The 55,917-nt window shown below is 61.5% G+C and carries 55 protein-coding genes, 1 tRNA gene and 3 pseudogenes (2 of these 59 only partly in view); 34 read left to right on the plus strand and 25 right to left on the minus strand.

Annotated elements, in window-relative coordinates:
- A protein-coding gene (locus EJ078_RS19240) for a MurR/RpiR family transcriptional regulator (protein ID WP_127213970.1) crosses the window boundary here: on the minus strand, window positions 1–771 show its 5' portion. It extends 117 nt beyond the left edge of the window; the window shows 771 of its 888 coding nt (coding positions 1–771); its start codon is at window positions 769–771; the stop codon falls past the left edge of the window.
- A gap of 304 nt (window positions 772–1,075) precedes the next feature.
- Here EJ078_RS19240 and EJ078_RS19245 point away from each other — a divergent pair, with 304 nt between their 5' ends.
- Entirely contained in the window at window positions 1,076–2,260 is a 1,185-nt protein-coding gene (locus EJ078_RS19245) for a Gfo/Idh/MocA family oxidoreductase (RefSeq protein ID WP_127213971.1), read from the plus strand.
- Window positions 2,261–2,887: 627 nt separating this feature from the next.
- Entirely contained in the window at window positions 2,888–3,322 is a 435-nt protein-coding gene (locus EJ078_RS19250; protein WP_067003930.1) for a hypothetical protein, read from the plus strand.
- 225 nt (window positions 3,323–3,547) lie between these two features.
- Here EJ078_RS19250 and EJ078_RS19255 read toward each other — a convergent pair whose 3' ends face one another.
- From EJ078_RS19255 to EJ078_RS19285, 7 genes are all read right to left on the minus strand, one after another.
- Entirely contained in the window at window positions 3,548–4,738 is a 1,191-nt protein-coding gene (locus EJ078_RS19255; protein ID WP_067004196.1) for an NADH-quinone oxidoreductase subunit D, read from the minus strand.
- Window positions 4,739–4,808: 70 nt separating this feature from the next.
- Window positions 4,809–5,189: a hypothetical protein gene (locus tag EJ078_RS19260; RefSeq protein ID WP_245458866.1), complete on the minus strand. Its 381-nt coding sequence runs from the start codon at window positions 5,187–5,189 to the stop codon at window positions 4,809–4,811.
- A 126-nt stretch (window positions 5,190–5,315) separates the two neighbouring features.
- Entirely contained in the window at window positions 5,316–6,923 is a 1,608-nt protein-coding gene (locus EJ078_RS19265) for an FGGY-family carbohydrate kinase (RefSeq protein ID WP_127213973.1), read from the minus strand.
- A gap of 197 nt (window positions 6,924–7,120) precedes the next feature.
- The gene (locus tag EJ078_RS19270) at window positions 7,121–8,005 is read right to left on the minus strand and encodes an AraC family transcriptional regulator (protein ID WP_067318788.1); all 885 of its coding nucleotides are present in this window, start codon (window positions 8,003–8,005) and stop codon (window positions 7,121–7,123) included.
- Window positions 8,006–8,176: 171 nt separating this feature from the next.
- Window positions 8,177–9,127 (minus strand): ABC transporter permease, encoded by a 951-nt coding sequence (locus tag EJ078_RS19275; RefSeq protein WP_164750362.1) that lies wholly within the window; start codon window positions 9,125–9,127, stop codon window positions 8,177–8,179.
- Window positions 9,128–9,144: 17 nt separating this feature from the next.
- Window positions 9,145–10,665 carry a sugar ABC transporter ATP-binding protein gene (locus EJ078_RS19280; protein ID WP_127213975.1) on the minus strand — a complete coding sequence of 507 codons (1,521 nt, stop codon included), beginning with the start codon at window positions 10,663–10,665 and terminating at the stop codon, window positions 9,145–9,147.
- A gap of 74 nt (window positions 10,666–10,739) precedes the next feature.
- Entirely contained in the window at window positions 10,740–11,852 is a 1,113-nt protein-coding gene (locus EJ078_RS19285; RefSeq protein ID WP_127213976.1) for a sugar ABC transporter substrate-binding protein, read from the minus strand.
- Window positions 11,853–12,214: 362 nt separating this feature from the next.
- Here EJ078_RS19285 and EJ078_RS19290 point away from each other — a divergent pair, with 362 nt between their 5' ends.
- The 4 genes from EJ078_RS19290 (at window position 12,215) to EJ078_RS19305 (ending at window position 16,263) form a co-directional block, all read left to right on the plus strand.
- Window positions 12,215–13,396 (plus strand): SGNH/GDSL hydrolase family protein, encoded by a 1,182-nt coding sequence (locus EJ078_RS19290; protein WP_164747343.1) that lies wholly within the window; start codon window positions 12,215–12,217, stop codon window positions 13,394–13,396.
- Between the two features lie 548 nt (window positions 13,397–13,944).
- Window positions 13,945–14,421, plus strand: coding sequence for a hypothetical protein (locus EJ078_RS19295; RefSeq protein ID WP_067318776.1), 477 nt, complete (start codon window positions 13,945–13,947; stop codon window positions 14,419–14,421).
- 73 nt (window positions 14,422–14,494) lie between these two features.
- Window positions 14,495–15,778 carry an SDR family oxidoreductase gene (locus tag EJ078_RS19300; RefSeq protein WP_127213978.1) on the plus strand — a complete coding sequence of 428 codons (1,284 nt, stop codon included), beginning with the start codon at window positions 14,495–14,497 and terminating at the stop codon, window positions 15,776–15,778.
- Window positions 15,778–16,263, plus strand: coding sequence for a DUF2269 family protein (locus EJ078_RS19305; RefSeq protein WP_127213979.1), 486 nt, complete (start codon window positions 15,778–15,780; stop codon window positions 16,261–16,263). The genes EJ078_RS19300 and EJ078_RS19305 overlap by 1 nt, the downstream gene beginning before the upstream one ends.
- A gap of 83 nt (window positions 16,264–16,346) precedes the next feature.
- On the opposite strand, the gene EJ078_RS19310 is transcribed toward EJ078_RS19305, so the two are convergent.
- From EJ078_RS19310 to EJ078_RS19325, 4 genes and pseudogenes are all read right to left on the minus strand, one after another.
- Window positions 16,347–16,652 (minus strand): hypothetical protein, encoded by a 306-nt coding sequence (locus tag EJ078_RS19310; protein ID WP_127213980.1) that lies wholly within the window; start codon window positions 16,650–16,652, stop codon window positions 16,347–16,349.
- Between the two features lie 19 nt (window positions 16,653–16,671).
- Window positions 16,672–17,595: an NAD(P)/FAD-dependent oxidoreductase gene (locus tag EJ078_RS19315; protein ID WP_245322269.1), complete on the minus strand. Its 924-nt coding sequence runs from the start codon at window positions 17,593–17,595 to the stop codon at window positions 16,672–16,674.
- Window positions 17,596–18,237: 642 nt separating this feature from the next.
- Window positions 18,238–18,594, minus strand: coding sequence for a hypothetical protein (locus EJ078_RS19320; protein WP_127213981.1), 357 nt, complete (start codon window positions 18,592–18,594; stop codon window positions 18,238–18,240).
- Between the two features lie 97 nt (window positions 18,595–18,691).
- Window positions 18,692–19,164: pseudogene (locus EJ078_RS19325) on the minus strand (MgtC/SapB family protein).
- A 143-nt stretch (window positions 19,165–19,307) separates the two neighbouring features.
- On the opposite strand from EJ078_RS19325, the gene EJ078_RS19330 reads away from it, so the two are divergent.
- Window positions 19,308–19,475 carry a hypothetical protein gene (locus EJ078_RS19330; RefSeq protein WP_164746634.1) on the plus strand — a complete coding sequence of 56 codons (168 nt, stop codon included), beginning with the start codon at window positions 19,308–19,310 and terminating at the stop codon, window positions 19,473–19,475.
- A 372-nt stretch (window positions 19,476–19,847) separates the two neighbouring features.
- Here the strand turns inward: EJ078_RS19330 and EJ078_RS19335 are convergent, their stop codons facing one another.
- Together EJ078_RS19335 and EJ078_RS19340 are read right to left on the minus strand one after the other, a co-directional pair.
- Window positions 19,848–20,738, minus strand: a complete 891-nt coding sequence (locus EJ078_RS19335; RefSeq protein ID WP_208720768.1) for a WD40 repeat domain-containing protein — start codon at window positions 20,736–20,738, stop codon at window positions 19,848–19,850.
- Complete coding sequence (locus EJ078_RS19340; RefSeq protein WP_208720769.1) at window positions 20,690–24,688, minus strand: winged helix-turn-helix domain-containing protein; 3,999 nt, start codon at window positions 24,686–24,688, stop codon at window positions 20,690–20,692. The genes EJ078_RS19335 and EJ078_RS19340 overlap by 49 nt, the downstream gene beginning before the upstream one ends.
- A gap of 142 nt (window positions 24,689–24,830) precedes the next feature.
- Between EJ078_RS19340 and EJ078_RS19345 the strand changes: the two genes are divergently transcribed.
- Window positions 24,831–25,691 (plus strand): DUF1194 domain-containing protein, encoded by an 861-nt coding sequence (locus EJ078_RS19345; RefSeq protein WP_208720770.1) that lies wholly within the window; start codon window positions 24,831–24,833, stop codon window positions 25,689–25,691.
- Window positions 25,692–26,681: 990 nt separating this feature from the next.
- A complete protein-coding gene (locus tag EJ078_RS19350) occupies window positions 26,682–27,266 on the plus strand; it encodes a tyrosine-type recombinase/integrase (RefSeq protein ID WP_208720771.1) in 585 nt (194 codons plus the stop codon).
- Between the two features lie 65 nt (window positions 27,267–27,331).
- Here EJ078_RS19350 and EJ078_RS19355 read toward each other — a convergent pair whose 3' ends face one another.
- Window positions 27,332–27,916 carry a hypothetical protein gene (locus EJ078_RS19355; protein WP_208720772.1) on the minus strand — a complete coding sequence of 195 codons (585 nt, stop codon included), beginning with the start codon at window positions 27,914–27,916 and terminating at the stop codon, window positions 27,332–27,334.
- Between the two features lie 54 nt (window positions 27,917–27,970).
- On the opposite strand from EJ078_RS19355, the gene EJ078_RS30020 reads away from it, so the two are divergent.
- Window positions 27,971–28,816, plus strand: coding sequence for a nucleotide-binding protein (locus EJ078_RS30020; protein ID WP_210212256.1), 846 nt, complete (start codon window positions 27,971–27,973; stop codon window positions 28,814–28,816).
- A 5-nt stretch (window positions 28,817–28,821) separates the two neighbouring features.
- Here the strand turns inward: EJ078_RS30020 and EJ078_RS19365 are convergent, their stop codons facing one another.
- Window positions 28,822–29,691: a hypothetical protein gene (locus EJ078_RS19365; RefSeq protein ID WP_208720773.1), complete on the minus strand. Its 870-nt coding sequence runs from the start codon at window positions 29,689–29,691 to the stop codon at window positions 28,822–28,824.
- A gap of 592 nt (window positions 29,692–30,283) precedes the next feature.
- Here EJ078_RS19365 and EJ078_RS19370 point away from each other — a divergent pair.
- The 8 genes from EJ078_RS19370 (at window position 30,284) to EJ078_RS19405 (ending at window position 35,185) form a co-directional block, all read left to right on the plus strand.
- Window positions 30,284–30,859 (plus strand): recombinase family protein, encoded by a 576-nt coding sequence (locus tag EJ078_RS19370; protein WP_208720774.1) that lies wholly within the window; start codon window positions 30,284–30,286, stop codon window positions 30,857–30,859.
- Window positions 30,860–31,143: 284 nt separating this feature from the next.
- Window positions 31,144–31,845: a competence protein CoiA family protein gene (locus EJ078_RS19375; RefSeq protein ID WP_208720775.1), complete on the plus strand. Its 702-nt coding sequence runs from the start codon at window positions 31,144–31,146 to the stop codon at window positions 31,843–31,845.
- Window positions 31,846–31,920: 75 nt separating this feature from the next.
- The gene (locus tag EJ078_RS19380) at window positions 31,921–32,625 is read left to right on the plus strand and encodes an SOS response-associated peptidase (protein ID WP_208720776.1); all 705 of its coding nucleotides are present in this window, start codon (window positions 31,921–31,923) and stop codon (window positions 32,623–32,625) included.
- A 19-nt stretch (window positions 32,626–32,644) separates the two neighbouring features.
- Window positions 32,645–33,517: a hypothetical protein gene (locus EJ078_RS19385; RefSeq protein WP_208720777.1), complete on the plus strand. Its 873-nt coding sequence runs from the start codon at window positions 32,645–32,647 to the stop codon at window positions 33,515–33,517.
- A 439-nt stretch (window positions 33,518–33,956) separates the two neighbouring features.
- Entirely contained in the window at window positions 33,957–34,166 is a 210-nt protein-coding gene (locus EJ078_RS19390) for a hypothetical protein (protein ID WP_245458869.1), read from the plus strand.
- A gap of 5 nt (window positions 34,167–34,171) precedes the next feature.
- Window positions 34,172–34,435, plus strand: coding sequence for a hypothetical protein (locus tag EJ078_RS19395; RefSeq protein ID WP_208720779.1), 264 nt, complete (start codon window positions 34,172–34,174; stop codon window positions 34,433–34,435).
- A 220-nt stretch (window positions 34,436–34,655) separates the two neighbouring features.
- On the plus strand, window positions 34,656–34,949 hold the full coding sequence (locus EJ078_RS19400; RefSeq protein WP_208720780.1) for a hypothetical protein: 294 nt from the start codon (window positions 34,656–34,658) through the stop codon (window positions 34,947–34,949).
- Window positions 34,946–35,185 (plus strand): hypothetical protein, encoded by a 240-nt coding sequence (locus EJ078_RS19405; protein WP_208720781.1) that lies wholly within the window; start codon window positions 34,946–34,948, stop codon window positions 35,183–35,185. The genes EJ078_RS19400 and EJ078_RS19405 overlap by 4 nt, the downstream gene beginning before the upstream one ends.
- A 34-nt stretch (window positions 35,186–35,219) precedes the next feature.
- Here the strand turns inward: EJ078_RS19405 and EJ078_RS19410 are convergent, their stop codons facing one another.
- The 3 genes and pseudogenes from EJ078_RS19410 to EJ078_RS30880 all read right to left on the minus strand — a co-directional run bounded on the left by EJ078_RS19410 (window position 35,220) and on the right by EJ078_RS30880 (window position 36,730).
- On the minus strand, window positions 35,220–35,645 hold the full coding sequence (locus tag EJ078_RS19410) for a hypothetical protein (protein WP_208720782.1): 426 nt from the start codon (window positions 35,643–35,645) through the stop codon (window positions 35,220–35,222).
- Between the two features lie 238 nt (window positions 35,646–35,883).
- On the minus strand, window positions 35,884–36,204 hold the full coding sequence (locus EJ078_RS30875) for a hypothetical protein (RefSeq protein ID WP_348627282.1): 321 nt from the start codon (window positions 36,202–36,204) through the stop codon (window positions 35,884–35,886).
- Window positions 36,205–36,206: 2 nt separating this feature from the next.
- Window positions 36,207–36,730: pseudogene (locus EJ078_RS30880) on the minus strand (DNA ligase).
- 1,506 nt (window positions 36,731–38,236) lie between these two features.
- Between EJ078_RS30880 and EJ078_RS19420 the strand changes: the two are divergent.
- The 4 genes from EJ078_RS19420 to EJ078_RS19435 all read left to right on the plus strand — a co-directional run bounded on the left by EJ078_RS19420 (window position 38,237) and on the right by EJ078_RS19435 (window position 42,755).
- The gene (locus tag EJ078_RS19420; protein ID WP_208720783.1) at window positions 38,237–38,725 is read left to right on the plus strand and encodes a hypothetical protein; all 489 of its coding nucleotides are present in this window, start codon (window positions 38,237–38,239) and stop codon (window positions 38,723–38,725) included.
- Window positions 38,726–39,491: 766 nt separating this feature from the next.
- Complete coding sequence (locus EJ078_RS19425; protein WP_208720784.1) at window positions 39,492–40,820, plus strand: hypothetical protein; 1,329 nt, start codon at window positions 39,492–39,494, stop codon at window positions 40,818–40,820.
- Window positions 40,821–41,290: 470 nt separating this feature from the next.
- Window positions 41,291–42,043 (plus strand): hypothetical protein, encoded by a 753-nt coding sequence (locus EJ078_RS19430; RefSeq protein ID WP_208720785.1) that lies wholly within the window; start codon window positions 41,291–41,293, stop codon window positions 42,041–42,043.
- 10 nt (window positions 42,044–42,053) lie between these two features.
- The gene (locus EJ078_RS19435; RefSeq protein WP_208720786.1) at window positions 42,054–42,755 is read left to right on the plus strand and encodes a hypothetical protein; all 702 of its coding nucleotides are present in this window, start codon (window positions 42,054–42,056) and stop codon (window positions 42,753–42,755) included.
- A gap of 28 nt (window positions 42,756–42,783) precedes the next feature.
- On the opposite strand, the gene EJ078_RS19440 is transcribed toward EJ078_RS19435, so the two are convergent.
- Window positions 42,784–43,143: a hypothetical protein gene (locus EJ078_RS19440; protein WP_208720787.1), complete on the minus strand. Its 360-nt coding sequence runs from the start codon at window positions 43,141–43,143 to the stop codon at window positions 42,784–42,786.
- A gap of 182 nt (window positions 43,144–43,325) precedes the next feature.
- Between EJ078_RS19440 and EJ078_RS19445 the strand changes: the two genes are divergently transcribed.
- Window positions 43,326–43,616: a hypothetical protein gene (locus EJ078_RS19445; RefSeq protein ID WP_245458871.1), complete on the plus strand. Its 291-nt coding sequence runs from the start codon at window positions 43,326–43,328 to the stop codon at window positions 43,614–43,616.
- Between the two features lie 2 nt (window positions 43,617–43,618).
- Complete coding sequence (locus tag EJ078_RS19450) at window positions 43,619–44,293, plus strand: hypothetical protein (protein ID WP_208720788.1); 675 nt, start codon at window positions 43,619–43,621, stop codon at window positions 44,291–44,293.
- A gap of 90 nt (window positions 44,294–44,383) precedes the next feature.
- Here the strand turns inward: EJ078_RS19450 and EJ078_RS19455 are convergent.
- A tRNA-Ser gene (locus EJ078_RS19455) sits at window positions 44,384–44,473 on the minus strand.
- A 403-nt stretch (window positions 44,474–44,876) separates the two neighbouring features.
- Between EJ078_RS19455 and EJ078_RS19460 the strand changes: the two genes are divergently transcribed.
- From EJ078_RS19460 to EJ078_RS19475, 4 genes are all read left to right on the plus strand, one after another.
- The gene (locus EJ078_RS19460) at window positions 44,877–45,578 is read left to right on the plus strand and encodes a hypothetical protein (protein WP_127403252.1); all 702 of its coding nucleotides are present in this window, start codon (window positions 44,877–44,879) and stop codon (window positions 45,576–45,578) included.
- Between the two features lie 91 nt (window positions 45,579–45,669).
- Window positions 45,670–45,990, plus strand: coding sequence for a hypothetical protein (locus EJ078_RS19465; protein WP_067002648.1), 321 nt, complete (start codon window positions 45,670–45,672; stop codon window positions 45,988–45,990).
- A gap of 196 nt (window positions 45,991–46,186) precedes the next feature.
- Window positions 46,187–47,176 (plus strand): BMP family ABC transporter substrate-binding protein, encoded by a 990-nt coding sequence (locus tag EJ078_RS19470; RefSeq protein WP_127213984.1) that lies wholly within the window; start codon window positions 46,187–46,189, stop codon window positions 47,174–47,176.
- Between the two features lie 70 nt (window positions 47,177–47,246).
- Window positions 47,247–47,702, plus strand: coding sequence for a GNAT family N-acetyltransferase (locus tag EJ078_RS19475; protein ID WP_127213986.1), 456 nt, complete (start codon window positions 47,247–47,249; stop codon window positions 47,700–47,702).
- On the opposite strand, the gene EJ078_RS19480 is transcribed toward EJ078_RS19475, so the two are convergent.
- Together EJ078_RS19480 and EJ078_RS19485 are read right to left on the minus strand one after the other, a co-directional pair.
- Window positions 47,697–48,104, minus strand: a complete 408-nt coding sequence (locus EJ078_RS19480; RefSeq protein WP_095778792.1) for a hypothetical protein — start codon at window positions 48,102–48,104, stop codon at window positions 47,697–47,699. The two genes, EJ078_RS19475 and EJ078_RS19480, sit on opposite strands and share 6 nt — an antisense overlap.
- A gap of 38 nt (window positions 48,105–48,142) precedes the next feature.
- Window positions 48,143–48,352, minus strand: a complete 210-nt coding sequence (locus EJ078_RS19485) for a SlyX family protein (protein ID WP_095826868.1) — start codon at window positions 48,350–48,352, stop codon at window positions 48,143–48,145.
- Window positions 48,353–48,515: 163 nt separating this feature from the next.
- Here EJ078_RS19485 and EJ078_RS19490 point away from each other — a divergent pair, with 163 nt between their 5' ends.
- From EJ078_RS19490 to deoA, 6 genes are read left to right on the plus strand one after another with little or no spacing between them, the layout of a single operon-like run.
- Window positions 48,516–50,048, plus strand: a complete 1,533-nt coding sequence (locus tag EJ078_RS19490) for an ABC transporter ATP-binding protein (RefSeq protein WP_127403253.1) — start codon at window positions 48,516–48,518, stop codon at window positions 50,046–50,048.
- Complete coding sequence (locus tag EJ078_RS19495; protein ID WP_127217130.1) at window positions 50,045–51,184, plus strand: ABC transporter permease; 1,140 nt, start codon at window positions 50,045–50,047, stop codon at window positions 51,182–51,184. Before EJ078_RS19490 ends, EJ078_RS19495 begins: the two co-directional genes overlap by 4 nt.
- Window position 51,185: 1 nt before the next feature.
- The gene (locus EJ078_RS19500; RefSeq protein ID WP_095778796.1) at window positions 51,186–52,157 is read left to right on the plus strand and encodes an ABC transporter permease; all 972 of its coding nucleotides are present in this window, start codon (window positions 51,186–51,188) and stop codon (window positions 52,155–52,157) included.
- Window positions 52,158–52,215: 58 nt separating this feature from the next.
- Window positions 52,216–52,608 (plus strand): cytidine deaminase, encoded by a 393-nt coding sequence (gene cdd / locus EJ078_RS19505; protein WP_067325754.1) that lies wholly within the window; start codon window positions 52,216–52,218, stop codon window positions 52,606–52,608.
- Entirely contained in the window at window positions 52,605–53,411 is an 807-nt protein-coding gene (locus tag EJ078_RS19510; protein WP_127217129.1) for a purine-nucleoside phosphorylase, read from the plus strand. The genes cdd and EJ078_RS19510 overlap by 4 nt, the downstream gene beginning before the upstream one ends.
- A complete protein-coding gene (deoA, locus tag EJ078_RS19515) occupies window positions 53,411–54,727 on the plus strand; it encodes a thymidine phosphorylase (protein ID WP_127403254.1) in 1,317 nt (438 codons plus the stop codon). Before EJ078_RS19510 ends, deoA begins: the two co-directional genes overlap by 1 nt.
- An 8-nt stretch (window positions 54,728–54,735) precedes the next feature.
- On the opposite strand, the gene EJ078_RS19520 is transcribed toward deoA, so the two are convergent.
- On the minus strand, window positions 54,736–55,302 hold the full coding sequence (locus tag EJ078_RS19520; RefSeq protein WP_127403255.1) for a TIGR02281 family clan AA aspartic protease: 567 nt from the start codon (window positions 55,300–55,302) through the stop codon (window positions 54,736–54,738).
- 105 nt (window positions 55,303–55,407) lie between these two features.
- Window positions 55,408–55,917: pseudogene (gene upp, locus EJ078_RS19525) on the minus strand (uracil phosphoribosyltransferase) (it continues 119 nt past the right edge of the window).

Raw genomic sequence — 55,917 nt, forward strand, 5'->3', positions numbered from 1 at the left:
GAGTTTCACCAGCGGTGAGAAGGTGCTGTCGGTGATGGCGACGATGCGTGCTCCGCGATCATGGGCGAGGGCGACCAGGTCTGGCGTAATCGAGTTGTAAGGGCTGAAGGAAACGGCGAGCACCGCGTCGCGCTGGCTTATGCAGCCGACCTGATCGAGCGCGGTCGAGCCGACATTGTCGACCAACACGTTGCGCACGCCCTGTTGCGACAGCGTCAGCGACAGATAGGTGGTGACCGGGAAAGCGCGCTTGCTGCCGATGACATAGATCAGCTCGGCTCCCGCCAGCAAGTCGGCCATCTTGTCGAGCCTGTCGGTGTCGAAGCCATTGCCGATGCGGTTGAGCGAAGCCTGCGAGGCGCCGACCATGCCGTTGAGGAAATGCAAGTCGGCGTGGGGTTCGGCTGCTGCCGGTCCCTTGTTGTCGCGCGTGCGTCCTTCCGGCCAGGAGCCTTTCATGTGGTCCTTGAACAGGCCTTGGAAGTCGGAAAAGCCGGCATAGCCGAAGATCTGCGCGAAGCGTACCAGCGTCGAGGGCTGCACGCCTGCCTGCGCCGCCACCTGGGCGATGGTGCCAAGCGCAACGTCGCTCGGATGCTGCCATAGGAAGATGGCGACCTGGCGCATCCTTTTCGGGAAATGCACGGTGCCGGAGGAGAGCACCGCGCGCAGCTCCTCATAGGTTTGTGGTTTCGTGTGGCCAAGTGCCGCCAGCGAACGGCCGCGTTTCCGGGTAACGCTCTCGCCGGGTGAGGTTCGTGCGCCGCTCATCATATGGGCCGGATTCGAGCTGTTGTACCTGAGGCGCCCCGAACTTGCGATGAAGATCGCCAATTGTCGACGTTTGGAGAAAGGGGAGAATTCAAAACCTGAAGCGATTGTCTTGCTTCCATCGCCTGGACAAGCCGGCAGGTAGCCATGCGACGCTTCACCATTCGAACCCTCCTCCACCGGTCTCGCATAAGGCTAGTGCGGCACGATCGTTTTACAAAACAAAATTTGGAAAGGCTGTTCGAAATTGGCGAGGCGCCTCCTATAGTCCCTGTGCTGGACGGCATCCGGGAGGACTCGAACCATGGTCTACGCAACCGCTGACGGAACCTTCCGCAGGCGCCTGACGGTCGGCATGGTCGGCGGCGGTCGCAACGCCTTCATCGGCGCGGTTCATCGGTTGGCCATGCGGCTCGACGACCAGATCCTGCTGGTGGCGGGTGCGCTGTCCTCGGATGCCGAGAACGCTGCGGCATCCGCCGCTGAGATCGGCATCGCGCCGGAGCGCAGCTATGACGACTACCATGCGATGGCAAAGGCCGAAGCGGCGCGGACGGACGGCATCGAGGCGGTGGTCATCGTCACGCCCAACCATCTGCATGCGCCGATCGCCACTGCTTTCCTAGAAGCCGGCATCGACGTCATCTGCGACAAGCCGCTGTCGACAACGCTTGCCGAGGCTGAGGCGTTGGTGGCGCTGACGAAAGCCAAGAAGCGCCGCTTCCTCGTCACATTGAACAACACCGGTTACGCCATGGCGCGGCAGGCGCGCGAAATGGTGGCAGCGGGCGAACTCGGCCGCATCCTGTCCGTGCACGGTGCCTACATCCAGGACTGGCTGACGCAGCCGATCGACGCGCAAGGCCAGAAGCAGGCCGAATGGCGCACCGACCCTGCGCGCGCCGGGCAATCGGCGGTGCTTGCCGACATCGGCGTGCACGCCTTCAACCTGGCGAGCTTCATCTCCGGCTTCGAGGCTGACGCCGTATCGGCGGACCTTTTCACCGCCGTGCCAGGTCGTCGCCTCGACGACAACGCGCATGTCCTGGTGCGCTGGACCGGCGGGGCGCGCGGCACCATCCTCGCCAGCCAGACTTCGCCCGGCCACTACAACGATCTCTCGGTGCGCATCTATGGCGACCGGGCCGGGCTCGAATGGTCGGGCACGCGGCCGGAGGAACTGCGCTTCGCGCCGTATGGCGAGGAGGCACGCACGCTGGTGCGCGGCGGCCACGGCTCGACGACGGAAGCCCGGCGCGTCTCGCGCATGCCGGCGGCGCATCCCGAGGGCTATATCGAGGCCTTCGCCAATTTCTACCGCGATGCCGCCGACATCATCCGCGCGCATCGAGCGGGCGCTGCGGTCGATGTTGCGCGCGCGGCGCAGGTGCCGGACGTCGTCGACGGCGCTCGTGGTGTGAAGTTCCTGGCGGCGGCAGTGGAGTCGAACGCGGCCGGAGGAGCCTGGACGCCGGCGCGGTTTGAATAGACGCCGGCTTGGTGCTTTGAATCGTTCAATCCGCTTTACAATGCGGGGCGGCGCGACCGGCCGACGTGTGGCCAATCAGCCGAGCGGCCGAGGTCGGCCTCATCGATGATGTCCCGCACCGATATGGCCTCGTGGCCCTGCACCGAGCGCACCCGAGTGCTTGGGAGGCACGTCGTTCTCATCCGGATTGGGAACGGGTTCCTCGTCCGGCAGCCTCTCCGGATCTGGTTCGCGCATCGGTTTTGGGTCGGGAAACGGCGGCGGCGTGGGGACCGGCGTTGGCGTGGGGTCGGGAGTGGGGAGAATAGCCATAAGGTGGTCCCTCGTTGCGCTGGCAGAGCAGTCCGCGAGATGCGGTTTGGGCAACCGGTATCTGCCCGACCAGAACATGATGGGTAGAGCCGCCTCATCCGACGCTTCATCGACACCTGATCACCGGCGGCTGACGCATGGCAGAACGGCCTCGACCGGGGATGGTTCCACAGCGATCCCGCCGCGCTTCGGCGGGGTCGGACACGAATGACGATCAAATGATTTCCCGTCGCCCATTTCGCCCTTGCCGGCGCCATGCAGCGCCTTAGTTCCGTTTGCGGGGCGGGTGATCATCTGCCGACATAGGAGGCGGCCTTGAAGCACCAAACCGTAGACCAACTCAATGCCGTTGCCGACGTTCATGCTGAAGCAGCGGTTCTCATCGCCAGTCGTGGCCAACGCCTCGAACGCTGGGCGCAACTTCTCGAGCAGGATCCCGGCCGGCGCCTTATGGCGCTTGCGGGCACCGAATACGCCACACCCGACGTGCGCGAAAAGATGCGTTCCACCGGATCGCCGATTACTGTCGCCTTCGAAGACCCGATCTTTCGTGCTCAGGGCCTGAAGGACGACACCTACGGCGAAGCAAAGCGCTTCTTCGAACTCAGCGACTGGCAACTGCACGAGGTCGTCTGCCATTGCCATGTCGGCGCCAATCTGCCGGCACGCTGGGCGGCGTCCCGCGTTCGCGCGGCCATCTCTCCAGGCTCGGGCATTCTTGCCTGGCTGAGATCGGTGTTCATGCACTAAGACGACTGCCGCGGTTCGAAGAACCGCGGCAAGTTCAATCCTTATCGGAGACGGAGGGGAGCTGTCCCCAGCCGTCGGTAGCTAGAGCGATTCACCGTTTTGCGAGAACGTCGAACCGCTCTATCTTTTTGCTTTCGCTCATTCTGCTGTTGATGCAATTCCCCGCGCGAAGTTTGGGACTGTGTCTGGAATTTGCTCTTAGGGCTGCCCGCGCCGCACCTCTACTCAGCGATCGATCTCTCCGAACACGATATCCAGCGATCCGATGATGGCCGCGACATCGGCGATCATGTGCCCGCGCGACAGGAAGTCCATCGCCTGAAGGTGGGCGAAAGACGGCGCACGTATCTTGCAGCGGTACGGAACATTGCTGCCGTCAGAGACAAGATAGACGCCGAATTCGCCTTTGGGCGCCTCCACCGCGGCGTAGACCTCGCCCTGCGGCACATGATGGCCTTCGGTGTAGAGCTTGAAATGGTGGATCGTCGCCTCCATGGAACGCTTCATGGTGGCGCGCGGCGGCGGCGTGATCTTCTGGTTCGGTACGGCGACCGGGCCGTGCCCGTCGGGCAAGCGCAGCTTCTCCAGACATTGCCTCATGATCCTAACCGACTGCCGCATCTCCTCCATGCGCACGAGATAGCGGTCGTAGCAGTCGCCGTGCTTGCCGACCGGAATGTCGAAATCCATTTCGGGATAGCATTCATAGGGTTGCGCCTTGCGCAAATCCCAGGCCGCGCCCGAGCCGCGCACCATCGGGCCGGAGAAACCCCAGGCCCAGGCATCGTCCTGTCCGATCACGCCGACGTCGACATTGCGCTGCTTGAAGATACGGTTTTCGGTCAGGAGTTCATCGAGATTGCTCAAAGTTCCCAGGAACGGATCACAGAAATTCCAGATGTCGTCGAGCAACTCTCCCGGCAGATCCTGATGCACGCCGCCGACCCTGAAATAGTTGGCATGCATGCGCGCGCCCGACGCGCGCTCATAAAAGACCATCAGCTTCTCCCGCTCGGCGAAGCCCCAGAGCGGCGGCGTCAGCGCGCCAATATCCATCGCCTGCGTGGTGACGTTGAGCAGGTGCGACAACAGCCGGCCGATCTCGCAAAACAGGACGCGGATAAGCTGTCCGCGCCGGGGAACCGATATTTCGAGCAGCTTCTCGGCGGCGAGGCAGAAGGCATGCTCCTGGTTCATCGGCGCCACATAGTCGAGCCGGTCGAAATAGGGCAGGGCCTGCAGATAGTTCTTGTATTCGATCAGCTTCTCGGTGCCGCGGTGGAGCAGGCCGATATGCGGATCGGCGCGGTCGACGATCTCGCCGTCGAGTTCCAGCACCAGCCTGAGCACACCATGCGCCGACGGGTGCTGCGGTCCGAAGTTGAGCGTGAAGTTGCGAATTGCGGTTTCGGCCATGGCGGCCTCTTCGCGGACTCTCATTTTGTTTGGCCGCTGCAGTCGGGTCAACCGCCCGCGGCGCCGCTGATCATGTCGTGGTCTGGATGATCAGCGTCAGCGTGCCGTCGCCGTCGATGTTGGCCGCGACGACCTGTGAGGAATTCAGCCCGTTCGCATGCAGCACCGATACCGCCTCGGGCGAGGCATCGATCGATTTCTGCAGCTTGGCCAGGTCCGTGGCGGTTGTCCTGGTGACCACGGCTTCGGCCTGGACCTTGATCTCCGCGGGCAGGTCCTCCATCGCCACCACCACGACGTTGGTAACGGTCTGGCCGGAACTTGGAGGATCGGGTTGCACCTGGTCGAGCCGAGGTTGTTCAGCCGGGGGCAGAACCTGGGGGGATTGCGGATCGGCGTGTTGAGCCGAGACCGACTGCGCCAGGGCAAGGGTCGAAAGAGCGAGCATCATCGTCAATGTCCGCATCGTCTTTCCTTCCATGTATCGAAGTCTGACGACACAACCCCTCCGCCCGGCGATGGTTCCGGCCCAAGAGGGCAAGTGACGGTGAATGTTGGCGGGCGACGGCTGGATATCTCACACAGCCAAAACTGACAGCGCAGCAGCCTGCAGGCGTTCGAACGCGGCAAAGCGCCCGTCGTGGCAGGCAGCGAGCGCGGCGTTCGGCGAATAGACCTCGCCCACCTCGGACATCGCCGCCATGGCCGCGCGAAGGTCGGAGTGGCGCCCGGCGGCCACGGCGCCGAGCATCGCTGAGCCGAGCAGCACCGGCTCGGGGGACGTTGGCGCGTAGACCACCTTGCCGGTGGAGTCGGCGATGAGCTGCCGCACGAGCGGGCTCTGCCCTGCGCCGCCGCTGATGGCGATCGTGTCGATCTTGATGCCGCGGCCATGCATGGCCGCCAGGATCTGGCGGGCGCCATAGCCGAGGCCGCAGAGGCCGGCGACATAGAGCGCGACGAGACTGTCGGCCCCGGTCGCCATGTCCAAGCCGGCGATCAGTCCGCGCGCGTCGGGATTGGCCAAGGGGGCACGATTGCCTAGAAATTCGGGAACGACATGCAGGCCGCCGACCAGTCTGTCCGCCTTCGCCGCACCGCCATGCCGCTCCGCCTCCTGCGCCAGCCACTGGCTGAGGTTCTGGCCGCCTCGCGCCGCGATCCCGGCCAGCTCGACGGCGGCGGGGTGCATGCCGACCAGGCGATCGATGGCGGCGCCTGCGGCCGACTGGCCGCCTTCGTTCAGCCACAGCCCCGGCACCATCGCGGAGAAATAGGGCCCCCACACGCCCGGCACGAAAGCCGCGTGCTCGGTCGTCGTCATGGTGCAGGCCGAAGTGCCGAAGACATAGGCCATGCGCGTGGCCACATCGCCGGCGCCGCCGCGCGCGCCGACCGAGCCGATGCCGCCGGCATGCGCATCGATCATGCCGGCGGCGACCGGCGTTCCGGGCAAAAGGCCAAGCTCGGCCGCCGCCTTGCTCCTCAAGCCGTTGGGCAGCGCGCTCCCCGGCGCCACGACCTCGGTGCCGATCCGGGCAAATTCCTCATCCGCGAGCGCGCCGAGCCCGACCTTGCGAAAATAGCCATCATCCCAGCGTGCCTCGTGCGCGAGATAGGTCCATTTGCAAGTCACCGTGCAGGTCGAGCGCGCCAGGCTGCCGGTGGCGCGCCAGGTGAGGAAATCGGCGAGATCCATGAACTGCCATGCCGCGGCGAAGGTCCGCGGCATGTTCTCGGCGAGCCATAAGAGCTTCGGGGTTTCCATCTCGGGCGAGATTGTGCCGCCGACATAGCGCAGCACGTCCTCGCCGGTGCCGTTGATCCTGCGCGCCTGCTCGGTGGCGCGGTGGTCCATCCAGACGATGATGTTGCGCTCGGGATCCCCTGACGGGCTGACCGTCAGCGGCTCGCCACCCGGCCCTAGAACGACAAGCGAGCAGGTGGCGTCGAAGCCGATGCCATGCACCGACTGCGCCGAGATGCCGGCAAGCGACACCGCCTCGCGGACGGTCGTAGCAACGGCGCGCCAGATGTCTTTACTCGATTGCTCGACGATATGGCCTTCGGCATGCCAGGTGGCGATGTCGGCCTTGGCGGACGCAAGCATGGCGCCCGCTTCGTCGAAGACGCCCGCGCGGGCACTGCCGGTGCCGATGTCGATGCCGATGAAATGACTGCTCATGACTTCAGATCCTTCGCCCGATCCGTTCGGTTGCTATAGGTCATTGCTTTGCGGCAGGATGACAAGGTCGCGGACGGTGATGTCACCTTCGTTCCCTATCGGTGTTGCCGTTTCGGCTAGCGGCGCAGGCAAAGCTTTACCTTGCCGCGCACGTTTGCCCATGCCAATTCGACGCCGCTGCTTGTCGTGCCGGGTGGCTAGGCCGCTTTCGCAAGGTTGATGTTGTGCAGTGTCAGCCGCCGGAAATGCGAGGGCGTCATGCCCTTTTCGGCGAGAAACTGCCGGTTGAAGTTGGAAAGGGTGTTGTAGCCGACCTCGAAGCAGATGCTGGTGATCGAAGCCTGCTCGTCGCTCATCAGCATCTGGCAGGCCAGGTTGATGCGCAGCCGCTTCACATACTGAACCAGCGTCATACCGGTGTGCTGGCGGAAGGAGCGGGAGAACACACTGGGCGACTGGCCGGCGATGGCGGCTAGGTCCGTCTCGCTGAAGGGCTGGGTCAGGTTCTCGCGCAGATAGGCAAGCGCCTTGTTGATGCCGGCCGACATATACCCCGACGGATCGGGCAGGTAGCTCGCGCTGGCCAGCATGCGCGCGCCTTCGGCGCGGCTGAGCAGACCCATTATCATCAGGAACAGCTCGATGCGGCGCACGCCTTGCGAATTCATGATCTCTTCCATCAGCGGGCCAAGCTGCTTGCTGGTCTGGCGGCTGAACAGCACGCCGCGGCGCGAGGCTTCGAGCACCGGCGTCAGCGCCGCGAGCTCGGGGAAGGTATTGATGGCGCCGTCGATAAAGCCTTCATTGAACTGGATGATGCGGCAGCGCAGCGGCACCGTCGCGTCCTTCGGCACATCGCTCACCCAGTTGTGCGGCAGGTTGGGGCCGGTCAGCACCAGATTGCCCGGCTCGAACTCGCCGATGAAGTCGCCGACGAAATAGCGGCCGCGGGTGGCGACGATGAGATGCAGTTCGTATTCCGGATGGAAATGCCAGCGCACCGTGCGGAACGGGTAACCGTGCGACCAGGCAGTGAAAGACTCGCCCGGCCTGATCTGCACAACTTCAAGATCGGGTTTCATCGCTGCTCCTCCCGTATTGAAGCCAAGGCGCGTCCCCTCTACGACGCGCCGTCCGGTTTCGGCCTCATGTCAGCCAAGCTACCGAGCCGACAAGATCTTCGCCACCATGTTCGCGTCACTCCATTGGTACTTTTTTGACTATTCTGAGCCTCCACGCCGCTGAGCGGCGCCTCAAACGACGCCGCGTTCCTCGCTCCTTATGCGGAAGGCATCGACGGCGATCGCAAGCAGGATCATCGCGCCGCCGATCATCTGAATGTAATAGGCCGAGACGTTGATGAGCTGCAGGCCGGTCTGGATGACGGTGATGAGCAGCGTGCCGCCGAGCATGCCGATGACGCGGCCGCGGCCGCCGAACAGCGAAACGCCGCCGATGACGGGTGCTGCCACGGCATAGAGCAGCGTCGTGCTGCCGACGGTCACGCTGACGCCGCCGAGATAGGAGGTGTAGAGGAAGCCGGCCACTCCAGCGAGGAAGCCGGAAGCGCTGAAGGCGCCAAGCCTCGCGCGCTTGACGTTGATGCCTGCGGCATTCGCCGCCCGGCGGTTGCCGCCGGTGGCATAGAGGTTGCGACCCCAGGCCGAATAAGCAAGCACGACATGCGCCAGGAGATAGGCGACGAAGAGGGCGATCGGCATTACCGGCCAGCTGCCGATGGTGGCGCTGCCTAGGTAGCTGTAGCCTTCATCGGTCACCACCATGGTGCGGGCCTGGGTGGCGCCGAGCACCGCGCCTTGCAGAAAAAGCCCCATGGCCAGCGTCGCGATCAGCGAATTCATGCGCAAATAGGCGACGAAGTAGCCGTTGAGCAGACCGACGAGCACCCCGGCAATGATGGTGATGAGCACGGCCAGCGTCCAGTGGACGCCGAACTGCTGCATGGCATAGGCGCCGATCATGCTCGAGAAGACCAGATTGCCGACCACCGAGAGATCGATCTCGCCGATCAGAAGCGTGAAGGAGACCGCCAGCACCAGCACGCCCAGCGTGGTCGCCTGCACCAGCACGTTCTGCAGATTGCCTTCCGAAAGGAAGAAGGGATTGAGGAAGCCGGCGAGGATGCTGAACACGATGATCAGGATCCAGACCACATTGTCGAGAAGGAATTTCTTGCTGGTCATGTCCGATACTGCCCCTGTCATCGCGCCGCTCTCGCTTCGGCGATCGCATCGATGGTGATCTCGGCGCCGCGCAGCATCCGCGCGATCCGACCCTTGGAGAAGATCACCACGCGGTCGACGAGGCGCTGCATCTCTTCCGGGTCCTGCGCGAGCAGAAGCACGCTAACGCCCTTCTTCGTCGCATCGTCGATCAGGCGGTGGATCTGCTCCTTGGCGGCGACATCGACGCCGACGGTCGGTTCGTCGAGCAGAAGCAATCTCGGCTTGCGTTCCAGCAGCCGGCCAAGCAGCACCTTCTGCTGGTTGCCGCCAGACAACTCGCCGATCTCCTGGGCGCCGCTGCCCATGACGATCTCCATGGCGCCGCGCGCCTCGCGCATGCGGCGGTTCATGTCGGCGCCGCTCACCAGCCAGCCGAGCGATAGCGGCCAATTGCCGAGGTTGAGGTTCTCGGTCACCGACATCGAGCCGACCAGGCCTTCGCCGATGCGGTCATGCGTGAGGTAGGCAATGCCCGAGCCGAGGCTCTGCCCCGGCGAGCCGAGACGCGCTTCCCGGCCATCGATCAGGACGGCACCGGCCTCGATGGGCAGCAGGCCGCCCAGCGCCCGCATCAATTCCTGCGGCCCTTCGCCGAGCAGGCCGACGAGGCCGACGATCTCGCCGTGGCCGATCGCAAGATCGACCGGGCCGCCGCCGGAAAAGGATAGCCCGCTGAGCTCGATGGCCGCGCCATGATCCTTGCGGGCGCGGTGGAATTCGGCGACGTCGGCGCCGGTGATGACGCGCGCCATGGCCTCGGCCGAAAGCTCCGCCGCTTTGCCGCTGGCGGTCACCTTGCCGTCGCGCAGCACCGTGTATTCCGAACAGAGCTGGCGCACCTCGTCGTTGTGGTGCGAGATGTAGATGAAAGACGTGCCGCGTTGGGTGAGGCTCTCGACCCATTCCAGCAGATGCAGCCGCTCGGCCGCCGCAAGGCCTGCGGTCGGCTCGTCGAGGATGATCAGCGAGGCTTCGGCCGCGACCGCCTTGATGATGGCGAGCCTTCGCCTGTCGCTGGCGCCGAGGTCGCCGGCGCGCCGCCTCGGATCGACCGGCATGCCGTGGCTTTCGAGCTGGCGCACCGCCAGGCGGCGGAGCGCGGGCCAGTCGGTCAGGCCGTAGCGTCTCGGCAGATCCGGCAGCAGAAGATTTTCGCCGATCGAGAGGTCTTCGAAAATCTCCGAATGCTGCGACAGAAGGTGGAGCCCGCGCTTCTTGCGCGCCGTCAACGGCAGAGCCGACACGTCCTCCCCATTCAACAGGATGGTGCCACTGTCGAGACGCAACAGCCCGGCGATGATGTTGGACAGCGTCGATTTGCCAGCGCCGTTTTTGCCGAGCAGGCCATGGATCGCGCCGCGCGACACGCTCAGCGAGACGCCGTCCAACACCGCAAGCGGGCCGAAGCGCTTGAAGACATTGTCGACGGTCAGAACAGCGTTGGCACCGTCCTGCGCAAGGCTATCGGGCACGATTGTGCCGTCGGCGTTGACCATTGGGATAACCGGCAATCTCGAAATGAGGTGAGAACGCGATGGGCGCGTTCTCACCCGCCTCGTCGGCTGCGATCTCAGCCGGCGTTCTGCTGCATCTTCCACACCTGGGTCACGACATTGGCCCAGTGGCGCGGGTCGTCGGCATTTTCCTTGGTGAGGAAGTAGGGCGGGATGGTGAGCAGCGGGCCGGACGGGCTGTCGGCGATCGTGCCCTTCTCCCAAAAATACTTCTTGTTTTCGTAAGATCCGATCGGAACCGGCTTGCCCTTCAGCGTGTACTCTTCCAACAGGTCGACGACGATCTCGACATAGGCGATCGGGTCCTGTGCGATGTCGGCGTCGATCTCACCGGCCTTCACCCATTCCAGCGCATTCGGCGAGGCATCGATGCTGGTCAGGATGATGTGCTTCTCATGGCCGACCGGAAACAGCCGTTTCTGCGTTTCGAGTGCCTTGCGGGCATCAACGACGAAGATGTCGGTCGGCATGTGGATGGCGTCGAGGTCCGGCCGCTCGCGCAGCGTCGCCGAGACCACGGCGAGCGCCTGCTCATGCTGGTTGTTCTGCGGCCGCGAGATGATCTCGATGTCGGGATATTTGCTCTTAAGCGTGTCCTCGAAACCGTCTTTGCGGTCGCGCAGCGCCACGGCGGTCAGCGAGCCGTAATTGTTGAGCACGCTGCCCTTCGGCGAGCCGTGCTTCTTGGTGAGCAGCTCGGCGGTCTTCTCCGCCGCCATGACGCCCGACTGCTTGTTGTCGAAGGTCACCGAAGCGGCTACCTCTCCGCCGGTAAGCACGGTGTCGACCATGCCGAGCGGCACGCCGAGCGACTTCGCCTTCTTGCTCAGTGGGATGAGCAGCTCCGAATCCAGCGCGTCGGAAATGAGGTAGCGCGGCTTCTGCAAGAGCAGGCTGTTCCAGTCGTTGACCTGCGCGTTGGCATCGCCATTGGCGTCCTTGCCGACGAATTCCAGGCCGAGGCTTTCGACCTTGCGCTTCAGCGCCTCCTGCAGCACGACGAAGAAGAAGAAGCCGAGATAGCCGGTCTCCCAAGCCACAACCTTGGAGGTCGTGCCTTGCGCCGCGGCGCGCTCGCCGCCCGCCAGCAACAGGCCGCCGGCAGTGGCTGCCGCGCCCTGCAAAAGCGCGCGGCGGTTCAATGTTAAGCTCTTGGTCTCGCAACCCATGTCTCGCTCCCTGAAATGGTTGGAATCTTTGCCGGTAGAGCTTTCCACCAAGCCCGCCCGGCGGGGCACTCAGCCCCAAACATCCCCCGGAACGTTTCCTCCCCCGGACGATCTGATCAGGCTAGGCGCGCGCTATCCGGCCAGCCACCACGTTCCGGGGCGGGTGTTAGTACTTTTTTGATTCCGCTAGTGAAAGCCGAGGCCGCGATTACGACTGCGCTACAACATGCTCGACCTCCGGCGCGTTGCATTCGGAGTCAAAAATCTATGTGTCGCGGAAAGCGCAACCGGTAGCTCGCGCCGCAAGCCGCGACTATCTGTCTGGCGGAGGGCCGCGCGTCGAAACCGAAGGGATGGAGAGAATGAAGCACTGGATCGGAACCTGGAGCGCAAGCCCGATGAACGTCTGGCCGGGAGACGCCGTGCTCTATGGCTTCCACCGGCAGACGGTACGCCAAGTCGTGCGCGTCAGCACCGGCGGTGAGAGGTTGCGATTGAGGCTGTCCAACGAATATGGCGCCTCGCCGATTCGGATCGGCGCCGCGACCGTCGCGCTTGCCGCGAAAGACGGCGCGGTCGACGCCGGCAGCATCCGGCAGGTGACGTTCGGCGGCGAACGGCAGACCGATCTAGCGCCCGGCGCGCCGCTGCTCAGCGATGTTGTGGACCTAGCGGTTCCCGATCTCGGGCAGATCGCGATCAGCCTCTATTTCCCCGATTTCGCTCCGATCGAGACCTATCACTACGAGGCGCAGCAGACCGCCTACATCTCCGAAATCGGCGACTTCGCCGGCGCAGCCGAACTGCCGGTGCAGCAGACCTCGACCAGCCGCTATTTCCTCAGCGCCGTGCTGGTCGAGAGCGGGCCGGACAGTGGCTCTCTGGTTTGTCTCGGCGATTCCATCACCGACGGCTTCGGCTCGACCGTCGACGGCAATGCGCGCTGGCCGGACCGGCTGGCGGAGCGGTTTGCGAAAAGCGGCCGGCTGTCAGGCATCGGCGTCCTCAACCAGGGGATCGGCGGCAACCGCGTGCTTGCCAGCCGCGCCCGCGGCGCCAACGCGCTCGCCCGCTTCGACCGCGACGTTCTGGGCTTTCCCAACGTCCGATGGGTCTCGGTGCTGGAAGGCATCAACGACATCGGCTGGCCGGAAACCATGCTTGCCGGCCGTCAGGAGGCCGTCGCCGTCGAAAGCCTGATCGCGGCTTACCGGCAATTGATCGCACGCGCCCGCCTCAACGGCATCAAGGTGCTGCTTGGCACGCTGCCGCCCTTCGGTGGCGCCTTCGAAGGCCAGCCGCTCAGAACCTTCTACTCTGCGACCAAGGAGCGCGACCGCGAGGCGGTGAACGCCTGGATCAGGACATCGGGCGAAGCCGATGCCGTCGTCGATTTCGAGCGTGCGCTGGCCGATCCCGCCAACCCGTCGAGGCTGCTCGCCGCCTTCGATTGCGGCGACGGCCTGCATCCGTCCGACGGCGGCTATGCCGAGATGGCCAGGCTGTTCGAGGAAGCTTTCGAGAGCTTGCTTCGCGGCCAATAGGATTACCTGGTTCTGCGAGTGGCGGCTGCTGCCCGCGCCGGCGCCTTCTGGATGTTGGCGGCGCTGCCCATGTCACCATTCTTGGTGCGACCCGCCCCGGTCGTGCTCCAATATCGGCGCCCGTCGTCGGGTGCAATTCGGCGAAAACACGGATGGCCAACCTTAGAACAGGACGACGAGCACTTAGCATAATGGAGCTGGCAGAACAGCTCAGCTGTCCAGGAACAAACTGCAAGTCTTTCCGGTTTGGTGACCGAACCGATTGCGGTCACGAAAATGGTTGGACATAGAAGACATAATAATGAGCGGGTTGCGCAGCTACTGAGGCGCCAGTTTTCCAGTGAGATAATGAGGCGCCATCTGCGTGCACTTCCGCTGTTTCGGACCGAGAGGTGGCTCCCTGACCGGCTTGCCGGGTTGATGGAGGTTTTAAAGCGAAGTGAAGGTCGAGGACGACGGCGTTGATTCTTGCCTCTGGCCTGAAGCGTCGACGTCAGGCTGGACGCAAAGGTCGTCTTTCGATCCCAATGGAGAAGAGATGGTGAGCAATGCGGCCGCTCGATAAGGCGTTGCTTGGGGCTGTGGCAGGCGTCGCGGCGACCATGGCGATGACAGCAACGATGAGGCGCCTGCACGCAGTCCTGCCCGACGACGAGCGCTATCCGCTTCCGCCTCGCGAGATCGTCGACCGCACTTTTCCAGCTGTTGACGAGCGCGAAGCACGTTCAAGAACACTGCTTGCGCATTTCGGGTTTGGCGGTCTCACCGGTGCTTTGTTTGCCCTGCTGCCCACCACTCGAGGGAGCGGGATCGCCTACGGCTTATGCATCTGGGCGCTGAGCTATCTCGGTTGGATTCCCGCCGCCCGCATTCTGACCCCGGCGCACCGTCACCCCATCAGGAGAAACATGCTGATGATTGCAGCTCATGTCGTTTGGGGCCTGACGCTTTCGAGATCACTGAGAGAGATGGAACGCGCCGCCATCGAGGCGTTCGACCAGCAAGCCGAGAGGAGAAGCCGGTGACCGGGCCGCGCGTTCTGCGGAACGATCCGACCCTTCGGCCCGCCGCGCTGTCTTGTCCGGCGGGACATCGGCAATGAAGGTTCTCGTAACGGGATCGAACGGTCTCATCGGCACAGCGGTGTGCGCGCGTTTGGTCGCGTCAGGGCACGAGGTCGTGCGGGCCTCACGACGCCGATCAAGCCGGGCGGGGGAGGCGGGAACGGTCGCCATCGATATGGCGAAGGCGCTCGCCCCCGAGAACTGGGGCAGTGCTCTTCAAGGCGTTGACCTGGTGGTGAATTGTGCCGGTGTTCTGCAGGACAGCGCCAGCGAAAATACGACAGGGGTTCATGCATTGGGCGCAGCGGCGCTGTTTCGTGCCTGCCAGCAAGCCGGGGTGCGCCGGGTCATCCACTTTTCCGCTATCGGCGTCGATCGTGAGCAACCCTCGGCCTTCTCCGCCAGCAAATATGCCGGCGAGGAGGCCTTGATGACGCTCGACTTGGATTGGGTCGTGCTGAGACCCTCCGTCGTTCTGGGCCGCCCCGTTTTTGGAGCGAGCGCCCTGTTTCGCGGCCTTGCCGCGCTTCCTCTGCTGCCCTCCATGCCCGGCTCCGGCCGTCTGCAGGTGGTTCAACTTGAGGACGTGGTCGAAACGGTGGCGTTTTTCCTCAGCCCTGACAGCCCGTCACGGATCGCTCTCGACCTTGCTGGTCCGGACGCCTTCGCCATGGAGGAGGTAGTCGCGCATCACCGCAGGTGGCTTGGATGGGACGAGGCTCGCGTCCTGGCTCTCCCGAGATGGGCGGCGCGTCTACTTTATCGGCTGGGTGACGCCGTCAGTGTGCTGGGATGGCGCCCTCCCATGCGCACCAACGCCGCCCTTGAGATCAGCCGGGGAGCAACCGGTGATCCCGGACCCTGGAAGGCGATAACCGGGATCGAGCCGCGAGGTCTCCCGACAGCACTCGCCGCAAACCCAGCCACGGTGCAGGACAGGTGGTTTGCCGGCCTCTACTTCATCAAACCCGCGATCTTCACGGTGCTGCCGTTCTTCTGGATCATGACCGGAATCATATCCTTGACAACCGGATGGCAGAGCGGCGTCCAACTCCTGATCGGTACCGCGGTGAGCGCGCTGGCGGCGCCGTTGGTCATCGCCGGCGCGCTGGCCGACCTGGTCATCGGCCTTCTCATCGCGCTTCGCAAAACCGCGCGCGTTGGGCTCCGGGGAGCGATCGGCGTATGCGTTTTTTATGCATTGGCCGGCACGCTCCTGCGGCCCGATCTGTGGAATGAACCGCTCGGTCCGCTGATGAAGATCCTGCCGATCGTTCTTCTGCACTTCGTCGCATTGGCGATCCTGGAGGAGCGCTGATGCTCTACTTCGGTCTCAAATATCTCCATATCGTCGGCGCGGCGGTTCTGCTGGGGACGGGCGCTGGCATCGCCTTCTTCATGCTGCTTGCACACCGGACCGGCAAACCGGCTACCGTGGCCGCGGTCGCGCGCTTTGTCGTGATTGCCGATTTCCTGTTCACGGCAACGGCAGTTGTAGCGCAACCGATCACCGGCGTCGCGCTTGCCTGGCTCGTCGGCTATTCGCTCTGGGACGGCTGGATCGCGCTATCGATCCTTCTCTACGTCGTGACCGGTGTTTTTTGGCTTCCCGTGGTCTGGATGCAGATGGAGATGCGCGATCTTGCCCTGGCGGCGGCGAAAGCCGGCCAGTTGCTTCCGCCGCGCTATCACCGGCTTTTCCGGCTCTGGTTCGTCTTCGGCTTTCCGGCCTTCGGCGCGGTCGCCGCTATCCTATGGCTGATGATCACCCGCCCGGCCATCGAATGGTTCGGGACCGGCTGATGCCGGCGGGCCGAGCGAACTCATCTGAGCTACGCCGGCAGGAGAGGCGCCGGCTCTGATTTCCCGTGCATGGACAAGAACGACTACACCAGCGCGATCGGCATGTAGCGGATAACCACCTTCTCCTGTCGAAACCACCGCTCGAGTGCGGTCCGGCGTTCACGCCAGTCGATGAGATCGACCTCGTTGGCCATGACTTCGAAGATCACAATCTTGTCGGCGTTGGACTCGGCACCCTTTTTCCACAAACCGTCGGCAGGCGCCTGAAGGTAAGCAGTAACGCCTTCGAAGCGACTCGCCAGTTCTTCCTTCACGCGGTCGAAATCTTCTTGAGCGAAAGGCTGGCCGTTGTTGTCCGAGCAGGGGAGCAGGATCTGAACAAGATGCATCACAATTCACCGGTGAAAACTAGCACTTGGTATCGTCAAGATAGTTATGCATGTCGGTGGCTGCGATCGAGGCGTGGCCGAATGCGACAGCAATCTGATTGATTTCGTTGACCACATCGCCAGCGGCATACAGGCCTGGCACGACCGTGCGCTGATGCGCATCCACGACAAGATTTCCAAGCTCGTCGCATGTCGCCCCGAGATCTAGGCCAAGTTGCGACCTTATCGTGCATCCCATGGCTGGATAGACGGTATCGAATGAGGATGCTGTTCCGTTGGAGAGTTGAATGGTGGCCTGCTCTCCCGAGGGTCGTAGCGAATGAGGGATGCAGGGCTCGAGCTGGATTCCAGCTTCGTGGATCAGTCGGCCGGCATCTGCATCAATTTCACTCGAAGCATCGGTCGTCAGTACGGTGACGTCGCGAGTGTAGGTCCGCATGAACAATGCCTTCTTCACCGCCTCTTCCGCCGGGCCCAGGACTGCGACCCGCTTATCGATCACCTCATAGCCGTCACAGATCGGACAGAGGCGCAAGGTGCCGGCTCTGATCATATCGTCTGCCGAAGGCGTCTCTGGAAGCTTATCGACAATGCCAGTAGCCAGGAGCGCCGCGCGGGAACGAATGGCTGTCGAACCGATCGCAATAAAATCCGTTCCGTCGCGGCCAATCTCGTGGATTATATCGTGCCTAAGATCGGCTCCGCTCTGCAAAGCCTGCTGCCGCAGCCGATTCAGCAGTTCGGCGCCGGCTATGCCGTCGGGGAAGCCGGGACAGTTGCGCGTAATCGGAATGAGCTTCGCGCGGCTTTGACCGCAATCGACAACGACGACCCGGCGGCGAAAGCGCCCGAGATACGTCGCTGCTGCCAAGCCGGCCGGACCGCCACCGATAACCAAGCAGTCAATTCGTTCCCACTGACAGACGCTATCGTCTTCGATCACCAAAGAACTCCCGGGAGGTGATGCAGAGCTATTGCAAGCGGCTCGTGCCCGGCAAACGAACTTGTCTGTTGGTGACTAAGACCAAGGGCGTGCGCGACTGCTTCCCGGTTCTCATAAGAATGAGGCCGACACAGATGCCGCTCGTGAGGATGGCCTCGTTTCCTTCCGAACAGACAGAAACGAGGGCGCAAAATCCGGCCTCGACCGCGTGCACCGGTAAGCGCGGGATCAGTTGTTTCGTTATAGGCGACCATCTGCCCCAACCGCGCCCTTGCCTATTGGTTCCGCCGTGCATTCGCGTTGCTCGCCGATCCGTTGTCTCGCCAGACGCTGACGATGTTCGGCTGCCTTCACGTGCCGCAGGCCGCCGTTCTCGCCACGCGGCGGACCGGACGGTGCAAAAGTTCGCTTTTGTGGATCAAAGTAGCCCGGCCTGCCGGGCGGGGTTGGGGGCTTGACATACAGGCCGGGCCCTTACCCCGCGCAGCGGGGCAGAGTTCCATTATGCGCCGCGCTTGCGGCGACCGACATTAACATTTTCTAAGACTTGAAAAGCCCGTCGCAGCTAATGAGCGTAAGCGACGGGCTTTGTGCTGCCGAGACGGCTACGTCCCAACGGTAAACGACCGCTCCCATAACAAGTCATGGCCGCGCAGTCAGTTCCAATCTTGGACAGCCCACCCGAGGAACGTGACGACACCAGCGACGTTCCGGTAAATGGCAATCGACGATGATATCGAAATGGCCAGGCGGCATGTTCACGAAGGCGAGCGGCACCTTCGCCGTCAGCACGAGTTGGTTGCCGACCTCAGCGATCAGGGATTGCCGACCGATGACGCCCTGCGCTCCCTCCAGCTGCTTGAAGACATGCAGGCGATGCATCGGCAGCACTTGTCGCGGCTGCTGCGCAGAGCCGAAAATGGCTAGGAGGATTCCTGCCTTGTCGGGCCGGACCATGGGTGTCTGCACTTGATCTGGTGACAGGTCATGATCTGCCATGAGTGCGCCGGCCGAGACGATCGGAATCTGCAATTCAGCAAAACACTGTAACGCCGACAAGCGCAGGGACTGGACGCCCTGCCTCCAAATGCTCCGACTATTGCTCGTCCTTTGGGGCAACCTGCACCAGCTGCAAAAGCCCTAGCACGATCAGCGCCAAGACTGTGCCAAGAATTGCGATTTGCCAGAACCCGAGACCCACTGCCAATCCAATGGCACCGGCCAGCCACATTCCCGCGCCGGTCGTCAGCCCCTGAATCTCCCCTTTGGAGAAGAATATTAGCCCCGCAGCCAGGAATGCGACGCCGGCAGTTGTGGCTTCAATCAGGCGGATGGGGTCAATGGCTATCTCCTGGCCATCGAAGACGGGGAGATGGGTGATTTCGATGGCCAGGATGGCGATCAAGGCGGTTGCTAGACAGATCAGGATATGCGTCCTCAGCCCGGCCGGCCGGTTACGCCATGCATGCCGACGAGTGAGCCAAGAACCGCAGCCAGCAAAAGCCTGGCTGAAATTACGGAAAATGGCAGCCAGGTTTGCTGCCCGAAACGTTCAACAAGCTCATCCATGAGCGCCAGAACGTATCTGTGGGCTGCCCGGTTCCTTCCGCAGGACGCCGGGATGTCCCTGCAACGCATATCGCCGGCAAAGCGCCGGAACATTCGAGCTCAGCCCACGTTGGGTTCTGTTCGACTGACAGGGACACACCTCAATGGAACCCAAATCATCGCGCGATCTGCCCGGTCCTAAGCCCCGCAAGGACAAGGAACGGGAAAACCAAAAAGCTGCCGCGAAAACGCCTGACAAGACCAACGATTGGGACCGGAACCAGGTGCATGGCGAGGGCGAGAGCATCGGGATCGACAAGGACGAACCATAGGCCGATCCACACCCCAGAGCGCGGAATCTGAGCCGCCCACGATGCGGCTTGCCGCCATCCCGACCGTTGGAGTGCTGGCGAAGAGAGCGTCTTTCGAGTTCGCATCTAAATAATTGAAAAAATTTGGCTTTCGCGCCGGCTCGTTGCGCTGTTTGCTTCACGGTTGCCTTGGATGGCGACCGGCAAGCCTACCTGTCTGAGGTACAGACACGTCTCCATCCCAGTTTCTTATGAATTCGATCAGAATGCCCAACCCAGACCCGGAATGGCTGCTACGCACCCTCCACAGCGGACGAAGAAGATCGAAAACATGCTGCGGTATCGGCCTGGCATCGCAGATTGATCACAAGGGCTCTGACCCCGTTGTCGACCTCAGCCCGGACAAGTGCCAATTGCAGGGTCTTCAGGAAGGAAGAAGCTTCGCCGCTCGCAAGCGGTGAGTTCGCGAGGGACGGTGCGCCGGGCGAAGTCAATGAGGTCCCGGGACGTTTGGAAGACGCGAAGGATGCGGACATCTTTTTCGCCGGAAACAATTGCAACGCGGGTGCCGTCGGAACTGAAAGCTGCGCGTGTAAAGCCCAGTAGAATGGTTGCTTCGTCGTGGCTGCCGAGGACGGCAATCTGGCGTCCCGATTGCGTCGCCCAGAGCCGGACCGTGCGATCCTTCGAGGACGCGGTCACGACATACAAACCGTTGGGACTGAACTGGGCGCTGTCCACCGCGCCGCTGTGGCCCCTTAGAACGGCCCTTTCCAGTCCGCCAGCGACGCTCCAGATCCGGATGGTTCCATCGCGCGAGCCGGTCAGCAGCAACTGACCGTCGGGGCTCAAGGCGACGACCGTTACCGCGCCGGTGTGTCCCACTAGCGTTCTGACGTTTGCTCCGTCCGTGGTCGACCAAATGCGAGCCGTGTGGTCGAGTGAGCCCGTGGCGACGAGTTGACCGTCCGGGCTGAAGGCCGCTGCCGTGATGCGATCCTGATGCCCCACAAGAACCCTGAGCTCGGCTCCGCCCGTCGTCAAGAGGTGGCCCGCATTGTCTTCCCTGGCCGAGAGGATCAGATTTCCGTCAGGGCTAAGAATGGCCTGCGGTAGGTTGCTGCTCGTGTTAATGGCGGCTAGCTCGGTGCCGGTCGCCGCGTCCCACAGCTGCGCGGTGCCGTTCATCGATGCGCAGAGAAGCGATTTGCCGTCGCGACCAAACTGGATCTGGATCAGGCCGCGATGTGATCGGAACTGGGCGGTCTCGTGTCCCGTGGCCACATCCCAAACCCGGACCTGCCCCCAAGAGATGCCGTCGCGACGCGCCTTCCATCTGGGCTGAACGTCGCGCTTTGAACGATCTCATGTGTATCGAGCCGGATTGTCTCGCGCCCGCTCACGACATCCCACAGGTGCGCCGCGCTGTCGCCGCCGCCGGTCAGCAGGTGGACGTTGTCGGGACTGAAGACCGCGAAAGTCGGCCGATATTCATGTGAGAGCGCAGTCGTCAGCGCGCCGTCGACATCCCACAGCCGAGCAGTGCCATCGTGTGAAGCAGTGAGAAGAATGTTGCTGTCGACCGGGCTGAATTCCATATGCTCGACCAAGGATTCATGACCGGCGATCGTCGTCACCAACGAGGCGCGTTCAGCGTCCCAGATGCGGATCGGCCCATTGACCGAGGCGGTCGCCAGGAAGCGGTCGTCCGGGGTGAAAGCACCGTTCATCTCCACATCGCGTTCATCCGTATCGATGTCTGCCTTCAACCCCGAAACCTCTTGGCCTAGCACATGATCCAGCGTTCCCAACGCTCCATCCCAAATTCGGGCAGTGCCATCGATGGATACCGTGGCGATTCGCTGACCCCCATGACTGAAAATGACGCCGTTCAATTGCGTGTCGCTCTTGCTGCCGGCCAGCTTTGCGATCTCCGTTCCTTTCGACAAATCGAAAAGGCTGGAAGTGTCTCGGTGTGAATGCCAACCCCACGGGCCGGCCAGCATCCGGCTTCCGTCCGGGCTGAACGCCAGGCTGTAGGGCCAGGAGGTCACTCGCATTGACCGCGTCAGCGCGCCGTCTGCGCTATTCCAGATCGAAACAAAATGCTTGCCTGCCGTCGCGAAGCTGCGGCCGTCTGAACTGAAAACAGCACGCGTATATGCGTCGCTTTTTACACCTAGAACTTTCTTTCCGGCCCGAGCATCCCAGAGCGTTGCATCGCTGTTCTCCCCCGCCGTCAGCACCCGGGTGCCATCCGGGCTGAAGATTGCCGTCGGATAATTGCCTACCGGGCGCATGATAAAGAGCTGCTCTCCCGAGACAGCGTCCCAGAGACGTGCAGTGCCATCCCTCGCCGCCGTCAGAATACGGCTCCCGTCCGGACTGAATTCAGCCCTCTCCAAGGCCGCTTCATGACCCTTTAGAACTGCAGTTTCGGCACCGCTGGAGATGTCCCAGACGGCTGCAGTCTTGTCGTAGGATGCGGTGACGATGCGATCGCCGCTCGGATTGAATGCCGTATCCGTCACGCCGGCGCCATGCCGGAAGATTTTGATCTGGTGGTGCGCCAGCAGAGCCTTGTAGAGGGCTGCCTCCGCCTCGAACAGATATTGCCGCTCGGATTGGTCTTTTGAGGGCAGTGCTTCAAGCGCCAAGAGGATCGCAGCCTCGGTGCTGCCTGCCGCGGTGGACTGCTCCGAAAGGAACGAGAGCGAAAGGAACTGATTGCGCATCGCCTGGTCGCGTTGCGACCTCGCTTCCTCCTGCGCCCTGAAGGCGACCAGCGCGCCTGCGCCCGCGATGAGAGCGAGCATTATCGCCACAATCGCTGCGTTGCGGGTACGTCGCGAAAGCCGGTTTGCTGCTGCCGCCGCCAGGCTCCGGCGCTCGGCCTCGCGCTCCAGGCGCTCGTGTTTTGCCTCTTCGGCGGCCTCGATCAGCGCTAGCGCTGCGTGCCGGTCCTTCTCCTCTTTCTGCCGATGGGCACGCAAAGACTCCTCGATGTACTCAAGGACATAATCGTCGATCTCCTCCCGTCTCGACAACATTAGTTCTTCGCCCTCCGCCAGACGTTTGCCGGACGGAAGGAGAAGCTCTCGATTCCTGCTTTCCAGGTGCCATCGGTGGGCATCAGCCCTGAGGCGTTCGCGCGTCTCGAGATAATTCCGGTTTGCATTCACAATGTCACTTGCGCGCGGCCAGCGCCTCAACAGTGCTTCATGTGCAACGCGCACGAAGACACGCCCTGCGGCGTTCTCGTCGCTGACGAGGAGCCGCGCGTCGATCAAGGCCCTGACCAGCGCCGATCGCGCGGGAGTACCTGCAACTTCGGTGAGCAGGGCTGGACGTGCCGTCACGGTGTCATCGCTCAGACTTGCAGTTGTGAGGGCGCCCAGTACCGTCGGTAAGGCCTCCTGGATCTCGGGCGCCAGTAAATCCACGACTTCATCGGCGCGGCGCGCGATTGCGCCTTCGAGCCCGCCGAGCGCGCGATAATCCGCAAAGGTGAGAACGCGGCGCTGGCGGCCGGCCTGGTACAACGCGTCGAGCACAAACTCCAGAAGCGGCAATGATCCGGGATCGGCAGCTGCTGCCTCCTGCAGCACGTCATCGAGTCGCCCCAACTCGGCATTCTCCTCAAAGCGGAGTCCGGCAACGCCCGCCGGCTCACGGATGATCTGACCGATCTCCGGGCCAGTCGGCGGCAGGAGTTCGTAGCTGGAGAGGCCATCCTTGAGCGCCGAGAACCCCGGGACCTCGCCGCAGCGGTGAAAAAAATCCGAACGGATCGCCGCGATCACCCAGGCCAGTCCGCTCGCGGCGAGCAGCGTCATGAGCCGCACGAGAGCCTCGCGCGTCGCCGGCTGCTTCTCCGTCGTGAACAGCTCCTCCAGCTGATCGATGGCGACAACCAACCTGATCTGCGAGCGGGCCGACCCAGCGGCTTTGCCAAGTGCCTGGCGAACCATCGCCAGCGCCCGATCCGGCGCGCTCCTGCAAAGCCGAGCGAGCTCCGCGGCTGTTACTTCGCAGGCCAGTTCCGGCACAGCAGCTTCGCTAAGCAGCGCCGCAGCCAGCACAGCGAATGCGTCCGGTCCTTCGGAGAGGCGGATCAGGCAGCGGCGCCACAACGATATGCCCGCCACGGTTCCGGGCCGGATCAATGACGGCAGCAGGCCAGCGCGCAGGAGGGAAGACTTGCCGCAACCGCTCATGCCGTAGATTAGCAGGAACGCAGTGCCGCTTGCTGCCTGCTGCTCCAGTCTTGAAGTGCAGGCAGCAATCGCCCGCGCTCTGCCGAAGAAGAGATCGGCATCTTCGAATTCGAAGGCATCGAGACCGCGAAATGGCGACCTGACCGGTTCCTCTGAAGCAAGAGGTACGCGGTAGATGCGCAGGGCACGTGCGACGTCCTTCAGCTTCTGCTCGCCAAGCTCGATGAATTCCAGCGGGAGCCGGTCTCGAGCCTGGGCATGAACCGCTTCCGTGATGCAAATCCCGCCCGGTCGTGACAATGATTGAACATGGGCTGCGACCTCGACCGCCTCGCCCCCGAGGTGGTTGCCCTCGTCGACGACATAACCGAGGTGAAGCCCGATGCGGAAGCGCAGGCGCTTTGTCTTGGGAACTTGGCAATTCCGTCTGTCGACCTCATGCTGGATGTCGCTCGCACACCGCAAGGCCTCGACAGGGCCTGCGAATTCGGCGACCACGCTCTCTTCGGCGCTCGAGAACACGCGACCGGCATGTTGCACCAGCAGCCGATCGACGATCTGCCTGTACGGCCCGATTGGTACAGCAGCGCCCCGCTCAGCCTCACCTGGCGGCCGACCGTCAGCAGCCAGTTCGGCTGCCAGGATAGTGGCCATTCTTGGCCCGGCGCTTGAAGGACGGACCAGCCTGTAACCGCGCCGAGGCACCGTCTCCACAACAGCCTGCCGACCGTCATTGAGCGCCGCACGGATCTCGTGAATGCATTGCACAAGGCTGTCGTCGGTGACCGCGATCCCGTTCCAGACCGCCCTCATCAGCTCGTCCTTGGTGACGACGCGATCAGCGTTCTCCAGAAGGTGACGAAGCACCGCGAAGGTTTGGTGACGAAGTGCGATTGTGCTGTTCGATTTGTCGCGCAAGGTCTCGCTGCTCACGTCGACGGTAACGCCGTTGAGCACGAACATCGTGGGCGGCGAGCTACTCAAGCCGTTTCCCTCAAGCACGAAGCCGCAGTCCAATGTTTCGATCCTAGCACGGTTTCGCGCTTGCCATCATCATTCACATCGGGCGGGGAGCGCCGATTTCGGCAAATGATCGGAAGCCGTTCGTGACCCCGAGACGCCTCGGACCGACAATCGCAGCGTCAGCGAGAGGCTCACCATGGACGACGAAGTGCAGATTGCTCGAAGTGTGGGCGCAAGGCCGGTGCTCCGGCTCACAGGCGTGTGCCTGATGAGCCTGTTCTTGGCAATGGCGCCCCAGGCTCACTCAACCGACCGTTCCCAGGACGGCCTGGTCGACGTCGATCTGCAATTGATCCTTGCAGTGGACGTTTCGCCGTCGATGAGCAAAGTTGAGCAAAGAGTGCAGCGCGACGGCTACGTCGATGCTTTCCGCCACGCGGACATTGCGGGGGCAGTCAAGTCGGGAGAGCGTGGAAGAATTGCAGTGCTCTATCTGGAGTGGGCAGGGCCAAATCAGCAAACCGTCATCGTGCCGTGGACAATCGTCCAAAGTCGCGAGGACGGTCTCAATTTGGCAGACAGGCTCGCGGCTTTGTCGTTGACTGAAGGCCGCGGAACGTCGATTTCCGGCGCATTGTCTGCCGCGAATGATCTGTTCGCGAATAGTGGCTTGCGCAGCCCGCGCAGGGTTGTTGATATATCCGGCGACGGACCCAATAATGCGGGAGCACTCCTTGACCCCATCCGGCAGGTTCTTCTCGCGGAAGGCGTGACGATCAACGGGCTGCCTATCGCACTGCCCCGGATTGGCGGGGCCGACGGGTTCGCGAGGTATGGCCGTTCCAACCTGCAATCCTATTTCGAGCGCTGCGTCATTGGCGGACCAGACGCGTTTGCAATCGGTGTCACAGAGCCCGCCATGTTCGCCACCGCAGTCCGTCGAAAGCTGGTGCGTGAAATCGCCATGAACACGGATTTGGTGATCTACGCCACCTACACGGCGCGTTCAGACAGCACGACCGATTGCAACGTGATCGGTCAGCTGCCAGGGCGGTAACCGATCGGCGATAGCGCGACGGTTTCTGGGGCGGGCCGCACGAAACGTCTTTCCGGCCACCTGCCTAACAGCCAATTGCGGACGGCTTTGAGGTGTCTTCCCTCTTCGCTAACAGCTTGAAAACATCATAGTATTGGGAAAATTGATGGCGGAGAGAGCGGGAAACTCTCCTCCATACCCCTGGACCCGTTGCAGCCCTTGACTTCTGGGCCTTTCAGACTCACTTTTGGGGCACCATGGTGGGGCACCGGGGGTCCAAGTGGCAATCTCAAGGCAGTATTTGGAATGGCATGGTCAGCAATGGCGGGTCCGCGTCAAGGTTCCTGCAAAGGTTCGGGACATAATTGGTCGGGGTAAGCTAACGCACCCTCTCCATACTGCCGATCTGAAAGAAGCGAATGAGCGCAAATGGCCGGTCGTCGCGCGGCTCAAGGCTGTAATCGCGTCGGCCGAGAAGGTGCTTGTGTCGAATGACCCCGTGGAGGCCGAAGCTCTACGGCTCCGTCTCACGAACCTGGATGACGACGCGCAGGAAGCGATTACGTTTAGAGCCTATCAGCTAGAGAGGGAGCACGGGGAGGATCGAGCCAGGGCGTTCTATGACCTCGCCAGCGGAAAGACGACGCCACTGGACCATCACGTTGATTCCTTCCTCAAGCACCAGGGCTATCGGCTCAAATCAGAAGGCGACTTCAAGCGCGTTTTGGGATGGCTTGTGGATTGGTTGCGAGACAGCCGCTTGCCTGTAACGTTGGAAGCTGTCCGCCGCGTGGACGCCGGCAAGTTCATCTCCGAGTCTCTGGTGGTGGGGAGGGGCAGCAGAAGGCTATCGCCTATCTTGGTTTCATCCGCCAGTACTGGGTATGGCTCATTGGCAAGGGGCACCTCGTCGGGGACAATCCATGGGCCGGCCAGACGCTTCCCACACCGCCCAGACAGCGGCGAGAGGCGGAGCCCGACAAAGGCAAGCGGCCCTTTACGGACGCCGAGGTGACAACCCTGCTAGGCGGCGACGCCGGCCTGCTCCTCATAGACCTCATGCGGATTGGAGCATTGAGCGGCATGCGTATTGAGGAGATGTGCCAATTACTCGCCTCCGATTGTCGGGGCGGAGTCTTCAACGTGCGGGCAGGCAAGACCGAAAACGCCCGCCGAACGGTGCCAATCCATAGCAGTTTAGTGAAGATCGTGGAGCGCCGCATGGCCGGCAAGAAGGACAGCGAGTACCTGTTTCACGAGTTGCCGCCCGTACCGAAGTCGCGCGAGACCCGCTCCGATCCTGCCGCCAAGCAGTTCACCCGATATCGTCGTACGATGAAGGTTGATGAGCGACCCAACGACAAGGCTAAGAGCAATGTTGATTTCCACTCGTTCCGCCGCTGGTTCATTCGGAAGGCGCGTGATGCCAAGCTTGCTGGGGCTGTGGGCTTTGACGAGTGGACTATTACCTGGGTGGTCGGCCACACGGATAGCGACCGCGCCAAGAGCCTAGACCTTAGCCAGCACGGATACGCGGGGCAGGACCCGGAGAAGGCGAAGAGGGCACTTGTGGAGGCCGTGAAGTTGCCGTGCTAGTCCAGCCAGTGCGCAGAGGCGGAATTGCGCTCAAAGGCCGCCTCAGCGGTGATTTGTCGGGGAACTTACGCTTTCGACTTTTCGAGCGCTTCCCGTAGCGAAACTATGAAACGCTGACTCAGCTCTCTGTATTCGAGTGCTTCGAGTGGCGAAACTTCCGCTCTCGTGTGGACCGCAGCATTTCGCGTATCGCGGAGGCGATTATAGATGTCCATTAGCGAGGCTGGTATCGAGCCCTCTTTTGCCAATCTCCTGACGTAGTTCAAGTGATTGCTCGGGGCCTCCGGGTTTGCGACCGAGCGTGTCCGAAGATGCTCTCGGATGAATTCCTCAACGTCTTGATAGGCTCGCATTACTGCTGCCCCTGGGAACTGTTTTGCCAAGTCGAGGTACGGATCGTCCGCCGTGATCTGTGGCCGTGGCTGATCGTCAGGCGATGCCTCCGATGCTTCTCTGGCTTCTTCTAGCTTCTCTGCGAACTTTGCGCTGGTGCCAGCAGGCCCAGTAACTTCCCGAATTCGGTGAAGAAGGTCACCCAGTCTTCCTTTAAAGACAAAGGCAAGCGCAACCACGGCTGTTGGCCAAGCCAACGCGGCTACTAATTGGACAAGACTCTCCACCATTTTGGTGGCAAACGTATACCCATCCATACCGATTCTCCCACCCTCCGACTTCTGACAATAGCTCAGTTTCCGGTCAAGGTAGTGGGTACGCTGGTGGGTATATTTTTGGAGGGCGACGCATTGAGTGAGGCCACGAATCGGATTGAAAGCCTGATTGCGGAAGGTAAGAAATTCACTTTTGAGAATGTTGGCACGGTAGATCGTAAGTACGGAGTTATTGACTCGCTAGGGCCCGATTGGGTTGCTTGGAAGACTAGAGTGCGATCTGCAATAGAGAGCGAATTTACCGACAACTCTGCCCCGTTCCAGTTAGTCGATGGCGCAAGGGGAATAAGGGTGATTGGCGAGTCGCGCGAAAAGTTTGACCGAGTTTTCAAGTTCTATATGTCGTCCCTCGAAGCTGCAAAAGCAGCTCTGACAGAGGACACCTTTGATGAGTTGCTTAAATCAACGAGGGCAGTCGGCCCCAAGGACGTTACCAACAAAGTTTTCGTTGTTCATGGCCGCGACGATGCCGCCAAGGCGGAGCTGGAGGTTCTCCTGGGTGAGATGGGCTTGGAGCCGGTCGTTCTCCACCGGCAGGCCGATGGGGGCAATACGGTCATCGAAAAGTTTGAGAAGCATGCAGACGTTGGATTCGCGTTCATTCTGCTTACCCCAGATGAAGTCGCCTATCTCGCAAGCGAGGAAGCCAAGCCGGATGCAGAGCGAGAAAAGGAACGTCGAGCAAGGCCGAACGTAATTTTTGAGTTTGGGTATTTTGTCGGCCGCCTTGGTCGCGGTCGAACCTGCTGCCTCTATCGTGGTGATGTGGTGTTGCCTAGCGATCTGAATGGCCTGATCTACAAGCGCTTTGATCGGAGCGTAGAGGAAGTCGCGTACGGCATTCAGAAAGAACTAAAGGCGGCGGGCTACTCGCTGAAATAGGCCACTTAGGCGGCCACATCGGTCTCCGCTTTTGTTGCTGGGGCAGAGGGGAGCTTTGTCGCAACGTCGGCCGCGAACATGTGACAAGCCATCGCTATCTCAAAGAAGTCTGACGCCAAGACGACCACCGGGTCGTTAAACGCGTACTCGCGAGATCGGGTAACTGACTTCATAAGAATTTGCACGCCCTCGCCCGCCGCGAATGAGTCTGTTTGGTATGTGTCTAAGATTTCTCCGGGTGCAAGCTCTACCTCCTCGCCGTTTCGATAGTAAAACATCTTGAGTCTAGGGAAGTTGAGCACGAGTATCCGGGTTGCCGGGTCGACATCGCGTTCACCCACGCGGCCCCCACGATGCTCCAAACAATTCCGCACAGCTTGAAGCGAGCTGAATTCATCTGCAAACGCCATTGGCTCCCGCAAGCCCGTGTTGACCTCCGTAAGCAGTGCCGGGAAGGTCATCTTTTGGGCCTTGGTTCGGTGCCCAGCTATTTCTGCTTCCAACTCCTCCATTGTTGTTTTGCCGGGTTCGCGATTGAGCAGTTGGATAAACAAGTACGCCTCCTCCAGGGTTTCGCGTACGCCCCGGGTTAGATCTTGGAATCCCTTGGCAAGTATCCAGTTCTCGTAGGCCCTACGGCATTCTTCAGATGTCTCCCCCGGCGCTGGGAAGCTGTAGCCGATATGGCCTCCCTGCATCTCTGGCGGCGCGAGAGTATCATGTTCCAACCCTCTGAGGCTTGTCGCGACGGCGTAACTCGCGAGGCTTGCCACCCGTTGGGCTGGTGCCGCAACAGCGTTTGCATTGAGGTTTAATTTGAATACAGGGACCTCGTTGGCCTCTAGTGCCGCTGACTGGCAATTTTCGGTTTCCATTAAAGTCCCGCCCAATGTAATTTGGGATCAAAAATTCGAGGAACCATCTTCGTGGGGCGTTGGCGGGATTCTCCCCCCGTGCCCCTGAACGGCTACAGAAATGTCTAGAGCTTCGTACAACCTCAGTGTCTGCCTGCCCATCTTGGCCACACGTTCCGAGAGCTGGCAACCTTGCCTTGGTGCAGGAAGCCGGCGATACGTTCCAGCGCTAGCAAATGAAGCCCCTACCGCCTGCCCTTGGTCTCATCCTGGCCAAGCGCTGAGGCAGACACCTTGCGTATTTCACTAGTGGTGAGCTTGCCAGTCCGCAGCCCTTTGGATGCGATTGACGAAACCTTCTGAGACGTTTGCTTGCGGCCTCCGCCGCCAGACTTTTTCGTTGCCATGCTGCCACCTCGAAAGAGCGACTCGGTTATGCAGGTTTGTACCATATTTGTTCTTTGATTCGCTATTGCAGCCTGTCTCACTAGGTCAAGCCCGTATGAGTCCCCACAAAGTTCACCAAAGCAGTCTCATATGAATGGTCTCTTGACAAAACCTCTGGCAGTCTCACATTATGGTCTCACACGGCTATCAAAACGGAGACCGCGAAATGCCAGCCAGCACCCTTGTGGGCTACGCCCGCACTTCCACCACCGACCAGAAGGCCGGGCTTGAGGCCCAGCTCCGAGACCTTGACGCGGCGGGATGCAAGAAGGTCTTCCGCGAGGAGCTTTCCTCCGTGGCTGACACGCGGCCCCAGCTCCAAGCAGCGCTCGACTGGGTGAGGGAGGGAGATACCCTCCTCGTCACCAAGCTAGACCGGCTCGCTCGCTCCGTGGCCGACCTCGTGACGATCACTGAGGCTTTGCGGGCGAAGGGCGTGGGGCTCCGCATCCTGGCGATGAACCTCGATACCGCCACCCCCACCGGAAAGCTCATGCTGAACCTGCTGGGCTCCATCGCTGAGTTTGAGCGCGAGTTGATGCTGGAACGGCAGCGCGAAGGCATTGCTAAGGCCAAAGCAGAAGGGAAGTACGTTGGCCGCCAGCCCACGGCACGCCGCCAAGCCAGCGAGGTGTTGCGCCTCAAGTCAGAGGGTAAGTCCGTAGGTGACATAGTGGCCGCCTTGGGCATCAGCAGGGCGAGTGTCTTTCGTATACTGGCCGAGCGGGGCGCGGCGGACTGACTGCCCGTTGCTTTAGCTTTCCAAAGGTCGCGAGTACGAGCGAGAAGAGTGTACAGGATGAGGCGGGCACCGTCGGCAAGTGACCGGCTCACTTGGCGGCTCATCGCGATGCGGCCGCTCGCGTATGCTGCAAAAGCACAACACTTCGTGAGAAAATACCCGGCTCTTCGTATATGCATTTACTGAACACTTAAGCCGAAATCTGGCGGACCGAGCTTTACATTGTCCACGATCACCAACAACGAGCTCTCAGTCGCCCAGCAATCTGGTCAAGAGCGAAGGACATGAAGATGAGATACGCATCGGTGAACGGTGTGCGGCAGGAAGCCCAGCCGAAGCTGCGTGGAGCCTGCCTGAACTGCAACCGAGACATGGTTGCCAAGTGCGGACAACAGCGGATTTGGCATTGGTCTCACGTAGGGAAGCTCGAATGCGATCACTGGTGGGAAGCGGAGACCGAATGGCACCGCATGTGGAAGGATAAGTTTCCGAGGGAGTGGCAAGAAGTCCCGCATATTGCCTCTGATGGCGAACGTCATATCGCGGATGTCAAGAGCGGCACGGGCTGGGTGGTTGAACTTCAGCACTCGCCCATTTCTCCCGAAGAGCGTGTGTCCCGTGAGAACTTCTATGGGCAAATGGTGTGGGTCGTAGATGGGTTGCGCCACAAGCGTGATCTAGGCGCATTTCGTCGTGCCGTCATCGATGCCCCCATCATCAAAGACGCCCCCTTATATTTAGACCCCTTCACTGGCGGCGCGGCGATATTCCAGCGCTGGACACCAATCCAACGCCCAGTGTTCATAGACTTCGGTGACGAAGAGTTTCACATTGCGGGATTTTCCCTCAATTCCGTCCTGTGGCAGTTGCTCCTGCGACCTGGGACTAGAACCGTTGTCGTCGCCGCAGTCACGCGGGCGAGTTTCGTAGAGTTCTGCCTAAGCGGAAGTCCGATGCAGAACATAGTGGCGATGCGGGGCCGATAGCCACAAAGGCAATCACATTGCGCAGTCAATCGACCGCGTTGCGCTCGCGGGGTGGCCTAGGGCACATTCGTCGGCATGTGCAACCTCTACAACATCACGACCAGCCAAGACGCCATCCGCGAGTGGACCCGCGCCATGCGGGACATCATGGGCAACCTTGAGCCCTCGCTAGATGTCTACCCCAACATGCCCGGCGCGGTGGTCCGCAATGTCCCCGATGGTCAGCGGGAGATTGCCAAGCTGCTCTGGGGCATGCCTACGCCAGCAGAGCGGGTAAAGGGCAAGGCTGACTATGGGACCACCAACATCCGCAATCCGCAGTATGGGCACTGGCAGCAATACGTTGGCGTGGAGAACCGCTGTGTGGTGCCCGTCACGAGCTTCGCGGAGCCGAGCCCCAAGCCGAACGACAAGGATCCCGAGACCGGCATTCAGCGGAACTATTGGTTTGCCCGGAGCGAGGACCGGCCGCTGTTCTTCTTTGCCGGCATGTGGACGCGTTGGCAGGGGGTCCGCAGGATCAAGGATGGGCCGGGCGACTTCGAGCTTTACGGCTTCCTGACGACCAAGCCCAACGCTCTCATTGCGCCGATCCACGAGAAGGCTATGCCGGTGATCCTCACAACCCGCGAGGAGGTGGAGACTTGGTTGACAGCCCCGTGGTCCGAAGCGAGGCACATGCAGCGGACAGCGCCGGACGATGCCTTGGTAATTGTCGAGAAGCCGGCCACACAGATCAAGTATCCGCAGCAGGCTCCGGCTCAGGGGACTCTGTTCTAGCATGCAAACGGCGCATCGAATGATCGATCTAAAGCCTTCAATTACAGCTATTGAGGATTTGCTCCGCGACGGTTCAGAGGCGAGCCTGACGTACGCAGCCTTAGAATGTCGCCTAGCCATCGAGAGAATTTGCTACGAGCGCTTAAGGATCGCGCATGATTACATATCGCACGACGACATAAAAAAGTGGCAGCCGAAAGATATTGTCAACGTGTTAATACAAGAGGTTGATCGGAATGCTGCCGCCACCTTGACCTATTTTATCTCAAGGGAACCGGTTCCAGAAGGGACTTCACCGCTAACGGTCAAGGACTTCGAGAAGTCGGAATACATTCCGTTTGGAACACAGATAGGATTTGATCCCGGCGAATTAGGAAAACTTTGGAATGCACTTGCAAAGCTTGCGCTGCATATAAGCATCCCCCAGACACGCGATACCCCAGTCACGCGATATGGCGAGGCGGAACGAGTTAGAAAGAAGGTTTGCGAGGCCCTTGAGGAAATCAAACGTATTAGTCAAGGAACGCTCTTCGCAACTGGTCTGGGGGAAGAGGTTTTTTTCGACTGCCAGTGTGGAGTGAAAAACAAGAGAAGGCTTGGTCTGCTGAAAAATGGCCAGACCGTTAGCTGCATCAATCCGGACTGCGATGAGAGTTATGCATATCTGGGGGATACCTTAGAGTTTGGACGTAGGACGCTTGGCATAGTTTGCCGGAAATGCGGCTCACAACAGGACGTTCCCAAAAAGAAGGTTGAAAAGCTGCCGAAAGATAAGAGGCTTTATTTTAGCTGCGAAGGGTGCGGCGAGGAAATAGCGATCGAATGGCGACCGATGCAGAGGCAGAAAACAATGCCACTCTCCGCTCCGCCAGAGTCCACTCCCAGCCCTTGAGATGCCGAAAGGCCGTTTGCCTCATTCCCCATCTTTGCAGATCACGCGACGGACCATCCAAACCCCAACAAGCCGCCTCACGCGTGTCTTCACACCCTCAGCGGCGCTGGGGAGCAGGATATCAACATCAAACTCCCGCCGCTTGCAGCGCTCGCACCGCATGTCTACATCCCAAAACGGAATGTCCCCCATGAGCTTGAGGAGGTCACCCGGGAGGTAGTGGCGGATGATGTTGCAATTGATGCAGCGGATGCGGATTAGCTGCCCGATGTCATGGGCGCGACTTAGCGTCTGGACGACGCGTCGAGTTCGGCTGCTGGGCTCCGGCATGGCCAACCGATAGGAAGCTATTCCTCAAAGAGTCAATTCCGCCATTGACATTTTTGTTCCCTTTTTGTTCACTACGGGTATGACCGTTGCCAACGAGGAGCGGGAGCCCGTGAGCACCTACAATCTTGATCCGACCAGCAAGGCCGAGCTGCACTCAGAGGCCCAAAAGCTCATCGCCAAGTATGAGAGCCCTGTGGATGCCGTGGAGGCGCTGATGGCTTACAATTGCGAGCTTGAGACCCAGATACTCGCCATAGCCCATCGATACCCGGGGCTGGTCGCCATCAGCTTTGACGACACGCATCCCACGGTGGCGTGAGCGGCATGGCTGAGAGCATTCTCCCGCAACGGCAAACCCCCAAGCTCATAGTGGTTACCGCTTTCGACCGGGACGAAGAGGGCAGCCTCCAAGCTGTCTATGGGCCGGCAGAGCAGCAGTCCGAGGAGCGGGCCATAAGAACCGCCAAGGCGCTAGCGGGCAAGCATGCCGGTGCCATTGCATGGTCCCGCGAGGCCAACCCTGCTGTTGGCGAGTATGGGGAGCCGAAGACTCTCTTTGTGGGTGGCGACGTGCCAGACATAGAGTAACGTGCGGGCACTTGCCGTCATCGAGGCTATGAGCGACGAAATCAGACTGCCGAAACCTGAATATGGCACCCCACCGGTGTCCAGCATCATGTCTGCGAGCATGAAGGTTGCGGCAAGGACGCCGGGTGGGGCTTTGCCAAGCCCAAAGCAAGCACCGCATTGGTTCTGCTTCGAGCACCGGGCCGAAGGCGAACGTTACCTGTAGCTTGGAGGGCTGAACATGATCCGTCATGACATTGCCGCCGATTTGGAAAGCGCGGCCAATCAGATTGCCGACGTTTCCCGCGCTGACCTTCAGGTAATGCTCCGACGTGCGGCACTTATGCTCCGAAACGTCACCGGGCTTGTCCTTGACCCGAGCGTCCAGGAGCCTCTGGCAGGCGTGGCGGAAGAAATGGGGCTCACAACGGCGGACCTCATCCGAAACATTGTGAGTGATTGGCTTGTCGCAAATGCCTATCTGCCGGTTCCGCATGCATTGGATGAGGACAGCACTGTGGAAGGCAACGCATGATCACACCACCACGGCATCAGCGCGACTACCTCGACCGCGAGATTGACTGTCAGGAGGCGATGGAGCCCGGCTTTCAGGCCATCGTGGGTTGCATGCTGGAGGTTGGCTGGACGCGCGGGGAGGTTATGCGTTCGTTGCGGTGTCTGATCGCCGCTGACAACATGACGCAGAAGGAAAACGCCAAGGTTGAAGCCGAGATGGCGATTGCTGGGGCCATGCTCCGGGCTGGAAAATGACGTGCCGCACTCGGTCAAGGCGCCGGGCGCGATGTCATTCCCGACCCTTTGCTCGAGCGTATGATGACTGTCCTTCGGGCGTGTTCGCCAGATAGCACGTAAACTCATGCTCTAGCCGAACCACCGCCAAATCCTTGTCATACTCGCGACCGCGCGGACCTTCGTCATTACGCCAGCGAACGTCATTGGTTGAGATCGACCAGCGCCAATACCCCTCCCTCGGATTACGCGGCCTCTCGCGCCGAATGCGGCCAACGCTATTGGAGCCGAGGAAGCTCGCGGAAAAAGCGCCTGTTGTCGCGTCAAGGGTCCAGTCAAGCCAAAAACGCGCTGCGAGACTGCGAACATAGTGCGCCGCATGGAATATGGTTGCACAAATGGCGATGGGCTTTCCGTCGTAGTCGAGGACTTCATAGCCCTCACCTCCGGCATCGCGAACCTTCAATCGTTCGGCTGTCATGACCTTCTCCAATACCTTACTTGAGGCCGCAAACGCCCGTTGAGCGGGCGGCAAGCCGGGTTGGTGTGCAAGGAGTTATGTCGGGCAGCCATGCTGCTTCTTGGTTCTCTTCGACGTAAGGGACCACCCATCGTCGGTTATCGCGCGGCCTGTTCAACGGGTGCCAGGGGCCGCTTCTCTCAAGGCACGCTGTAGAGGTGACTTAAGCCCTTCAGGCAGTCAAGAGGCTGTCACCCCGTCAATCTTCCTCGCGAAAGTCCTTGAGTGTCGCGTGACGCAGCTTCTCTTCGCCTTTAAGATACTTCACCCGACCAACCAAGCCTGGGTTGAGCCACTCGGCCTTTTCCTTCCCCAGCCCCTTCGGCGGAGGTGCGCCGGACTTAGTTTGCACCCGATCCCATAGGGCCTGCCGCTTGTCGGCTTTGAATGCCACGAAGGCACCGGCCATGTAGTGGCCCTTGTCAGCAATGAGCACCATCGCCGGCTTTCCGGTCTCCCGCTTCACACCGATCATGTCCATTTCCTTCTCGACGTAGCATTTGATCTTGCGCCAGTTCATTGTCAGCCGCTGCGGTAGAGGCTGTCGAGGCGCTTCGACCCAATGCCCTCAAGGCCAGCCTCACAGACCTCACCAGTGCTAGGCAGCGCCTCGCTGAACTGGATATGCCCGCCGGCAGGGATTACCGCTTGCAAGATTTCGCGCCTGTCCTTCAGTGGCATGTCGCGCAGATCGTGACCGTTGAGGTGTAGAAGGTCGAAGGCCACGAGGTAGAGGTCTTGGGGCGTCTTGTGATGGCCGAGCGCAGCGCATGGAAGTCCGACAGTCCTGCCTCGGTGGTTACGATTGTCTCTCCCTCGATAATGACGCTCTCTGCGTCTATCGCCTTCGCTTCGTCGGCGAGCGGCCGGTACTTGGCGGTCCAGTCAAAGCCGTTCTTGGTATAGAAGCGGATGCCGCCAGCGTCCTTGATGATCTGGGTTCGATAGCCGTCGAATTTGACCTCATGGCTCCATGGGCGGCTGTTCGACCAGCTCGGGCTCCATCGGACGAATAAAGGACAGCCGGACCTCGCCGACAGGCTCACGCATACAAACCTCAACGCCGCACTCGAATTTTATTCAATATCGCACAGCCATAAGCGTTCCGTTCCATATGGCGATTTCAGAAGAATTGCCTGCCCCGAGTCTCACGGTGCTGGGAAAAACCTGGGTGCCCACTTTGGCTTTCCTCAGGCGGTACTTGCTGTCCCGAGCCGGGAGTTGGACCCAATTGCCCTCCGCGCCGCGTTACGTGTTCGGCATGTAACGGGACGGGATTGCGAGGCTATGGTCTGCCACCTGCAAGCTGAAAATGGGACATTCCACAATGCAGCTTGGCAATGCCTTAGGGCTCAGGGGGCAGAAGGCCGAGCAGGTACGTTGGGATCAATCTCGTATGAGAACTTACCCGGGGTGCGGGGATAGTCTGGACAGCGCGAGGCCGGCCCGGACATGCAGTAGTGATTCACTGAGCGGCGATACTCCATGGTGGCGACAGCGCGGAGCAGCAAAACGACCGCGATTGCCAAGACACCAAACGCAATCAGCGCCGCAATCTTGTTCGTAGGCGGCCGGCGTTCGGCAAGGTAACTGTCTGCTGGCCGTGGCTCCAGACTGGCGATGTGCGCTGTGATGGTCGCGGAGGCACCAGAAGCAATGGCTTCGGCCTGTCGAGATTGGGCTGGCATCATTTCATCCTCCCAGCTTGGCGGAACCGGCCGTGCTCCCATCAGAAAACTCGTCACGGCTGCCGCTGCTTGATCCGGCCAGCCGGCCTCTCGGAATTCCGCTAGCCATCGTGCCGGCTCCCGCCCTCGAAATGATTGATAGCGATCGGTCGATACGGCATTGCTTCGAGTCGGTAGCGCTTGTGGCGACATTGGTCTTCCCTATGAAGGCGAACGCCTGCGGTACGCCCCCGCAGACAGCCTCCTCATGACCCCTGATCGGGGAGTTGGAAAACCGAGTTCCGGTTCCTGCGGCCTTTAGTTCCGGAGAACCTGGACATACGCCACAGGCTCCCCGACCGTCGAAAAGGTCGAGGACAGACACCGATGCTTCGGCGTCATGCTTTGAACTCAGGGTTTCCACACCCCGGAGCGCCGCGTGAGCGCTCGCAGATGAGTCTATCCAAAAGGGTCGAGGCAATGCAAGGCAGCTAGCTAGGAGCACCAGCGACGTAGGCACCAAAGTGCTATCCGTTACACCCGGATGTTACACCCACCACAACGGACCCAACTCGTTGAAAAACTGAAACAAGGTAGGCTGCCCCGTATCGTTTGTTACACCCGACTGTTACACCTACTTAATAACCTATTGATTTTATTGACAAATTGCTGATAGTGAGATATTGGCAATCACTCATTGCAAGCTGTTTGGTAATCACCATGTCAACGAAAGAATCTTCGGGCGCAGTGGGCCCTACGCCGCACCCGCACCCGAACCAACTCACCTATCTCGCATGGGCTGTTGGGCCTTGCTTGAACGTTTACAGGGGGTCAACGGGGATCACAGTCTCAGCTTGGGAAATTCAACGGGCCGACACGGGAGAATTGGTTGATCGCAATTTCATCCCAAGTAGGGGCGCCAATCGCCGCGAGTGGGAAGCCACAATTATGGGAATTGCTGGCGTCTGCGAACGGCTCCCCCCAACCTCCACTGCCTTGATCAGGGTCCGACAGGAGGAACTTGCCGAGGCTTTTGCAAGTGGCTTTCGCAAAACCAGCGGGAAACCGATGGCAGGACAAGACTTCTGGTCCAAGTTATTGGCTGTGATCGCTGATAAGGCCCTTCGAGTTTCAGTGGATTTCGCCCCCGAGGACGAAACGTTCAGGACACTAAAAGAGGACGCCAAAGAAGAGGGGATCAGGCAATTTGATAAGCTTGGCGAGGCCCAAGTACGGGCTTCTGTCGAGGTCGCGAAGCCGAAACGCGAGTGGAAGCCGGCTTTTGAGCCTGACGAAGAGGGGTTTGTCGAACAGCCCGCCTTGATTTTGAGAAAGCCGAAACGCGTCGCCGCAAGGCGTAGGTTAAATGAGTAGCGATCTCTGTTCCGTCCCGGGATGTGGCCGGCCAACAGCTCTTTCGACGGGTAAAGGGCGTTCTGCCTTCCATTGCCGGTACCACGTGCAGCTCAAGGCGCGTCACGGCTCGTATTGGTGTGCCACCTACCGGGCGTCCGAGCTGCGGCCTTATGTGGTCGCCGCGTCGGTTTTGCTCGCGGAACGCTCCCAGCAGGGTGCCGTTGCGGCTGCCACGCAGGAATTGGCCCACACCCTTGCAAGCGCAGGACGTGTTGACCCGGCAATGAACTTGCGGGGGCAGCCGGCGAGCTACAGAGCACGTGTTGCCTTCGCCCGGCTGCGAGAGGCCGGCATTGAGCCTCGCCGCTTGCTGGCCATCTATCTGGGCGTAAGCGCGTTGATCGAGGACGACCTTGGGTCCCATCGCACTCAAGAATTCAGGATTGTGCAGGCTGCCAAGGCGGTCCACCGGCTAGCGAGCGGGACGCACCGAAGCTGGGAGATGTTCAACCCGCTAGGGCCGGACATCCATACGGAGCTCCACGCTTACCCAAGATCCTCGGGGCTCGTGCTGCGAAGGATCGGAGAGAAGCTGGAGAAGGCTGGAGAGTTTCTGGCTCGCGAGGCCGTGCCAAAGATTATCGCCATGAAGACCTCCTCGCATGGCCCCCATCCCTCCCATCTTCCGGGTTGGCGTCCCGCATGGGACACCAGGCCGCGCTAGCCGCAATGAATTTTCGAGCCACACAGCCGAGTGACTTGGTTGGGCATACCGGGTCCGCACATGTTGAGTGATGCTGTGACTTCGTTCGGACGAGGGGTGCCGTCAGGGATCGTGTTGGACCCGTATCGCAGAGCAAAAGGCGCCAACCTCAAGGCAGCCGTTGCGGGGCTCGTGCGGGATCTTGAGGCTGCCGAAATGCGCCTTGGGTTGCGCAAAAGGCAGCGGGATGACGAAGCTCGGGATAGGTTCCGTTTGGCCGTCGAAGTATTAGCCTGCAACTTTCTGGTCATCCAAATGACCGCAAGTGACAGCCCTCTAGCCGTGCCGAAAAGTAGCGCAGCAATGTGGGGCCCTGCGCATTCCAAACCGAAGATTTACGGGAAGCACTTCCTTGATGCGCTAAACGTGCTGGAGCACCCACAGATAGGCATGATTGAACGGGTCGCAACAGGCTATAGGTTCGAAGCCGGCACAGGCGGTCTCTCAACCGTTCGCGCTCGGCCAAAGCTCCTTACCACTCTCGCCGTGTCGGTCGATGGCTGGGATGGATTTACGCGAGAGCCGCCGACCGAGGTGCTGATCCTCAAAGCCTCGAAGGCGAAAGGGGAGGTAGCGGTTGAGCTTGACTACCGCGAGACTGGCAGGACGCGGAAGCTCCGCAAAGAGGTGGAGGTGATCAACGAATATCTGTCCTCAGCCCCCATCCATCTCAATGGCGGCCCTGGACATCTGGATGAGGATGGGCAGCCGGTAGACCCCACCAAGCGCTTCGTTCGCCGCATCTTCAACAATGGCGTCTGGACGGAAGGAGGCCGGCTTTACGGGGCTTTCTGGGAAACCATGCCGAAAGCCATGCGGCGCGAATTACTGCGCATTGGTTCGGCCAAGGAGCCTGCTGGCGAACCCATCGCCAATGTGGACTATGGCCAGCTCTTCCCGCGACTGGCTTACGTGAGAGCGGATATCTCCGATCCTCCAGCCGAACTCTACGATGTTTTTGGCGACGGCTCATCAAGGGCCGGCGTAAAGAAGCTGCTTAATGCGCTGCTGTTTCACAAAGGCCGGCTCACGCATTGGCCAATCGGAACGGCCAAGTACTTCGGAGGCATGAAGCTGGCCGACGCTGTCGCAGCCATCTATTCCGCTCACCAGCCCATAGCCCATCTCTTTGGAACGGGCATTGGCCACAAGCTCGCGTTCATGGAGAGCAATATCCTCATTGAGGTGCTGGTGCGTCTCCGGTTCAGGAACATTGTCGCTCTGCCACTGCACGATGCTGTCCTCGTCGCCCAGTCTAATGCCGAAACCGCAAAGCATGAGATGGAAGAAGCCTTCGCGGCGGCTCTGGGGCGCAACTCACGCGTACCGGCCTCCGTGGAAATAACATAGTAATAACAGCACGTTATGTGGCAATACGTCCTTACGTCTCCTCTAATGCACAAGGAAGAGGCGTGGGGGGCCTAGGGGGGCGTGGGGCGTGTGGCGCCTGGGGTGGAGGAGGGGTATTCAGCCCCAATCCCCTTCATCACTAAGATCCCTAAAGCCGCACCATGTGCAATCCCAGATGGCCTAACCCTCAGCGAGCTAGTTGCCCCCGAAGGGCGGCCCCCTATGGGCTGCATGATCTTTGACCTCTCGGGGTACGCATGACGGGAGCAAGCGAGGTTGGTGGATGGATCGTCGATATCAACGAAGAGGCGCGCTCTAAGGTGACTCTGAGCCGAATTGCGCCGCGGGCCACCTCTCACCGGGGGGCGAAACCACAAAGGGGCAAAGGCTCCGGCTGACGCACGTGAACCGCGACTCAGGTAAGGAGAGTGTTCAATATGACGGAGTGACCGGGAGGGGAGCCGGGGACCATGTTCAGCACCATCAAGAGACTGTTGGGCCGGAAGGACACCGGCAGGGGGCCGCTGGCCGAAAGTCTAGTGAGACCTATGGCGTTGCTCATGGCTCTAAGGCAGTCCACCGATGAGTACGCCGTCGCCGTTCAGAAGGGCCTGTCTCAGTTCCCGGCCCATCGCCGTAAGGACTCTAACGTCGAGGCTATCTGGCGCGATATCATCTCGGAGGTATTTCTCCGCATGATGGAGTTTGGAGACGCTGACCTCGCAATCTTGGCTGATTTCAAGCGACAACCGGAGGTGCTAGAACGGTTCCTAAATGACCGCCCCCACCTTTCCATGCCGCAGCCAAATGGCGACCAAGTAGACCAGACGATTCAAGCTGTGTGGCAGGGTTATGTCTACCTTGCCAAGATAGGCGAAGAGACACTCGACCGAGAAACCTCACAGTTCGATCTCTCGAAGCGGGGAAAGGACATCATTTCCGATCTGGTGCAGCGGGCCGAAGCCTTAAGAGCCACGGTATCTAGTCCAGATGCATCGGGCCTGCCGGTATGTTTTATTGAGGCCGTTTACGAGGATGTAAACCTGAAGGCGAAATCGATCGCTCTTTCTGCAATGTTTGGGCCGGCGTACGAGAGCGGCATCAGCCACATGCTTAAGCTTGTCACCGAAGGTAGCAGTCAGGCTGAGGTTCGCATGGTGGAAGACAGCATCCAACGCATCATGAACGCCACCACCCCAGACGACATTCGCAAATCCCGGTAGAATCGAGCCCGTGGTCGCCGACGAGCCCAAATACTTCATCGACGAGGCTTCCGTCGTTGCCCAGCATGATCGAATGATTGCGGACAGCCCAGAATTGCTAGCCCATCCGAAGATGATCGATGCCGCGTTGGACACCGTTCATGAACTGATCGCAGCCACTCCCTACAGTACGCGAAACGAGCTTGTTGCGTTGAGGCTAGCGACAAGATGCTTCAACGACGCGGCGGCAGCCTTGCGCCTAGTGCGCTGTGGCTACTTCCAGCCGTCTCTTGCAATGATCCGGGACATGATGGAATGCAGGCTCTTATTAGACCTGTTCAACCGTAAACCGCAGGCCTTATCGGAATGGCATACGCTTCCCGAGGCTGAGCGCAAATCAAAGTTTTCCCCGCCGAAAGTCCGGACGGCTTTGGGGGCGCTCGACGGGACCGGAAGCATCAAACACCAAGAGGACTATAGCATGTTCTCTAAGTACGGTGCTCATCCCACGCCCGAGGGCTTCACCGTGATTTCACCGAATAGCATGACGATCGTCGGGGCCTTCCCGGACTTCGGGCTGCTGACGGCTATTCTCGAAGAACTGGTCCGCGAGCTCATCCGTGCGGTGGAGGTCATCGGCCGTCACGCGCCAAACGATGCTCCCCGTGTGGTCGGCGCCAAGATTGATTATCTGCAACGGCTAGGACTTTGGCTAAAGCGATTCCAACTTTAGTTAAAACAGGTGGCATCCTCGGCCTGCCTTAAACCTTCGCTTTCCGCCAGCCTGTCCACCATGCCTCCCATTGCGAGCAGAACCATCGCTCCCCACGGGCGGGATTGATGCGGGTGGCCGAATAGTACGCTTGCCCGGGCATATGGTAGATGCGCTCGCCCCACTCGTTGATGTTGCCCTTGATGTCGCAGCCGGGCTTGTGAACAGCGGCTTGGCTAGACGACGAGCCAGCGGAGTGCACGGTTGGAAGGCGGGGCTCATCGCCAATGGAAATGTAGGCGGCTGAAGTAACAGCCAACATCGCCAGAGCTATGGGAAAACGGGCCGCCAAAAGCGACCGCCATATAGAGCCTCGCCGTCGCGCCTTGAGATGCACTACTTTGCCCATCGCCCTCTCCCCGATGAGAGCATGCGTCCGTTGCCGCTGAGAGTCCAGAAAGGTCCTAGTGGACGCCCAGAATGAGCACCTATGCACGTGCCAATGCCGCGTATAGTTGTGCGTATCTTCCCGTCACCATTGCATGCCTTTGAGGTTCGCTGCCAAGTTCGCTTTGGGAATCGGGGGAGCCTATGCGCTTTGTAGTCCTTGTGGCCGCTGCCACCGTCATGGTGTGGTTAGACACTTCACTTGCACTTGCCTTCTATTGTACCAAGCCGTCCGCGCCGTCCTGTGCTGAGCGTTACGGAAGCTTTGATGATGAATACGAGTTCGATAGGTGCAAACGCGAAATGGAGGACTTCAAATCGGAGGTGGAGCGCTTCATCGACTGCAACAATCAGCAGGCTCGAAGCGACAATGAAGAGTCAATCTCCGACTACAAGGATGCCGTAGAGTCTTTCAATCGAAGGGCAGGCAACTGACTATGAGCGAGTTGGTCACAAGCGTTCAAACGTGGTCCATGGTCCTTACTGCAGTGGCGACCATCGGGCTTGGTTTCTTCACGTGGGTGTTGGCGCGGGAGACTAAGAGGCTCTCAAGGGCGACGGCTCAGGCTCACGTGGTGGCGGCCCTCGAAAACAATCAATGGGCATTCCAGCATGCAGACCTTGTTGTTTCCAATACGGGAAATGCGACGGCACACGACATTGAGGTGACTTTTGAACCGCCTCTAGATTGGTACCGCCCCTCGAAGCCTGGGGCGCAACCCCTAAGAAATCTGAGCATTCTGAAACCCGGTCAGTCTCAGTCAAGTCACGTTGGCGAGTTCTCAAAGTTGGCGGATAAAACATACCGCATCACGACGAGTTGGAAGCATCATCCATCCGAAAGGACGCGCCAGTCTCTTTCCTACGATTTGCCGATGCAGGACTATGACGGGATCGCACAGCTTGGTGCTCGGACCCCGCTCATCCAAATCGCCGAGCAACTGAAGAAGATTCGTGAGGACTGGCAATGGGTGGCAGGCGGATCGAGAAAGCTGAGCGTTGACAGTTACAGCGGCGAAGATCGCGAGAAAGAGCGGAAGCGAAGGGAGGCGCAACGTAAAGCGGCTTCACAACCGCATAGAAAACCGAAAGGCGAAAGTGGCAATCGGTAGCAATTTTGGGGCACCGGCGTGGGGCACCGTGCCTAGGACGCTCTATCCAAAACCTTGCTGTTTCAAGTAGTTATAGCCACAAGACAGGGATGGCGGAGAGAGCGGGATTCGAACCCGCGTTACGGTTTCCCGTAAACACACTTTCCAGGCGTGCGCCTTCAACCACTCGGCCACCTCTCCGTCTTGCATGTCGCGTCGGCCGGTTTCGCCGCGCGGGTTGGGGAGATGCATCTCCCTCGGGAAGGCCTCTCGGCCTAAATTTGGGGTGCCTTCAACCGGCAGGCAACCCTTTCCCGGCACCTCTAGCCGTCTAGGCAAAACAGGCGCGGGGCTCATCTAGTCGATCCTAAAGCGAATGCCAAGTCATTCCGTGGCTTTTGCCGTGGATGACACGGAAGCTGCCTCGGTGGCCTGCCATGCAGCCGAATGCTGTGCACAGGCTGGCCGGCGGAGTTTCCCGCGCTTGACTTCGGCTCTGGCCGCCTGTCGACTGCCTGAGGCGTTGTTTCGTGCACTTCCGGACGGAAAACCACGACGCAGTTCCCGGAACTGCTTGGGCTTTGCGAGGGGGCATTGTCCTGACATGGCATCGATCAACCAGCAGCCCGCGGGCCGGCCCGACAGCGGGCTCTCCTTCATCCCGGTGGCGTGGCTGATCATCGTGATGGCGCTTTCGGCCTATGGCCTGATCTCGAGCTGGCGGCTGATCGGCGACTTCAATCTGCCGGAAAGCGTGCTCTTCCTGATCTACGGCGGGCTGACCGGCGGCGTCGTGACCATTCTGTGGGGGCTTTACCTGCTCGGCCTCGCCTTCAACCGGTCGGCGCGTTTCCCGCGTCACTATACGATCTGGCAGGTCGCCATCATCCTTTGGCTCGTCGTGCGTCAGGCCTACACGCTTCTTGTCCCCGATTTCGTCTTCTCGGCCGAAGGGCTGGGCTTCACGGTGGCCGAGATCGCCATCGGCCTGCTCTGCATCTACCTCCTGCGGCGCGGCGCCGGCGCCGACACGGTGTATGCCAATCCCGAGGCCGTACGCCCGCCGCTCCTGGTCTCGCTCGTCGCCGCGTTGCTCGGCATCATTCTTGGTGGCGCCATCGGCGCCTGCATCGGATTTTTCGCGGGGTCGCTAATCGCCGACGCCACCCATATGAGCTGCTTCGAGGGCGCCTGCGGGTTTTTTGCTGTCTTCATCGGCTTGGGCGGCCTGATCATCGGAGCCGTCGGCGGCGGGATTTTCGCCATCTGGCGCGTCAACCGGCGCAAAGCGGCGCGGAGGGCCTAACTCAAAATCACGTGTCGCGATTGCGTGGCGGTTGTGCACGCTCTATGTCGTTTGGCGGGGCAGACGGGAGTGTTGCCGGGGAGTGCGTTGGATGCTGCGTTTCATCTTTCGGCTGGCGGCCATGGTTGCGTTGTCGATTTCTGTCATCATGGCGGTGATCGACACCACGCGCTCTGTCGCGGCGTCGGCGCTGGTCATGACGCCGCTCAACGCAAGCTGGCTGGCGGTATCGCCCGACACGCGCGCCGCGTTCGAGACCTATGTGCGCGCCAAGGCCAGTCCGCTGGTCTGGGACGGGATCATCGCCTGGGTGCTCGGCCAGCCGGGATTCGCCGTGTTCGCGGTATTGGCGTTCCTGCTCTACGCCCTCGGCTACCGCCGGCGGCGCCACGAATTCGCCCCGACCAACTGACGCGGACTCCGCCCGAAACGGTCGGCCTTCACGCTTTTTCCAACAGGTCAAAATTCCACGTGAATTTTGTTTCGGGCCGTGCCAGATTGGCCGCGAGCGGGAGGGGCATACACTTCCTGCCTGACGTCGCATGCCTGCCGGAGAACCGGGCAGGGTGTGCGGTGCAACGGAAAATAACCGACAGGGTGTGGATCACATGAAACGTATCGTTCTCGGCCTCCTGGCCGCAACCGCAATGGTTCTCCCGGCCTTCGCCGCGGATGTCCAGCCGGCCATCCTCTACGATCTCGGCGGCAAGTTCGACAAATCCTTCAACGAGGCTGCCTATAACGGCGCCGAGAAATTCAAGAAGGAAACCGGCGTCGCTTATGTCGAATTCGAAGTCTCCAACGCTTCGCAGCGCGAGCAGGCGCTGCGCCGCTTCGCCGAGGACGGCCGCAACCCGATCGTGATGGCCGGCTTTGCCTGGGAAGATGCGCTGAAGAAGGTCGCGGCCGAATATACCGACCTCAACTTCGCCATCATCGACGATGCCGTCGACCTGCCCAATGTCCGCTCGCTGGTGTTCAAGGAGAACGAAGGCTCCTACCTCGTCGGCATTCTGGCTGCGATGGCGTCAAAGTCGAAGAAGGTCGGCTTCGTCGGCGGCATGGACATCCCGCTGATCCGCAAGTTCGAATGTGGTTATGTCGGCGGCGCCAAGTCTGCCGGGGCCACCGAGATCATCCAGAACATGACCGGCGATACCCCGGCCGCCTGGAACGACCCCGCCAAGGGCGGCGAGATCGCCAAGACCCAGATCGATCAGGGCGCGGACGTCGTCTATGCCGCGGCCGGCGGCACCGGCGTCGGCGTGCTGCAGGCGGCCGCGGATGCCGGCAAGCTCGGCATCGGCGTCGACTCCAACCAGAACGGCCTGCAGCCCGGCAAGGTGCTGACCTCGATGCTGAAGCGCGTGGACGTTGCCGTCTACACGGCTTTCATGGACGGCAAGAACGGGACCTTCAAGGGCGGCGTCGAAAATCTCGGCCTGAAGGAAGGCGGTGTCGACTACGCCATGGACGACAACAACAAGGCGCTGGTGACGGACGAGATGAAGGCGGCGGTCGAAAAGGCCAAGGCCGACATTATCGCCGGCAAGGTCCAGGTGCACGATTACACCACCGACAACAACTGCCCATATTGATCGGCAACTGAACGAGGCTTCTTAGACCGCCGGGCTTTTTGCCCGGCGGTTTGTTTTTGGGACCAGCATCATGCAACCGATTATCGAAGCCATGAGGGAGCGCGATGTCGAGACGATCGCCAAGCTGCGCCTGGCCGCCTTCTTTGAAGGCACCGGGCGGACGCTCGCAGAGGATATGGCGGGACTTCGCGGGCTGATCGCAGGCGACGGGTTCGAGGCGGCTGTCGTCGCCCGCCTCGGCGGCTCGCCGATCGGAAGTTGCCTCTTCGTCCGCAACGAGATCGACCCGGCGCATGATCTGACGCCGTGGCTCGCCGGGCTTGTTGTTGACGAGGCGTATCGAGGGCAGGGCGTTGGCACGGCGCTGGTCAGGGCCATAGAAGGCCACGCCGCGTCGGCCGGCGTTAACCGGCTCTATCTCTACACCTGGCAGGCACGATCTTTCTACGAAGCGCTTGGCTGGACTGCCACGGAAGCTTTCGAGCAGGAGGGCGAGCCGATGCTTTTGATGTCGTGCGCTCTATAGCGTGCCGGCGAGATAGCCCAGCGCGAAGGCGGCCGCCAGGGCGAGCGCGATAGCCAGGCCGAGCCGGCCGCCAAGGGAATGCAGGCCGACGCCATAAGGCTTGCGCTCGATCTTGTTGATCACGATCGGCTGCGGCTTCGCATCGCCCTTGTCCAGCCCGGCAAACCGCATTTGCGGCAATTCGCCAAGCCGGCGCTGCACAAGCTGCCAGCGCTCATCCGAAGCCGTGGCCGACGCTCCCTGCGGCTCCAAAGCACGCATGCGCTCGGCAAGCCGCAGCACCGCGTCGCGAAAGGCGGGATCGATCTCTAGGTCGCGCTCGGCGCGAGCACGCTCCCGTTCGTCCATCAGGCCGAAGACATAGTCGCCGGCCCTTGCGATGCGGTCTCCTTCACCGGCCATGACCGTTCTCCTCGAACTCGCTCGCTGACCCCGCAGGCTCAGTAGTGCGGCGGCTTGGTCACCGGCACGTCGGGAGCGGCCTGCTCCTCCAGGGCCAGGAACCGGTCGGTAAGGGCGGCGAGCTTGCGTTCCATGCGCTCGATCACCGTCCACTGCTCGGCGATCTGGCCGGACAGTTCCTCGATCGTCTTTTCCTGCTCGGCGGCGCGGATTTCCAGCGTCGTCAGCCGATCGTCAGGCATCGTCATCATCCCGGTCTCTGTGAATGTGAAGCTCCCAGCCACCTTCGAAATTGACAAGCGCGGGGGGATTTGTCGAGAGTGAATGGCGTTCCGGCCAATTGGCACGGGCGGGGCATCATGCTAGGCATTTTGACCAAGCGATAAAAAAATAACGAGTGGGACAGGCTGCATGGCGCAAGCCGCAATCGAGCTCATAGGCATCAACAAGAGTTTTGGCGCCGTGCGCGCCAACCGCGACATCAACCTGGAAGTCACGCGCGGCACCATCCATGGCATTGTCGGGGAGAACGGCGCAGGCAAATCGACGCTGATGTCGATCCTCTATGGCTTCTACCAGGCCGACAGCGGCGAAATCCGCGTGGCGGGCAAGCCGGTGTCGATCAACACCCCAAACGACGCGATAGCGCTCGGCATCGGCATGGTGCACCAACATTTCATGCTGGTCGACAATTTCACGGTGCTGGAGAACGTCATCCTCGGCGCCGAGACCGACGCGCTGTTGAAGAGCAGCATCGCCAAGGCGCGCTCCGAGCTCGAACGGCTGGAGCGCGAATACGGCCTCGAGGTCGATCCCGACGCCATCATCGAGGAATTGCCGGTCGGCCTGCAGCAGCGCGTCGAGATCCTCAAGGCGCTCTATCGCGGCGCCGAGATCCTGATCCTCGACGAGCCGACAGGGGTTCTGACGCCAGCCGAGGCCGACCATCTGTTCCGCATCCTCAAGCAGCTGAAGGAACAGGGAAAAACGGTGGTGCTGATCACCCACAAGCTGCGCGAGATCATGGCCGTTACCGACACGGTCTCGGTCATGCGCCAGGGGACCATGGTGGCGACCAGGGTGACCAGGGAAACGACGGTCGGCGAGTTGGCCGAACTGATGGTCGGCCGGCGCGTGCTGTTGCGGGTGGAGAAAGGCCAGTCGGAGGCCGGTGCGACAAAACTCTCGGTCAAGAACCTGACGGTCAAGGATTCACGCGGCGTCACCATGGTCGACGACGTCTCCTTCGACGTGCGCGGCGGCGAGATCGTCGGCATCGCCGGCGTGGCCGGCAACGGCCAGTCGGAGCTGCTTGAGGCGATCTCCGGCATCCGGCACGCCGTCTCGGGCGAGGTCATGCTCGACGGCAAGCCAATCGACCTGACCGGCAAGGCCGATCCCGGCGAATTGCGCGACCGCGGTCTCGCCCATGTGCCGGAAGACCGCCACCATGTCGGGCTGGTGCTCGCCTTCGAGGAGCACGAGAACTCGATCCTCGGCTATCACGACGACGAGCGCTATCTCAAGGGACCGTTCCTCAACGTCGATGCCATCATGGCCGACGCGAAGGACAAGATCGAGAAATACGACATCCGGCCCGGCAATCCGCGGCTGAAGACCGCAAACTTCTCCGGCGGCAACCAGCAGAAGATCGTGCTGGCCAGGGAGATGGAGCAGGATCCCGGCGTGCTGATCGTCGGCCAGCCGACGCGCGGCGTCGACGTCGGCGCCATCGAATTCATCCACAAGCGGCTGATCGCCATGCGCGATCAGGGCAAGGCGGTGCTGGTCGTGTCGGTCGAGCTCGACGAGATCCGCTCGCTGTCCGACCGCATCCTGGTGATGTTCGCCGGCCGCATCGTCGGCGAACGCGGACCGGAAGCGACGGAAGGCGAGCTTGGCCTCTTGATGGCCGGTGTCGAGCACCAGGAGGCCGCCGAATGAGCACGCCTTACGCCAAGTTGCCGGCCTGGGCCGATTATGGGTTGATTCCGTTGATCAACCTGTCGGTTGCCTTCATCGTCGCGGGCTTCGTCGTCATGCTGGTCGGCGAAAATCCGTTCCGCGCCGCCGTCATCCTGGTCGAAGGCGCTTTCGGCAAGGGCACAGGCATCGCCTTCACCCTGTTCTATGCCACGACCTTCATCTTCACCGGGCTGTCGGTGGCGGTGGCGGCGCATTGCAGCCTGTTCAACATCGGCACCGAAGGCCAGGCCTATATCGGCGGCCTCGGCATCGCGCTCGTCTGCCTGAGCTTCGACAGCGTCCTGCCCTGGTGGGTGATCTTTCCGATGGCGATCGTCGCCGCGGCGGCGTTCGGCGCGCTCTGGGGTTTCATCCCGGCCTATCTGCAGGCCAAGCGCGGCTCGCACATCGTCATCACCACCATCATGTTCAACTTCATCGCCGCCTCGGTGATGGTCTATCTGCTGGTCGGTCCGCTGAAGCCGGTCGGATCGCAGGCGCCGCAGACACGCAATTTCCTGGCCGGCGCGGAATTGCCGAAGCTCAACTGGATGATCGAATTGTTCGGCGCCAAGATCCGCTCGGCGCCGCTCAACATCTGCTTCCTGCTGGCGCTGGCGATGGCGTTCCTGGTCTGGCTGCTGATCTGGCGCACCAAGCTCGGCTACGAGATGCGCACCTATGGCCATAGTCCAAAGGCGGCGCGCTATGCCGGCATTTCGGAAACCCGCATCATCCTCACCGCGATGATGATCTCGGGTGCGTTGGCCGGCATGATGGCGCTCAACCCCGTGATGGGCGACCAGCACAATGTGGCGATCGATTTCGTCTCGGGCGCCGGCTATGTCGGCATCGCGGTCGCGCTGATGGGCAGGCTGCATCCGGTCGGCATCGTGCTGGCGGCGATCCTGTTCGGCATGCTCTACCAGGGCGGGGCCGAGCTTGCCTTCGAGATGCCGGCGATCAGCCGCGACATGATCGTCATCATTCAAGGGTTGGTCATCCTCTTCGCCGGCGCGCTGGAGCATATGTTCAGGCCCTATATCCAGGCGCTGTTCGCATCGGTCAGCCCGAAATCGGTCGGCATGCAGGCGGTCAAGGGGAAGGGGGCCTGAGATGGACAGTTTCAACGCGATCGTCCAGGTCCTGGATTCCACCATCCGCCTGTCGGTGCCGCTGCTGCTTGCCTGTCTTGCCGGCCTCTATTCAGAGCGGGCCGGCATCTTCGATATCGGTCTCGAAGGCAAGATGCTGGTCGGCGCCTTCGCAGGCGCTGCAGCGGCATCGGTCTTCCATTCGGCCTTTATCGGTCTCGGCACCGCCGTCCTGATCTCGGTCGCCTTCGCCATGGTGCACGGTTTCGCCTCGATCACGCATCGCGGCAACCAGATCGTCTCCGGAGTCGCCATCAACTTCGTCGCCGCCGGTTCGACCATCATCCTCGGCCAGGCCTGGTTCGAGCAGGGCGGCCGCACGCCGGCGCTGCAGCCGGGCGAGCGCTTCGAGGCGATCGTGTGGCCCGGCGCCGAAGCCGTTCGCAACGTGCCGATCCTCGGGCCCGTTTATGCCGAGCTGATCTCCGGGCATTCGATCCTGGTCTACTTCGCCTTCGCGATGGTGCCGTTCACCTGGTGGGTGCTGTTCCGCACCCGCTTCGGTCTCCGGATGCGCGCCGTGGGCGAAAACCCGGCCGCCGTCGACACAGCCGGCATCTCGGTCGCCTGGCTGCGCTACCGGGCGCTGATCTGCACCGGTATCCTTACCGGCGTCGCCGGCGCATATCTGTCCATGGTCCAGAATGGCGGCTTCGTGAAGGACATGACCGCGGGCAAGGGCTATATCGCGCTTGCCGCGCTGATCTTCGCCAAATGGAAGCCGGTCAACGCGATGTTCGCCTGCCTGCTGTTCGGCTTCCTCGACGCGGCATCGATCCGCTTGCAGGGCTCGCCGCTGCCGATCCTCGGCAAAGTGCCGGTGCAGTTCATGCAGGCGTTGCCCTATGTACTCACCGTCATCCTGCTCGCCGGCTTCATCGGCAAGGCGATACCGCCGCGCGCCGGCGGCGTGCCCTATGTCAAGGAACGCTGAGGCTCGGGCCGTCTCGGCAACCGGCAATTTGAACAAGATCGTGGGAGAGAAGAAGGAAATGTCGCATGATCTGTTCGAAGCGGCCAGGACGGCGATGGCCAAGGCCTATGCGCCCTATTCCAAGTTTCCCGTAGGCGCCGCGCTGCGCACCGAGGACGGTCGCGTCTTCACCGGCGCCAACATCGAGGTGGCGTCCTATCCGGAAGGCTGGTGTGCGGAGACCACCGCGCTCGGCCACTACATCATGGGCGGCGGCGGCAAGATCACCGAGATCGCGGTGATCGCCGAGCGCATGGCCAAATGCTCGCCCTGCGGCGGCTGCCGGCAGCGGCTGGCGGAATTCTGCCGGCCGGAGACGAAACTCTATCTCTGCGACAACACCGGCGTGGTCGAGACGGTCACCATGGGCGACATGCTGCCTTACGGCTTCAGGGGCGATATCCTGAAATGAAGGAAGCGCTGGATCATCTGGTCGAGAAACTGGACGGGCTGGCCCCGACCGCGGCGCTTGTGCTGGGCTCCGGCCTCGGTGGGCTGGTCGACCAGGTGGAGGACGCAAGGCGCATCCCCTATGCCGAACTGCCGGGCTTCCCGCGCAGCGGCGTCTCCGGCCACGCCGGCGAGGTGGTGGCAGGGCGTTTCGCCGGCACGCCGGTGCTGATGCTTTCCGGGCGCGCGCACTATTACGAGCACGGCAATGCCGCCGCGATGCGCCCGGCGCTCGAGGTGCTTGCCGGCATCGGCATCTCGCATCTCATCCTCACCAACGCCGCCGGCTCGGTCGATTCCGAGATGGGACCGGGCTCGGTGATGATGATCACCGATCACATCAACTTCTCCGGCTCCAATCCGCTGATCGGCGAGCCGAGCGACCGCCGCTTCGTCGGCCTTACCGAGGCCTACGATGCCGGCTTGCGCAAGGCGATCGAGACGGCGGCGAAGGAGACCAGCACCGCGCTCCACCAGGGCGTCTACATGTGGTTTTCCGGACCATGTTTCGAGACGCCGGCCGAAATCCGCATGGCGCGCGTCATGGGCGCCAACGCGGTCGGCATGTCGACCGTGCCCGAAGTGATCCTGGCCCGCTTCCTCGGCCTCAAGGTCGCCGCCTGCTCGGTGATCACCAACCTTGCGGCAGGCATGACCGGGGCGGAACTCTCGCACCAGGAAACGAAGGACATGGCGCCGGTCGGCGGCGCGCGGCTGGCGACGATCCTGCGGCGCGTCTTCGAGGAAGGTTTGCCGGAAAGCTGATGCTGCCCCAGGAAATCATTCGGCGCAAGCGTGACGGCCACAAGCTCTCGATGCCCGAGATTGCGACCTTCATCGAGGGGATCACGGCCGGCACGCTCTCGGAAGGCCAGATCGGCGCCTTTGCCATGGCGGTGTTCCTCAAAGGCATGAGTCGCGAGGAAGCAGTGGCGCTGACGCTCGCGATGCGCGATTCCGGTGACGTGCTCGACTGGTCCGATTTGCCGGGCCCGGTCACCGACAAACATTCCACCGGCGGCGTCGGCGACAATGTCTCGCTGATGCTGGCGCCGATCGTCGCGGCCTGCGGCGCTTATGTGCCGATGATCTCCGGCCGCGGGCTTGGCCATACCGGCGGCACGCTGGACAAGATGGATGCCATTCCCGGTTACGTCAGCCAGCCGGATTTGGGGCGGTTCCGCAGGACGGTGCTCGAGACGGGCTGCGCCATCATCGGCCAGACCGCCGATTTGGCGCCGGCCGATCGCCGGCTCTACGCGATCCGCGACGTGACGGGCACAGTGGAATCGGTGCCGCTGATAACGGCTTCGATCCTGTCGAAGAAGCTTGCCGCCGGGCTCGGCTCGCTTGTGCTCGACGTCAAGGTCGGCAACGGCGCCTTCATGGAGAAGTCGCGCGATGCGGCCGCACTTGCGAACAGCCTGGTCGAGGTCGCCAATGGCGCCGGTCTGAAGGCTTCGGCACTGGTGACCGGCATGAACGAGCCGCTGGCCTCGGCAGCGGGCAATGCGGTCGAGGTGAAGAACGCGGTAGACTTTCTCACCGGCCGCTTCCGCGACCGCCGGCTGGAGGACGTCACGCTGGCGCTTGCCGCCGAGATGCTGCAATCGGCGGGAATTGTCTCGTCCAACCAGGACGGGATCAGGCGCGCGGCCGAGACGCTTGCCGGCGGCCGCGCGGCGGCGGTGTTCGCACGCATGGTGACGGCGCTCGGCGGCCCCGCCGACTTCGTCGAGAATCCGGAGAAATATCTGCCGAAGGCGGCAGTGGAATCGGCGGTCAAAGCGGCCGAGGACGGCTTCGTCACCGGGATCGCGACGCGCGAAATCGGGCTCGCCGTCGTTGCGCTGGGCGGCGGGCGCGTCCGTCCGGATGACAAGATCGATCATTCCGTCGGCCTCACCCGGCTGCTGCCTGTGGGCGCGGAGGTGCATGCGGGCGAGGCGCTGGCGCTAATCCATGCGCGGACCGAGGCCGACGCCGAGGCTGCCGCCGTCGCGGTGCGCGCCGCCTATACGGTCGGTCACTCGAAGCCGACCGCAGAAAAGACGGTGCTCAGGCGGATACTGCCTCTGTAAAATCGCGCCTATTGAACGAGCAACAGCGCGCCGTCCTGCACTTCGTATTTCTGCAGCCGCTGCAGGAAGCTCACGCCGATCAGGTTGGTTTGCAGCGCTCGATCGTCGAGCACCACCGCCTGGACGTTGTCGAGGGAAATCTTGCCGATCTGCAGCCGGTCGACGGTGACCACGGCGGCCTTGATGGCGCCGTTCGCCGTGTTCACCTGTTGAGTGAAATCCGACTGGTTGAGCGAGATGCCGATCCGGCGCGCCGTCGATATGTTGATCGCGACCAGCGTCGCGCCGGTGTCAATCATGCCGTCTATCTGACGGCCGTTGAACTTGAAGGCGGAAGTGAAATGGCCGCGCTGGTCGGCATTGACCAGCACCTGGCGGCCGAGCGGCATCGGCGCCGCCGGCCTGGCTGGAACCGAAGCGAGATTGACGTCCGGCTGAGCCTCAGGGGCCGCCGGCTTCGAAGCAACCGCCGATCTCAGCAGGGTTTCCACCATCTGCGGGTTCGACTGATAGACGATCGGAATCGATGCCGAGCTTCCGACAAAGACGCCAAGGAGAAGAAGCTTGCGCAGCATGGATCGACCTTCGTGAAGGTTCGATCCTTAAGCCGACATGGTGTTTTCGGCTTTAACGCGCGCCGGAACCACGGCGTTTCGTAAACGACCGGTTAAGAAAAGATCTCACTTGGTTCCGTACATGCGGTCGCCGGCGTCGCCGAGGCCAGGCATGATGTAACCCTTGTCGTTCAACTGGCGGTCGATCGAAGCGGTGAAGATCGGGACATCCGGATGCGCCTTGGTGAAGCGCTCGATGCCTTCGGGCGCCGCAAGCAGGCAAAGGAAGCGGATGTTGGTGGCGCCGCGCCCCTTCAGCTTGTCGATCGCCGCGATCGCGGAATTGGCGGTCGCAAGCATCGGATCGACCACGATCACCAGACGGTCGGCAAGGTCGCTCGGCGCCTTGAAGAAATATTCGATCGCCTCGAGCGTCTCATGGTCGCGGTAAAGGCCTATATGGGCGACGCGCGCCGCCGGCACCAGATCGAGCAGGCCTTCGAGCAGGCCATTGCCGGCCCGCAGCACGGAGGCGAAAACCAGCTTCTTGCCCTCCAGCGTCGGCGCTTCCATCTCCTCGATCGGGGTCTCGATCGTGGTGGTCGTCAGTTCGAGGTTGCGGGTCACCTCGTAGCC

Origin of the sequence: Mesorhizobium sp. M1A.F.Ca.IN.022.06.1.1 (genome assembly GCF_003952605.1) — a bacterium.
Lineage (GTDB): Bacteria > Pseudomonadota > Alphaproteobacteria > Rhizobiales > Rhizobiaceae > Mesorhizobium.

Bases quoted from the DNA above. Each gene is read 5' to 3' on its own strand.
- EJ078_RS19245 (WP_127213971.1), top strand. From the start codon at position 1,076: ATGGTCTACGCAACCGCTGACGGAACCTTCCGCAGGCGCCTGACGGTC.
- EJ078_RS19255 (WP_067004196.1), bottom strand. From the start codon at position 4,738: ATGGCCGAAACCGCAATTCGCAACTTCACGCTCAACTTCGGACCGCAG.
- EJ078_RS19260 (WP_245458866.1), bottom strand. From the start codon at position 5,189: ATGATGCTCGCTCTTTCGACCCTTGCCCTGGCGCAGTCGGTCTCGGCT.
- EJ078_RS19265 (WP_127213973.1), bottom strand. From the start codon at position 6,923: ATGAGCAGTCATTTCATCGGCATCGACATCGGCACCGGCAGTGCCCGC.
- EJ078_RS19270 (WP_067318788.1), bottom strand. From the start codon at position 8,005: ATGAAACCCGATCTTGAAGTTGTGCAGATCAGGCCGGGCGAGTCTTTC.
- EJ078_RS19275 (WP_164750362.1), bottom strand. From the start codon at position 9,127: ATGACCAGCAAGAAATTCCTTCTCGACAATGTGGTCTGGATCCTGATC.
- EJ078_RS19280 (WP_127213975.1), bottom strand. From the start codon at position 10,665: ATGGTCAACGCCGACGGCACAATCGTGCCCGATAGCCTTGCGCAGGAC.
- EJ078_RS19285 (WP_127213976.1), bottom strand. From the start codon at position 11,852: ATGGGTTGCGAGACCAAGAGCTTAACATTGAACCGCCGCGCGCTTTTG.
- EJ078_RS19290 (WP_164747343.1), top strand. From the start codon at position 12,215: ATGAAGCACTGGATCGGAACCTGGAGCGCAAGCCCGATGAACGTCTGG.
- EJ078_RS19295 (WP_067318776.1), top strand. From the start codon at position 13,945: ATGCGGCCGCTCGATAAGGCGTTGCTTGGGGCTGTGGCAGGCGTCGCG.
- EJ078_RS19300 (WP_127213978.1), top strand. From the start codon at position 14,495: ATGAAGGTTCTCGTAACGGGATCGAACGGTCTCATCGGCACAGCGGTG.
- EJ078_RS19305 (WP_127213979.1), top strand. From the start codon at position 15,778: ATGCTCTACTTCGGTCTCAAATATCTCCATATCGTCGGCGCGGCGGTT.
- EJ078_RS19310 (WP_127213980.1), bottom strand. From the start codon at position 16,652: ATGCATCTTGTTCAGATCCTGCTCCCCTGCTCGGACAACAACGGCCAG.
- EJ078_RS19320 (WP_127213981.1), bottom strand. From the start codon at position 18,594: ATGGCAGATCATGACCTGTCACCAGATCAAGTGCAGACACCCATGGTC.
- EJ078_RS19330 (WP_164746634.1), top strand. From the start codon at position 19,308: ATGGAACCCAAATCATCGCGCGATCTGCCCGGTCCTAAGCCCCGCAAG.
- EJ078_RS19345 (WP_208720770.1), top strand. From the start codon at position 24,831: ATGGACGACGAAGTGCAGATTGCTCGAAGTGTGGGCGCAAGGCCGGTG.
- EJ078_RS19355 (WP_208720772.1), bottom strand. From the start codon at position 27,916: ATGGATGGGTATACGTTTGCCACCAAAATGGTGGAGAGTCTTGTCCAA.
- EJ078_RS19365 (WP_208720773.1), bottom strand. From the start codon at position 29,691: ATGGAAACCGAAAATTGCCAGTCAGCGGCACTAGAGGCCAACGAGGTC.
- EJ078_RS19370 (WP_208720774.1), top strand. From the start codon at position 30,284: ATGCCAGCCAGCACCCTTGTGGGCTACGCCCGCACTTCCACCACCGAC.
- EJ078_RS19375 (WP_208720775.1), top strand. From the start codon at position 31,144: ATGAAGATGAGATACGCATCGGTGAACGGTGTGCGGCAGGAAGCCCAG.
- EJ078_RS19380 (WP_208720776.1), top strand. From the start codon at position 31,921: ATGTGCAACCTCTACAACATCACGACCAGCCAAGACGCCATCCGCGAG.
- EJ078_RS19385 (WP_208720777.1), top strand. From the start codon at position 32,645: ATGATCGATCTAAAGCCTTCAATTACAGCTATTGAGGATTTGCTCCGC.
- EJ078_RS19395 (WP_208720779.1), top strand. From the start codon at position 34,172: ATGGCTGAGAGCATTCTCCCGCAACGGCAAACCCCCAAGCTCATAGTG.
- EJ078_RS19400 (WP_208720780.1), top strand. From the start codon at position 34,656: ATGATCCGTCATGACATTGCCGCCGATTTGGAAAGCGCGGCCAATCAG.
- EJ078_RS19405 (WP_208720781.1), top strand. From the start codon at position 34,946: ATGATCACACCACCACGGCATCAGCGCGACTACCTCGACCGCGAGATT.
- EJ078_RS19410 (WP_208720782.1), bottom strand. From the start codon at position 35,645: ATGACAGCCGAACGATTGAAGGTTCGCGATGCCGGAGGTGAGGGCTAT.
- EJ078_RS30875 (WP_348627282.1), bottom strand. From the start codon at position 36,204: ATGAACTGGCGCAAGATCAAATGCTACGTCGAGAAGGAAATGGACATG.
- EJ078_RS19425 (WP_208720784.1), top strand. From the start codon at position 39,492: ATGTTGAGTGATGCTGTGACTTCGTTCGGACGAGGGGTGCCGTCAGGG.
- EJ078_RS19430 (WP_208720785.1), top strand. From the start codon at position 41,291: ATGTTCAGCACCATCAAGAGACTGTTGGGCCGGAAGGACACCGGCAGG.
- EJ078_RS19440 (WP_208720787.1), bottom strand. From the start codon at position 43,143: ATGGGCAAAGTAGTGCATCTCAAGGCGCGACGGCGAGGCTCTATATGG.
- EJ078_RS19445 (WP_245458871.1), top strand. From the start codon at position 43,326: ATGCGCTTTGTAGTCCTTGTGGCCGCTGCCACCGTCATGGTGTGGTTA.
- EJ078_RS19450 (WP_208720788.1), top strand. From the start codon at position 43,619: ATGAGCGAGTTGGTCACAAGCGTTCAAACGTGGTCCATGGTCCTTACT.
- EJ078_RS19460 (WP_127403252.1), top strand. From the start codon at position 44,877: ATGGCATCGATCAACCAGCAGCCCGCGGGCCGGCCCGACAGCGGGCTC.
- EJ078_RS19465 (WP_067002648.1), top strand. From the start codon at position 45,670: ATGCTGCGTTTCATCTTTCGGCTGGCGGCCATGGTTGCGTTGTCGATT.
- EJ078_RS19470 (WP_127213984.1), top strand. From the start codon at position 46,187: ATGAAACGTATCGTTCTCGGCCTCCTGGCCGCAACCGCAATGGTTCTC.
- EJ078_RS19475 (WP_127213986.1), top strand. From the start codon at position 47,247: ATGCAACCGATTATCGAAGCCATGAGGGAGCGCGATGTCGAGACGATC.
- EJ078_RS19480 (WP_095778792.1), bottom strand. From the start codon at position 48,104: ATGGCCGGTGAAGGAGACCGCATCGCAAGGGCCGGCGACTATGTCTTC.
- EJ078_RS19485 (WP_095826868.1), bottom strand. From the start codon at position 48,352: ATGACGATGCCTGACGATCGGCTGACGACGCTGGAAATCCGCGCCGCC.
- EJ078_RS19490 (WP_127403253.1), top strand. From the start codon at position 48,516: ATGGCGCAAGCCGCAATCGAGCTCATAGGCATCAACAAGAGTTTTGGC.
- EJ078_RS19495 (WP_127217130.1), top strand. From the start codon at position 50,045: ATGAGCACGCCTTACGCCAAGTTGCCGGCCTGGGCCGATTATGGGTTG.
- EJ078_RS19500 (WP_095778796.1), top strand. From the start codon at position 51,186: ATGGACAGTTTCAACGCGATCGTCCAGGTCCTGGATTCCACCATCCGC.
- cdd (WP_067325754.1), top strand. From the start codon at position 52,216: ATGTCGCATGATCTGTTCGAAGCGGCCAGGACGGCGATGGCCAAGGCC.
- EJ078_RS19510 (WP_127217129.1), top strand. From the start codon at position 52,605: ATGAAGGAAGCGCTGGATCATCTGGTCGAGAAACTGGACGGGCTGGCC.
- deoA (WP_127403254.1), top strand. From the start codon at position 53,411: ATGCTGCCCCAGGAAATCATTCGGCGCAAGCGTGACGGCCACAAGCTC.
- EJ078_RS19520 (WP_127403255.1), bottom strand. From the start codon at position 55,302: ATGCTGCGCAAGCTTCTTCTCCTTGGCGTCTTTGTCGGAAGCTCGGCA.